This is a genomic window from Pseudomonas sp. Pseu.R1, assembly GCF_045764065.1.
Lineage (GTDB): Bacteria > Pseudomonadota > Gammaproteobacteria > Pseudomonadales > Pseudomonadaceae > Aquipseudomonas.
Genome location: NZ_JBJGEE020000001.1, coordinates 4,102,351 through 4,160,021, shown reverse-complemented (window position 1 = coordinate 4,160,021; position 57,671 = coordinate 4,102,351). Strand labels below are relative to the sequence as shown.

The 57,671-nt window shown below is 59.9% G+C and carries 43 protein-coding genes and 1 riboswitch (2 of these 44 only partly in view); of the genes, 12 read left to right on the top strand and 31 right to left on the bottom strand.

The genetic code is table 11. The features are described 5' to 3' along the window. Together asd and ACI5GA_RS19110 are read left to right on the top strand one after the other, a co-directional pair. Positions 1 to 415: the end of an archaetidylserine decarboxylase gene (asd, locus tag ACI5GA_RS19115; protein WP_404636561.1), read on the top strand. The gene continues 455 nt to the left of window position 1, outside the view; 415 of the gene's 870 nt are visible here — the last part of the coding sequence; its start codon lies beyond the left edge, outside the window; its stop codon occupies positions 413 to 415. A 283-nt stretch (positions 416 to 698) separates the two neighbouring features. Next, the gene (locus ACI5GA_RS19110; RefSeq protein WP_404636440.1) at positions 699 to 2,483 is read left to right on the top strand and encodes a molecular chaperone; all 1,785 of its coding nucleotides are present in this window, start codon (positions 699 to 701) and stop codon (positions 2,481 to 2,483) included. Positions 2,484 to 2,572: 89 nt separating this feature from the next. Here the strand turns inward: ACI5GA_RS19110 and serB are convergent, their stop codons facing one another. Then, positions 2,573 to 3,784, bottom strand: coding sequence for a phosphoserine phosphatase SerB (gene serB / locus ACI5GA_RS19105; protein WP_421423833.1), 1,212 nt, complete (start codon positions 3,782 to 3,784; stop codon positions 2,573 to 2,575). Between the two features lie 130 nt (positions 3,785 to 3,914). On the opposite strand from serB, the gene ACI5GA_RS19100 reads away from it, so the two are divergent. Beyond that, positions 3,915 to 5,441, top strand: a complete 1,527-nt coding sequence (locus ACI5GA_RS19100) for a histidine kinase (RefSeq protein ID WP_421423832.1) — start codon at positions 3,915 to 3,917, stop codon at positions 5,439 to 5,441. A gap of 256 nt (positions 5,442 to 5,697) precedes the next feature. Here ACI5GA_RS19100 and ACI5GA_RS19095 read toward each other — a convergent pair whose 3' ends face one another. The 9 genes from ACI5GA_RS19095 to ACI5GA_RS19055 all read right to left on the bottom strand — a co-directional run bounded on the left by ACI5GA_RS19095 (position 5,698) and on the right by ACI5GA_RS19055 (position 15,234). Continuing rightward, a complete protein-coding gene (locus tag ACI5GA_RS19095) occupies positions 5,698 to 6,405 on the bottom strand; it encodes a PqiC family protein (RefSeq protein WP_404636437.1) in 708 nt (235 codons plus the stop codon). Between the two features lie 181 nt (positions 6,406 to 6,586). Continuing rightward, complete coding sequence (gene parC, locus ACI5GA_RS19090; RefSeq protein WP_404636436.1) at positions 6,587 to 8,845, bottom strand: DNA topoisomerase IV subunit A; 2,259 nt, start codon at positions 8,843 to 8,845, stop codon at positions 6,587 to 6,589. Between the two features lie 10 nt (positions 8,846 to 8,855). After that, a complete protein-coding gene (locus ACI5GA_RS19085) occupies positions 8,856 to 9,338 on the bottom strand; it encodes a retropepsin-like aspartic protease family protein (protein ID WP_404636560.1) in 483 nt (160 codons plus the stop codon). A 35-nt stretch (positions 9,339 to 9,373) separates the two neighbouring features. Continuing rightward, positions 9,374 to 10,333, bottom strand: coding sequence for an esterase-like activity of phytase family protein (locus ACI5GA_RS19080; RefSeq protein ID WP_404636559.1), 960 nt, complete (start codon positions 10,331 to 10,333; stop codon positions 9,374 to 9,376). Between the two features lie 35 nt (positions 10,334 to 10,368). Further along, complete coding sequence (gene parE / locus ACI5GA_RS19075; protein ID WP_404636435.1) at positions 10,369 to 12,273, bottom strand: DNA topoisomerase IV subunit B; 1,905 nt, start codon at positions 12,271 to 12,273, stop codon at positions 10,369 to 10,371. Positions 12,274 to 12,378: 105 nt separating this feature from the next. Further along, positions 12,379 to 12,999, bottom strand: a complete 621-nt coding sequence (locus ACI5GA_RS19070) for a YqiA/YcfP family alpha/beta fold hydrolase (RefSeq protein ID WP_404636434.1) — start codon at positions 12,997 to 12,999, stop codon at positions 12,379 to 12,381. Positions 13,000 to 13,129: 130 nt separating this feature from the next. Continuing rightward, positions 13,130 to 13,939, bottom strand: a complete 810-nt coding sequence (gene cpdA, locus ACI5GA_RS19065) for a 3',5'-cyclic-AMP phosphodiesterase (RefSeq protein ID WP_421423831.1) — start codon at positions 13,937 to 13,939, stop codon at positions 13,130 to 13,132. Positions 13,940 to 14,167: 228 nt separating this feature from the next. Continuing rightward, on the bottom strand, positions 14,168 to 14,626 hold the full coding sequence (locus ACI5GA_RS19060) for a DUF1249 domain-containing protein (protein WP_404636432.1): 459 nt from the start codon (positions 14,624 to 14,626) through the stop codon (positions 14,168 to 14,170). Further along, complete coding sequence (locus tag ACI5GA_RS19055) at positions 14,617 to 15,234, bottom strand: NUDIX domain-containing protein (RefSeq protein WP_404636431.1); 618 nt, start codon at positions 15,232 to 15,234, stop codon at positions 14,617 to 14,619. The genes ACI5GA_RS19060 and ACI5GA_RS19055 overlap by 10 nt, the downstream gene beginning before the upstream one ends. Before the next feature lie 232 nt (positions 15,235 to 15,466). Here ACI5GA_RS19055 and ACI5GA_RS19050 point away from each other — a divergent pair, with 232 nt between their 5' ends. Beyond that, on the top strand, positions 15,467 to 16,213 hold the full coding sequence (locus ACI5GA_RS19050) for an RsiV family protein (RefSeq protein ID WP_421423829.1): 747 nt from the start codon (positions 15,467 to 15,469) through the stop codon (positions 16,211 to 16,213). Here the strand turns inward: ACI5GA_RS19050 and cytX are convergent. Together cytX and thiC are read right to left on the bottom strand one after the other, a co-directional pair. Continuing rightward, positions 16,182 to 17,471, bottom strand: a complete 1,290-nt coding sequence (gene cytX / locus ACI5GA_RS19045; RefSeq protein WP_404636429.1) for a putative hydroxymethylpyrimidine transporter CytX — start codon at positions 17,469 to 17,471, stop codon at positions 16,182 to 16,184. The two genes, ACI5GA_RS19050 and cytX, sit on opposite strands and share 32 nt — an antisense overlap. 82 nt (positions 17,472 to 17,553) lie before the next feature. Further along, positions 17,554 to 19,440 (bottom strand): phosphomethylpyrimidine synthase ThiC, encoded by a 1,887-nt coding sequence (gene thiC, locus ACI5GA_RS19040; RefSeq protein WP_404636428.1) that lies wholly within the window; start codon positions 19,438 to 19,440, stop codon positions 17,554 to 17,556. A gap of 172 nt (positions 19,441 to 19,612) precedes the next feature. Then, positions 19,613 to 19,717: riboswitch (TPP riboswitch) on the bottom strand. A gap of 181 nt (positions 19,718 to 19,898) precedes the next feature. Here thiC and ACI5GA_RS19035 point away from each other — a divergent pair. Further along, entirely contained in the window at positions 19,899 to 21,338 is a 1,440-nt protein-coding gene (locus ACI5GA_RS19035) for a TolC family outer membrane protein (protein WP_421423827.1), read from the top strand. Between the two features lie 217 nt (positions 21,339 to 21,555). Here ACI5GA_RS19035 and waaA read toward each other — a convergent pair whose 3' ends face one another. Then, positions 21,556 to 22,827: a lipid IV(A) 3-deoxy-D-manno-octulosonic acid transferase gene (waaA, locus tag ACI5GA_RS19030; protein WP_421423825.1), complete on the bottom strand. Its 1,272-nt coding sequence runs from the start codon at positions 22,825 to 22,827 to the stop codon at positions 21,556 to 21,558. A 14-nt stretch (positions 22,828 to 22,841) separates the two neighbouring features. Continuing rightward, the gene (locus ACI5GA_RS19025; protein ID WP_404636425.1) at positions 22,842 to 23,726 is read right to left on the bottom strand and encodes a LysR family transcriptional regulator; all 885 of its coding nucleotides are present in this window, start codon (positions 23,724 to 23,726) and stop codon (positions 22,842 to 22,844) included. 108 nt (positions 23,727 to 23,834) lie between these two features. Here ACI5GA_RS19025 and ACI5GA_RS19020 point away from each other — a divergent pair, with 108 nt between their 5' ends. From ACI5GA_RS19020 to ACI5GA_RS19005, 4 genes are all read left to right on the top strand, one after another. Beyond that, positions 23,835 to 24,167: a DMT family transporter gene (locus tag ACI5GA_RS19020; protein ID WP_404636424.1), complete on the top strand. Its 333-nt coding sequence runs from the start codon at positions 23,835 to 23,837 to the stop codon at positions 24,165 to 24,167. A 64-nt stretch (positions 24,168 to 24,231) separates the two neighbouring features. Beyond that, positions 24,232 to 25,407 carry an NAD(P)/FAD-dependent oxidoreductase gene (locus tag ACI5GA_RS19015; protein ID WP_421423823.1) on the top strand — a complete coding sequence of 392 codons (1,176 nt, stop codon included), beginning with the start codon at positions 24,232 to 24,234 and terminating at the stop codon, positions 25,405 to 25,407. Next, positions 25,404 to 26,213, top strand: a complete 810-nt coding sequence (locus ACI5GA_RS19010; RefSeq protein ID WP_421423822.1) for an aldo/keto reductase — start codon at positions 25,404 to 25,406, stop codon at positions 26,211 to 26,213. Before ACI5GA_RS19015 ends, ACI5GA_RS19010 begins: the two co-directional genes overlap by 4 nt. 37 nt (positions 26,214 to 26,250) lie before the next feature. Beyond that, positions 26,251 to 27,222 carry a metal ABC transporter ATPase gene (locus ACI5GA_RS19005; RefSeq protein ID WP_404636421.1) on the top strand — a complete coding sequence of 324 codons (972 nt, stop codon included), beginning with the start codon at positions 26,251 to 26,253 and terminating at the stop codon, positions 27,220 to 27,222. Between the two features lie 67 nt (positions 27,223 to 27,289). On the opposite strand, the gene hldE is transcribed toward ACI5GA_RS19005, so the two are convergent. Then, positions 27,290 to 28,711, bottom strand: coding sequence for a bifunctional D-glycero-beta-D-manno-heptose-7-phosphate kinase/D-glycero-beta-D-manno-heptose 1-phosphate adenylyltransferase HldE (hldE, locus tag ACI5GA_RS19000; RefSeq protein ID WP_421423820.1), 1,422 nt, complete (start codon positions 28,709 to 28,711; stop codon positions 27,290 to 27,292). Positions 28,712 to 28,962: 251 nt separating this feature from the next. Then, the gene (gene msbA / locus ACI5GA_RS18995) at positions 28,963 to 30,765 is read right to left on the bottom strand and encodes a lipid A export permease/ATP-binding protein MsbA (RefSeq protein ID WP_404636419.1); all 1,803 of its coding nucleotides are present in this window, start codon (positions 30,763 to 30,765) and stop codon (positions 28,963 to 28,965) included. 106 nt (positions 30,766 to 30,871) lie between these two features. On the opposite strand from msbA, the gene ACI5GA_RS18990 reads away from it, so the two are divergent. Next, complete coding sequence (locus ACI5GA_RS18990; protein ID WP_421423818.1) at positions 30,872 to 31,534, top strand: toluene tolerance protein; 663 nt, start codon at positions 30,872 to 30,874, stop codon at positions 31,532 to 31,534. A gap of 3 nt (positions 31,535 to 31,537) precedes the next feature. Here the strand turns inward: ACI5GA_RS18990 and ACI5GA_RS18985 are convergent, their stop codons facing one another. From ACI5GA_RS18985 to ACI5GA_RS18955, 7 genes are all read right to left on the bottom strand, one after another. Further along, entirely contained in the window at positions 31,538 to 32,752 is a 1,215-nt protein-coding gene (locus ACI5GA_RS18985) for an O-antigen ligase family protein (protein WP_421423817.1), read from the bottom strand. Further along, complete coding sequence (locus ACI5GA_RS18980) at positions 32,749 to 33,633, bottom strand: glycosyltransferase family 2 protein (RefSeq protein ID WP_421423816.1); 885 nt, start codon at positions 33,631 to 33,633, stop codon at positions 32,749 to 32,751. The genes ACI5GA_RS18985 and ACI5GA_RS18980 overlap by 4 nt, the downstream gene beginning before the upstream one ends. Positions 33,634 to 33,792: 159 nt before the next feature. Beyond that, entirely contained in the window at positions 33,793 to 34,749 is a 957-nt protein-coding gene (locus ACI5GA_RS18975) for a glycosyltransferase (protein ID WP_421423814.1), read from the bottom strand. A gap of 69 nt (positions 34,750 to 34,818) precedes the next feature. Continuing rightward, on the bottom strand, positions 34,819 to 36,222 hold the full coding sequence (locus ACI5GA_RS18970; RefSeq protein WP_404636556.1) for a PIG-L deacetylase family protein: 1,404 nt from the start codon (positions 36,220 to 36,222) through the stop codon (positions 34,819 to 34,821). Next, positions 36,219 to 37,115: an antimicrobial resistance protein Mig-14 gene (locus ACI5GA_RS18965; RefSeq protein ID WP_421423813.1), complete on the bottom strand. Its 897-nt coding sequence runs from the start codon at positions 37,113 to 37,115 to the stop codon at positions 36,219 to 36,221. Before ACI5GA_RS18965 ends, ACI5GA_RS18970 begins: the two co-directional genes overlap by 4 nt. Then, complete coding sequence (locus ACI5GA_RS18960) at positions 37,115 to 38,245, bottom strand: glycosyltransferase (protein WP_421423811.1); 1,131 nt, start codon at positions 38,243 to 38,245, stop codon at positions 37,115 to 37,117. Before ACI5GA_RS18960 ends, ACI5GA_RS18965 begins: the two co-directional genes overlap by 1 nt. Further along, positions 38,229 to 39,986: a carbamoyltransferase family protein gene (locus ACI5GA_RS18955; protein WP_404636413.1), complete on the bottom strand. Its 1,758-nt coding sequence runs from the start codon at positions 39,984 to 39,986 to the stop codon at positions 38,229 to 38,231. The genes ACI5GA_RS18960 and ACI5GA_RS18955 overlap by 17 nt, the downstream gene beginning before the upstream one ends. Positions 39,987 to 40,248: 262 nt before the next feature. Here ACI5GA_RS18955 and ACI5GA_RS18950 point away from each other — a divergent pair, with 262 nt between their 5' ends. Beyond that, positions 40,249 to 46,320 carry a dermonecrotic toxin domain-containing protein gene (locus ACI5GA_RS18950; protein ID WP_421423810.1) on the top strand — a complete coding sequence of 2,024 codons (6,072 nt, stop codon included), beginning with the start codon at positions 40,249 to 40,251 and terminating at the stop codon, positions 46,318 to 46,320. Between the two features lie 3 nt (positions 46,321 to 46,323). Here ACI5GA_RS18950 and ACI5GA_RS18945 read toward each other — a convergent pair whose 3' ends face one another. The 8 genes from ACI5GA_RS18945 to glnE all read right to left on the bottom strand — a co-directional run bounded on the left by ACI5GA_RS18945 (position 46,324) and on the right by glnE (position 56,628). Further along, complete coding sequence (locus tag ACI5GA_RS18945) at positions 46,324 to 47,763, bottom strand: lipopolysaccharide kinase InaA family protein (protein WP_421423808.1); 1,440 nt, start codon at positions 47,761 to 47,763, stop codon at positions 46,324 to 46,326. A 167-nt stretch (positions 47,764 to 47,930) separates the two neighbouring features. After that, positions 47,931 to 48,686: a lipopolysaccharide kinase InaA family protein gene (locus ACI5GA_RS18940; RefSeq protein WP_404636410.1), complete on the bottom strand. Its 756-nt coding sequence runs from the start codon at positions 48,684 to 48,686 to the stop codon at positions 47,931 to 47,933. After that, entirely contained in the window at positions 48,683 to 49,417 is a 735-nt protein-coding gene (locus ACI5GA_RS18935) for a lipopolysaccharide kinase InaA family protein (RefSeq protein ID WP_421423805.1), read from the bottom strand. Before ACI5GA_RS18935 ends, ACI5GA_RS18940 begins: the two co-directional genes overlap by 4 nt. Continuing rightward, the gene (gene rfaP / locus ACI5GA_RS18930; protein ID WP_421423803.1) at positions 49,417 to 50,223 is read right to left on the bottom strand and encodes a lipopolysaccharide core heptose(I) kinase RfaP; all 807 of its coding nucleotides are present in this window, start codon (positions 50,221 to 50,223) and stop codon (positions 49,417 to 49,419) included. Before rfaP ends, ACI5GA_RS18935 begins: the two co-directional genes overlap by 1 nt. Beyond that, on the bottom strand, positions 50,220 to 51,344 hold the full coding sequence (locus tag ACI5GA_RS18925; protein ID WP_421423801.1) for a glycosyltransferase family 4 protein: 1,125 nt from the start codon (positions 51,342 to 51,344) through the stop codon (positions 50,220 to 50,222). The genes rfaP and ACI5GA_RS18925 overlap by 4 nt, the downstream gene beginning before the upstream one ends. Further along, a complete protein-coding gene (gene waaC, locus ACI5GA_RS18920; protein ID WP_421423799.1) occupies positions 51,344 to 52,420 on the bottom strand; it encodes a lipopolysaccharide heptosyltransferase I in 1,077 nt (358 codons plus the stop codon). Before waaC ends, ACI5GA_RS18925 begins: the two co-directional genes overlap by 1 nt. 1 nt (position 52,421) lies before the next feature. Then, positions 52,422 to 53,456, bottom strand: coding sequence for a lipopolysaccharide heptosyltransferase II (gene waaF / locus ACI5GA_RS18915; protein WP_421423797.1), 1,035 nt, complete (start codon positions 53,454 to 53,456; stop codon positions 52,422 to 52,424). Between the two features lie 220 nt (positions 53,457 to 53,676). Next, positions 53,677 to 56,628 (bottom strand): bifunctional [glutamate--ammonia ligase]-adenylyl-L-tyrosine phosphorylase/[glutamate--ammonia-ligase] adenylyltransferase, encoded by a 2,952-nt coding sequence (glnE, locus tag ACI5GA_RS18910; RefSeq protein WP_421423795.1) that lies wholly within the window; start codon positions 56,626 to 56,628, stop codon positions 53,677 to 53,679. Positions 56,629 to 57,014: 386 nt separating this feature from the next. On the opposite strand from glnE, the gene aceE reads away from it, so the two are divergent. After that, positions 57,015 to 57,671: the 5' end (the start) of a pyruvate dehydrogenase (acetyl-transferring), homodimeric type gene (gene aceE, locus ACI5GA_RS18905; RefSeq protein WP_404636403.1), read on the top strand. Its footprint extends 1,992 nt past the window's final position; only the first 657 of its 2,649 coding nucleotides appear in the window; it begins with the start codon at positions 57,015 to 57,017; its stop codon lies beyond the right edge, outside the window.

Genomic DNA, 57,671 nt, shown 5'->3' with positions numbered 1-57,671 from the left:
GGCAGGCACGCTGCGTGAAATGGTTTACGTACCAGGGCGTCTGTTCTCAGTGAACCAGACCACCGCTGAAAACGTGCCGGAACTGTTCGCCCGCAACGAGCGCGTGGTCTGCCTGTTCGACACCGAGCGCGGCCCGATGGCCGTTGTGCTGGTGGGCGCGATGATCGTGGCCTCGGTCGAAACCGTCTGGGCCGGTCTGGTGACACCTCCGAAGCGCGAGCTGAAAACCTTCCGTTATGACGAAGCGGCCCGTGCGCCGATTCATCTGGAGAAAGGCGCCGAACTGGGTCGCTTCAAACTGGGCTCGACCGCCATCGTGCTGTTTGGCCCGAATCAGGTGAAATGGGTCGAGGAGCTGTCGGCCGGTTCGCCCACGCAAATGGGTCAACTGCTGGCAACGCCTGTTCAGGCGTGATTTTTGCCTCACAAACTCTGAAACGGTTTATTGGCGGGCCACTCATGTTCAATGAGACTCGCCATTCATCGTCACGAAACCGACGTATCGGCCTCAATACAATGTCACTTTGATATTAATGGCTGCGACACAACGTCGATGCTGGTACAGTCGTCCATCGGTGTTGTAGGAAACTTCGCTTTCAATTGACGTAAACTTGCTCGTTTCGCTGGGTCACCGTGCCACTGCACCGCAGTTTCATGACGCCATCCGGGCCAGTAGTTTGTTGGAGTTTGCCTGTCACATGAGTAACTTAAGCCTCCCTCTGTTGTTGCGCGCCCCTGTGCCGACGCAGTCGAGCCTGTCGTTCTGTGACGCGACGCCAAAAGACCTGAAGCGCTGGATCGCTACCCTGCCTAAAGCCAACCTCGGCGAAATGGCCCGCCAGCTCTATCAGGGCCTGGGCGAGCTGAACCAACTGCGGACGCCCAGCGAAAACCGTCTGCAACTGCTCGAATTGCTGCGCCCGGAAGTGTTTTTCGTGTGCAGGCACTTGGAGCGGCATTTCCTGAATCAATCCGTGGTGCTGGAAGAACGGCCTCGAAAGGTCGCCAACCTGTGTCAGGCGCTGCAAAACCACTTGGCAATTGGCTATAAGCAGATCATCGCCAGAGTGGCCCCCAAATTCAGCCGAGACCGTACAACGCTGCTGGCCACCGCATTGCAACGTGCGCTGCATTGCCTCAATGGTCCGCTCATCCGCGCCAATCAGTTGTACTGCCCGGTACAAGACGGGCTTTGGCTGGAGCTCCACCAGATTTACCAGATCGCGCGACAACATCAGTTGCACGGGATACCGGTGGCCGACAATCAGGCGAACCACACCCGTACCCTGACCGTCGAACAGACCTACATCGTGGCCCTGTTGATGGGGTGCTCGCGCTGCAACCAGATGCGCCAGCACAACATCGGCAAACTGGCCGATGCGCTGGATGCCTGGAGCGCGATGGTCACGCTGCAACAGCCCCTGGACGACTCAAGCCTCTACGCAGTGGCATTCGGCACCGATACGGCGCCGCGGTACACCTCGTTGTTCAATGAGGATCAACGCGCCCATCTGCTAGGTTTCAACCCTCGCCCACTGTCCGCAGCGCTCCAGCGCTACCTCGAAACACCGCCTGACCAGCGCTCGCAGTCCTACCTTCATGTGCCGCCGGGCTTGTCGATCGATGTGCTCCAACATCTGGCTGCTGCGTGGGGAGATGTATCGGAGCGCGCGTTTCAGCGCACTCAGGGCCAAGGCACGCTGACGGTCTGCGTTGGCATGAGCGCGCTGCACTACTTCGTCGGCGGGCAGCGCTGCTTCAGTGACTTGCTGCAAATGCCCGCTGCCACAGTCGGCAAGGTCACCGAATACACGCTGCAGCCGCTGGAACCCGCCAAGCTTGATCCTTGGGGGCAGGCACTGGATGTGCAACGCACTGGCACGTCGAACACGATGTTGCCGTTCGAAGAGATCGAGTACCAGGGCAGCGAAGCCGAAGCCGCCGCAGCCGCCGACGCACAGAAAGGTTTTCCGACTTACAGCTTGAACATCGTCAATCACAGCCCGGGGGGTTACTGCCTTGCGTGGCCAAAGGAAGTGCCTGATCAACTTCAGGCCGGTGAGATGATCGGCATTCAGGATCATGGTCACGGCTGGAGTATTGCGGTCGTGCGCTGGGTGCGTCAGGTGCGCAGCGGCGGTACACAGATGGGGCTGGAACTGATCGCGCCCTTCGCTCAAGCATGTGGCCTGCAATTGCTGCGCGCCGAACAGAGCAGTCAATACCTGCGCGCCCTGTTACTCCCGGAAGTACGAGCCATCGACGTACCCGCGACGGTCCTGGCCCCTCGCTTGCCTTTCGAGGACGGCTGCAAGGTGATGATCAACAACTGCGGTGACGAACGCCGAGCGACCCTCAATGGGCGTAAGGCAACGACAGGAAATTACAACCAGTTCGAATATGAAATCCTTGAAGGGCCGAAGAAAGCCACTGCGCAAGCAGGTCCGGAGCAGGAATTCGATTCGTTGTGGACGGTGTTGTAGCCATTCGGTACTTCGTCGTCTAGCAGCATGGCTTGCCGGCGGTGGCGTATTTGAAATCGCTGCCTCCGGCAAGTCGTGCGACTAAAGAGTCAGCGGCCTTCCCGGTCACGGAAGCCCAGCAGGTACAGCACACCATCGAGGCCCAGCGTCGAAATCGCCTGTTTGGCAGACTGCTTGACCAGTGGCTTGGCGCGGAACGCTACGCCCAGACCGGCAATGGCCAGCATCGGCAGATCGTTCGCGCCATCACCCACGGCGATGGTCTGCTCCAGACTCAAACCTTCCTTCGCTGCCAGCTCACGCAGCAGATCGGCCTTGCGTTGAGCATCGACGATCGGCTCTACAGCAACGCCGGTGCACTTGCCGTCGACCACTTCCAGTTCGTTGGCGAAGACATAATCGATGCCCAGTTTTGCCTGCAACTGTCGGGCGAAGTATGTAAAGCCACCGGACAGAATCGCGGTCTTGTAGCCCAGACGCTTGAGTTCGGCAAACAGAGTTTCCGCGCCTTCGGTCAAGCGCAACGCCGCACCAATCTCGTCCAGCACCTTGATGTCCAGGCCCTTGAGCAGCGCCAGGCGCTCCTTGAAGCTGGCGCGAAAATCCAGCTCGCCGCGCATTGCACGCTCGGTGATTTCCGAAACACGATCACCTACACCATGAGCCTTGGCCAGTTCGTCGATGACCTCTGCTTCAATCAGCGTCGAGTCCATGTCGAACACGGCCAGACGGCGATTGCGGCGGAACACCGAATCCTGCTGAAACGCGATGTCGACATTCAGTTCCTGAGCCACGTGCAGGAACTCGGCGCGCATCTGCTGCGCATCGGCAGGTTCGCCGCGAACGGAAAACTCGATGCAGCCCTTGGCCTTTTCAGTCGGCATGTTCAGCGGCATGCGCCCGGACAGACGATCGATGCGGTCAATGTTCAAACCGTATTTGGCCGTAATCGCACTCACGGTCTGCAACTGCTCGGCCGTGACCTTGCGGGTCAGCAGCGTCACAATGTGCCGGTCCTTGCCCTGATCGTCGACCCAATGCTGGTAATCGTCTTCGCTGACTTGGGTGAATAACACTTGCAGGCCCAGTTCGTCGGCCTTCAGTTGCACCCGATCCAGGACCGTCGAGCCGCTTTCGGTGTCCGGAATCTGCACCAGAATGCCGAATGACAGGGTGTCGTGAATCACGGCCTGACCAATATCCAGAACATCGGCGCCACCTTGAGCCAGAACACCGGTAATGGCTGCCGTCAGACCCGGGCTGTCTTCGCCGGTAATGTTAATCAGGACAATTTCGCGCAAGGCGCACCCCCGCTGTGGAAAAAAAGCGCATTCTACGCACTTTCAGTGACCGCCGGGCACAGTGAGCGCTTTGCCGCATCTGGGTCGCTCGCTATACTGCGCCCCAACTTCTCCAAGAGAGCCGTGCTCAGTGAACCGGCCCACGCCAGTAAAAACCGATAATTTCTTCTTGCTGATCTTCCGGGCATTGCGTCATCGACGCGTACCGATTGCTTTGCGCATCGCCAGCCACAACGTGATCCTCGTCGCGCTGGCGTTGGTGATCTACGCCTGCGTGATGGGTTTGCAGTTCAAGCAAGCCATGCACGAGCAGGCCGACGCGCTGGGCCAGGCCCTGACCACGCAAACCGCGACCTCCGCCACCGAACTGCTGGTGTCCAACGACATCCTCAGCCTCAACGTGCTGCTCGGCAATCTGGTGAAGAACCCGCTGGTCGCCCACGCGGCGATTTACAGCGTGGACAACCGCATTCTCGCCGAAGCGGGTCAGCGCCCGAAGAACGGCCTGCTCGGCCAGACGGAAGGCCTCTACGAAACCAAAGTCACGTTCCAGGACGTGGTCGCCGGTACGTTGCGTATCAGCCTGGACATGAGCCAGTTCCAGCAGCCACTGACCATCAGCCTGCAAAGCATGGGCATCCTGGCAGGCATTCTGCTGGCGCTCTCGCTGGCGTTGAGCCTGCGTCTGGGGCGGCATATTTCCACGCCGATGCTGCAACTGCGCATGTGGCTGCGCTACATCGACCCCTACACCCCGGCCACCGACCGCCAGGATGAAATCGGCGATCTGGCTCGCCAGCTCAAGGCGTCCTATGCGCCGCCAGAGCCGGAACCGGCACCCATTCCCGAGCCTGAGCACATCGACGACGAAGACGACATTTCGCCTGAGTTCGACGCCAGCGATCTGAACGACCCTGATTTCGACGACTCGCCGAAGCCCCGTGCCACCGCCATACCGGCGCGCCGTATCTTGGCCGAGGAAGATGAGGACGACGAAGACCCGTTCGCCGACCTCCGCGACGAAACGCCTGTTGCCCAGAAATCTGCATCGCGCCCTATTTTGCCGGTGGTGCCTTCGCAGCCCCAGTACAGCGCTGTATTGGCTGTGCAACTGGGTTCTCAGGAGCAACTGCGCCGCCTGCCCCGCGCTCGTCTGACCGAATTGCTGGAGCGCTATCGCGACTGCATCGATCAGGCGGCTTCGTTGTACGACAGCGAGCTGCACACCCTGAACGATGGCAGTTCTCTCATGGTGTTCAGCACGCAGGACAGCGGTGACGACTACCTGACCAACGCCATCTGCTGCGGCGAGTTGCTGCGCGCGCTGAGCCACGCCTTGCAGATCGAAGTGGCGGACAGCGGCATCACCCTGCAATTGCAGTTGGGCCTGACGCTGGGCGAAGGTCTGCACGGCATGAACCAGATCGATCTGCTGCTGACCGAAACCGCGCAAGACGCACTGGCCCTGTCGCAACACAGCCGCAATTTGCTGCTGGTGGAGCGCAAGATCAGCGAAGACCACACCATTCGCCAGCGCGCACGCATCCGCCCGATCGCAAGCCCAGAAGGCGCGAGCTGTGTGGAACGCCTGATGGAGCCATACCCATCGATGCTAGAACGCCAGCTCGCGCGTATGCATGAGGCGCGTAAGGTCTGAGCCCCAAGCCTGAGATCGCCCGCGACCTGCTCTTGATTCTGGCCGGAGGCCGTAGGAGCGCAGCTTGCTCGCGATCTGCCGGGCACCGGCAGTAAACGCTGTTTAAGAGGGTTGCCTGACACTACCCAGCGCCTGATTTTGCTGCCGCTTCGCGCCAGATCACGAGCAAGCTGCGCGCCTACGCCCTCCGGACAGAATCAAAAGCAACTGCCCACAAAAAGCCCGCATCGCTGCGGGCTTTTTGTTTGCGCTGAACTCAGAAGCGGAACACTTCCAGATCGGTGCGAATCGGAGAGGCCATCGGGATCTTTGGCTTGTCCTGATCGACACGGGTCTTGGCCGGCTGCGCGGCCTTTTTCGGTTCATCAGCGACCAACGGCTGACTGGCGACAGGCTTGACCGCAACGCTCAACTGCTCGGCAAGTCGCTGCAACAGCACGCCCTGAGCCTTGACCTGAGCAGCAGAAGTGCCTGCATGGGGTTCTTCAAGGTGAATCAGCTTGCTGTCGCGTACGGTGCCACGACGGTCCAGCAGGCGCCATTGTGCATCGAGCACCGCAGGCTGATTCTCACCGGAATCCAGACGGGTGATCGACAGCACCACCTGCACGTCCGGAGTGAAATTGGCCGCCGCAGGCGCCATGACCACGCGCTGGCTGTCCAGCTTCCACGCCAGTTGGCGCAGCAGCAGTTGATCGATGTCCGAAGACAGGCTGCCCGCCCAACGCCCGTCGGTCGATGCCGTCAGGCTGCCGTCGGGTTGGCGTTGCAATAATGTTTCCCGTTGCAGGTAATCAGCAACGGAAACCGGCCCCAGCAAAACCGCGACGCCAGCACTTTGTTTAGGTTGTCCTGGATCGCCACTGTCCAGTTGATAAAGCGATTGAGGCTGATGAACGCTACATCCGGCCAAACCCAGAACGCCGGTCAATAACAGAACAAAAGGAACGCGTAAAAAATTCATCATTCCGTCCAGGTGAGCGAATACGACGCGCCCACAATTCAAATAACTCGTAGAAACATGAAAGCGCTGGGCCATGCCAGCGCCAAACGACGTCATATCATCCGTGAATATGCGCTGTGACTCCAGCGATTCTGCGTCGATCTTCGTGACAAACCGAAGATCGATCACTGAAAACACCGCTTTACGTAGCGCTTTCCACTAACAGCGCATCCACGCGCTGGAAACCCCGGGGCAGCTTATTGCCACGACGCCCACGCTCACCTTTGTAGTGCTCGAGGTCGTCCGGTTTCAGAGACAGGGTACGCTTGCCCGCCTGAAGCACCAAGGTGGCGCCGTCGGGAATCACCGCCAGATCGGTCACGTATTCTTCACGGCTGGCCACACGCTCGCCCGGAATACCGATGATCTTGTTGCCCTTGCCTTTGCCCAGTTGCGGCAAGTCGCTGATTTTGAACACCAACAAGCGGCCTTCGGTGGTCACGGCGGCCAGCCAGTTTTGCTCACGATCCGGGACCGGGCGCGGCAGGATGACTTTCGCGCCCGCAGGCAGGCTCAGCAATGCCTTGCCCGCCTTGTTCTTGGCTTGCAGGTCTTCACCCTTCACCACGAAGCCATAACCGGCGTCAGAGGCGATGACGTAAAGCGCTTCATCGTCCGGCAACAGCACACATTCGAACGTCGCAGCAGGCGGTGGCGTCAGACGACCGGTCAGCGGGTCGCCCTGCCCACGAGCCGACGGAAGGCTATGTGCGGCGAGCGAATAACTGCGTCCGGTGGAGTCGATGAACACCGCAAACTGATTCGAACGCCCCGCCGCCGCCGCCTTGAAGCCGTCTCCGGCTTTATAGGAAAGACCTGTGGCGTCGATGTCATGGCCTTTGGCGCATCGTACCCAGCCCTTTTCCGACAGGACAACGGTGACTGGCTCGGTCGGCATCAGCTCGTTTTCAGACAGAGCCTTGGCTTCGGCGCGCTCGACAATTGGCGAACGACGCTCGTCGCCGTAGGTTTCGGCATCCTTGATCAGCTCGCTGCGCACCAGTTTGCGCAGTTTTGCGTCGCTGCCCAGCAGGGCCAGCAGTTTGGCTTGCTCTTTCAGCAGTTCGTCCTGCTCGCCGCGCAGCTTCATCTCTTCCAGACGCGCCAATTGACGCAGACGGGTGTCGAGGATGTAGTCCGCCTGGATTTCCGACAGCTCGAAACGGGCGATCAGGTCGGCCTTCGGGTGATCCGAGGTCCGGATGATGTGAATCACTTCGTCCAGGTTGAGGTAAGCGGTGAGCAAACCTTCCAACAGGTGCAGGCGCTTCTCGACCTTGTCCAGACGGAATTGCAAGCGGCGGCGCACGGTGGTGATCCGGAACTGCAACCATTCGGCCAGCAACGCTTTTAGGTTCTTGAGCTGCGGCTTGCCGTCCAGACCGATGATGTTGATGTTCACCCGATAGCTGGATTCCAGCTCGGTGGTGGCGAACAGATGCTGCATCAGCTCATCAGCGTCCACGCGGTTGGAGCGCGGAATGATCACGATGCGGCAGGGGTTTTCATGGTCCGACTCGTCGCGCAGGTCGGCGACCATCGGCAATTTCTTGGCCTGCATTTGTGCGGCGATCTGCTCCAGCACCTTGGCACCGGAGACCTGATGAGGCAGCGCAGTGACCACGACGTCGCCATCTTCCACGCGATAGACCGCGCGCATGCGTACCGAACCACGACCGCTTTCGTAGATTTTCAGCAGGTCGGCGCGTGGGGTGATGATCTCGGCTTCGGTCGGGTAATCCGGGCCTTGCACGAATTTACACAGGTCTTCAGTCGTAGCCTTGGGGTCGTCGAGTAAGTGCACACAGGCATTGGCGACTTCCCGCAGATTATGTGGCGGCACATCGGTGGCCATGCCTACGGCAATACCGGTGGTGCCGTTGAGCAGGATGTTCGGCAGGCGCGCAGGCAGTACGGCGGGCTCATCCAGCGTACCGTCGAAGTTCGGCACCCAGTCCGCCGTGCCCTGGCCCAGCTCGCTAAGCAGCACTTCGGAATAACGCGACAGGCGCGCTTCGGTGTAACGCATGGCGGCGAACGACTTGGGATCGTCCGGCGCACCCCAGTTACCCTGGCCGTCCACCAGCGTGTAGCGATAGCTGAAGGGCTGCGCCATCAGCACCATCGCTTCATAGCAGGCCGAGTCGCCGTGGGGGTGGAACTTACCGAGCACGTCACCGACGGTACGCGCCGATTTTTTGTGCTTGGCGTCTGCATCCAGGCCCAACTCGCTCATCGCGTAGACGATGCGGCGTTGTACAGGCTTCAGACCGTCGCCAATGTGCGGCAAGGCCCGGTCCATGATCACGTACATGGAGTAGTTGAGATAGGCCTGTTCGGTGAAGTCAGCCAGTGAGCGGCGTTCTACGCCATCTAGGCTGAGGTCAAGGGAGTCGCTCATGCGGGCCTCATCATTTTGTCGTCTGGCGCAGCAGCAAGGTGCCGCCGCGCTGGGTGAATTCGAGTTGTTTGACGGCGCTCATGCCCAGCAGCACCTGATCACCGTCCAGACCGGGCACCACCAGGGCGCGCACATTGTCCAGAACGATGTCGCCGATCTGTAGCCGTTTCAGCGTCGTGCGGAAGGCTTCGGTCCGGCCATTGGCCGTACTGACGTCCACGCGAGCGCCGCGCTCAAGTCGCAGTGTCTGTGCGACGCTTTCGGGAATCGCAACGTTGGTCGCGCCCGTATCGAGCATGAATTCGACGGGACGTGCATTGATCTGCCCCGTCATGACGAAGTGCCCCTGGCGATTGCTCACCAGTTGCACCTCGACATAGCCATCACCGTGTTGCGAAGTGACAGCGGTATTCGGATTTTCCTGACGCTGCTCCCATTCGCCGAAAAAACGCGTCGCCAAAAACAGCGCCGCAGCCCAGACGATGATCAACATCAGACGCCCGGCGCGCTTGCCGGGAGGTGCCTGCGTCAAGGCTTGCCACTCCAGCCACCTTCGGGCGCGGCAAAGCGCCAGACGATGGGCCGTTTTTCGCCATCGGCGCGAGCGCCGAAGTTGTTGTCGGTGCCCACCCACGCGCCGGTGTCATCGACGATCAGCGCTTCGGTCAGACCGTATTTCTGGTCATACAGCCGATTGGGCTGTAAGGCCTCTTTGGCAAACGACCAGCAGGTCTCCAGTTTCCCGGTTTCCAGCGTACGACGGCAGATGCGGTAAGCCGCACGCTCAAGGCTGTAGAGTTTGCCCTTGTACAGCGAGATGTCGGAAAAATCCTTGGCAACGGATCTGCCCCCCAGTTGCGGCGGCAATACGTCGTTACCGGACTCGACCCGCAATATGCAGCTCGCACCACAGGCCCAGCCGTCCTTGCCCAGCGTCGCGGTCAGCAACCCACGCTTCTCGCGCTCGGCCGCCAGCCAGATCTGGTCACCCGCCGGGCTGATGGCGATGCCTTCGAAAATGGCATTGAAATGCTGCAACATCCCCGCCGCCTGGGCTTCCTGCACCAGCTTTTTCGGCAGTTCGAGCCAAGTGGGTTTACCGTTCACCGGAACTTTCAGCACCGTGGCATAGCCTTCGCTGACCAGATAGCGATTGCCTGCCGCGTCACAGCTCACACCCTCGTAATCCAGATCGCCGCCACGAATCAAAGCCGCTGCCTTGGCCATGCCACGCAGCGTCGAGGACAGCCCGCTGTCCGGAATCGGCGGAATCTCCAACACCTGCGCCCGCGCTTTCCAGACTGTGGATGACGTGTCGAGGCTGTACAGCAACGTATCGTCGCGGTCGGAGATCGTCCACAGCGTGCCGTTGCAGGACGCCAGACCCGAGAGGTTACCGCCGACCATGTCGTCGACGGGATGCTCGGACAGCAGCTTCAACTCCGGCAGCGGCTTCTGCTCAACCGGCTGCGCGGCAAGGACGGGCATGGCGGCCAGCAACAGGGCCGCCAGCCACCCTCGCGTCAAACCAGCACCTCGGCCAGGTTGCCTTTGGATTCCAGCCAGTTCTTGCGGTCGCTTGCGCGTTTTTTCGCCAACAGCATGTCCATGATCTCCGAGGTCTCTTCGAAGTTGTCCAGCGTCAGTTGCACCAGACGGCGAGTGTTCGGGTCCATGGTGGTTTCACGAAGCTGCGGCGGATTCATCTCGCCCAAGCCTTTGAATCGCGTCACTTGCGGTTTGCCGCGTTTCTTCTCGGCGACCAGACGGTCGAGAATCCCGTCGCGCTCGGCTTCATCGAGGGCGTAATAAATGTCCTTGCCCAAGTCGATGCGGTACAGCGGCGGCATCGCCACGTAGACGTGACCGGCATCGACCAGCGGGCGGAAGTGCTGAACGAACAGCGCGCACAGTAGCGTGGCGATGTGCAGGCCGTCAGAGTCGGCATCGGCGAGGATGCAAATCTTGCCGTAGCGCAATTGGCTCATGTCCGCCGCGCCCGGATCGACGCCGATGGCGACGGCGATGTTGTGCACTTCCTGGCTGGCAAGCACTTCGCCGCCGTCCACTTCCCACGTGTTCAGGATCTTGCCGCGCAACGGCAGGATGGCCTGAAATTCCTTGTCTCGTGCTTGCTTGGCCGAACCGCCCGCAGAATCACCCTCGACCAGAAACAGCTCGGCGCGCATCGGGTCCTGGCCCGCACAATCGGCCAGTTTGCCCGGCAATGCCGGACCTTGAGTGATGCGCTTGCGCTCGACCTTCTTGCTCGCTTTCAGACGACGGCCTGCGTTGCTGATGGCCAGTTCAGCCAGTTGCATGCCCACTTCGGGGTGCGCGTTGAGCCACAGGCTGAACGCATCCTTGACCACGCCAGACACGAATGCCGCTGCTTCGCGGGACGACAGCCGCTCCTTGGTCTGGCCGGAGAATTGCGGCTCCTGCATCTTCATCGACAGCACGAACGCGATGCGCTCCCAGACGTCTTCCGGGGCCAGTTTCACACCGCGTGGCAGCAAGTTGCGGAACTCGCAGAACTCGCGCATGGCATCGAGCAAGCCCTGGCGCAGACCGTTGACGTGGGTGCCGCCCTGCGCAGTCGGGATCAAGTTGACGTAGCTTTCCTGAACACTGTCGCCGCCTTCCGGCAACCACAAAAGCGCCCAGTCCACAGCTTCCTTGTTACCGGCGAAGGCGCCGCAGAACGGCTCTTCCGGCAGGCGCAGGAAATCGCTGACAGAATCCTGCAAATACGAACGCAGGCCATCTTCGTAATGCCACTCGACCTTCTCGCCCGTGCTCTTGTCTTCAAAACTGACGGTCAGGCCCGGGCAGAGAACGGCCTTGGCCTTGAGTACATGTTTGAGGCGGCTGACAGAGAATTTGGGGCTGTCGAAATACTTCGGATCCGGCGCGAAGAACACGCTGGTGCCGGTGTTGCGCTTGCCCACGGTGCCGATGACCGACAGTTCGCTGGCCTTGAAGCCGTCAGCGAAGGTCATTTCGTATTCGTTGCCATCACGCTTGACCCGCACCCGCACTTGGGTGGAGAGCGCGTTGACCACGGAAATCCCCACGCCGTGCAGGCCGCCGGAGAACTGGTAGTTCTTGTTGGAGAATTTGCCGCCCGCGTGGAGCTTGGTCAGGATCAGCTCAACGCCCGACACGCCCTCTTCAGGGTGGATGTCAACCGGCATGCCGCGACCGTCGTCGGCGACCTCCAGCGAGTTGTCAGCGTGTAGGATGACCTGCACCGACTTGGCGTGACCGGCAAGGGCCTCGTCGACGCTGTTGTCGATGACTTCCTGCGCCAAGTGGTTCGGCCGAGTGGTGTCGGTGTACATGCCCGGCCGTTTGCGGACAGGGTCGAGGCCCGAGAGGACTTCGATGGCGTCTGCGTTATAAGAGCTAGCGCTGGGATTGGCCATGGGGTCTCGTCATCAAGTCGTTCATGAAATGTCGGAGTGCTGCTTATCTTTTCAAGCGTGGTCTACAAATATGTTTCAACTGGCGCCTCTGTCCGCACGCTTGGCTTACAGCGCTGCCAGATCGATGGCCTGCAACAATTCCGGGGCAAAGCCTGCAATGCTCAACAGGGCCGGCATTTTCTGCGCGAAGCCCTGGAAGCTGTGATCGCCGCCCGCTTCGATGCGCAAGGCGCAAGCCCGGTAAAAACCCTGAGCGCGTCGATAATCCAGCGTCTCGTCACCGGTTTGCAACCACACCTGAATGCGCTGCGGGTCCTGCGGTGCAGGCACTTCCAGCTCAGCCAGCGCGTCCACGTGGTCGTGGGTCAGTTCCCACGTCTCGCCGGTGTAGAGGTTGGTCTGGGTGCCGAGAAAGCCGTCGAACAACTGATGCGGGTTCACCGCCGGGTTGATCAGCACGGCCTTGAGGCCATGGCGTTCAGCCAAGTGAGTCGCATAGTAGCCGCCGAGCGAGCTGCCGACCAGTAATGGCCGCCCGCCCAGTTCTTCGATTGCCGCTTCCAGTTGCGCAATGGCCTGACGCGGGTGGTGATGCAACTCTGGAACCCGCAGTCGCTCGCCGAGACCCAACTTTTTCATTAACGCAGTCAGTTGAGTGGCCTTTTTCGACATCGCCGAGCTGTTCAGGCCATGGATATAAAGAAGCGTCGAATGGTCTTGGTTCATGCGTTTGCCTCAAAAAACCGCCAGTCGCTATGCCTCTCAGGGCAGCGAGATTCAAAACCACGCAGTTTACAGAGACAACGGCGTGAAGACTCACGTGATGAGCATTTGCGACGAACTCAGGACATTCCTTTCAGTATCCGGCGCCACTCAGATCGACTTCGAACAAATCCGGTGCGATGCGAGATACCCCGGTTTCGATCTGGCCATCGTCATGCAGGCGCAACCAGCGATAGCCCGGCGCCAGAGAGTCGAGGCCGAAATCCACGCTGTTGGGCGCGAACTGAATGCAGGTGGAGGGCGAGGCCATCAAGCGCACACCATGGCGTGGCTGATCGAACTCCTGATGCACGTGCCCCCAGAGCAACGCACGGGTCTGCGGGAAACGTTCAAGCACCGAAAACAGCGCCTCTGGATTGCGCAGCCCAATCGGCTCCATCCACGCTGCCCCAATCGGTACGGGGTGGTGATGGAGGCACACCAGGTGATGGCGATCCGGCGCCTCGCTCAGCGCCTGCGCGAGCACTTGCAGTTGTTTGTCTTCCAGATAGCCGGGGACCGAGCCTGACACTGATGAATCCAGCATGGTGATTCGCCAATTGCCGACGTCGGTGACAGGGTCAAGCAGATCGCTTTGCTGAGCTGCAATCGCCATCTCCCGCGTCTCGTCGTGGTTGCCCGGCAGCCAGCGTTTCGGCGCCTTGAGCCGGTCACTCGACTCGCGAAAGGCCTGATAAGACTCAACGGTGCCGTCCTGCGAAAGGTCCCCGGTCGCCAGCACCAGGTCAATGTCCGGTTGCTCAGCCAGCACCAGATCGACCACGGCGTTGAGGCTGTCGCGGGTAGTCATGCCCAGCAGCGAGCCGTCCGCCTCGGCGAACAGATGACTGTCGGACAGTTGCACGACCAACACAGAGGACGGATGTGAGGATGCGCTCGGCAAGGGCCATCTCCTTGAGCAGATATGGCCGGATTATGGTGTCTGATTGTGACGACGGCAAACCCGCAGACGCGTGGCAGTTCTCATTTGCACAATAGAACCATCGAAGAAGACCAATCCCTGTAGGAGTGAGCTTGCTCGCGATAGCTGTCCACCTGTCGCAATGAGAGTGACTGATAGCCCGCTATCGCGAGCAAGCTCACTCCTACAGGGGATCAGGACGGTTTGAAATCAACGAACCGCTTCGAACTCATGCCCGCATGCCAGGCAATGGCTCAGCCACTCGCCAAGGAACAGGTTCAACTGCGCCTTTTCATCCGGCTGGTGCATGGCTTCGTTGGGATACGGGTAGATGCCACGGAAACGTCGCGCATGTTCGGCGCCGATGACTTCGGCCATGCGGGCGTCGTGGTAGACCTGCACTTCCAGCACCGGCACCGGCAGCCAAGGCAGGCTGTGTTCCTGACGCACTTGCAGCGTGGTGGTGTACGGGCAGTCGAGCAGCACTTCGACGGCCAGCACGCCGAGCATTTGATCGCCTTGGGTGACAGCCACTCGGCGAGAACGTTGCCCACTGCCCTGACGCATGTCCGGCAGCAGACGCATCAAGCGCGCGTAGTTCGCCTCACAGGCTGCTTGCAGCCCGGCGAGGTCGACACGGTAGCGCTCGCGCAGAAGATTCACGACCAAAGCCCCCTGATTTCGGCACGGTTCAGTGCCAGCCATTGTATTGCGATGATAGTTGCCGCGTTGACGATGCGTCCGTCTTTCACTGCCTGAAAGGCCTCGTCGAACGACCAGACCGACACACGGATATCTTCGGCCTCCTCTTCCAGCCCGTGCAGCCCACCCGCCCCCTCGCTTTCGCATTTGCCCAGGTACAAGTGCACGAACTCGTTACTGCCACCGGGCGACGGAAAGTATTTGGTGATGGGCCAGAGCGATTCGAAGACAAGCCCAGCTTCCTCTTCTCCTTCGCGGTGAGCAACCTCTTCCGGCTGTTCTTTTTTATCGATGAGCCCTGCGACCATCTCGATCAGCCACGGGTTGGGATGCTTGCCGACCACACCAACGCGAAACTGCTCGATCAGCACCACTTCATCGCGCTTGGCGTCATAGGGCAGTACACACACGGCATCGTGACGCACGAACAGTTCGCGCTTGATTTCCGGCCCCATCCCGCCATCGAACAGTTCATGCCGCAGGTGCAGGCGATCCAGTTGGTAGAAACCCTTGAAGCAGGTTTCACGGTGGGTGATCTCATGCTTCGTGGGTGTCGATTTAGCGCTGTCGGTCATGGGTTTTCTCACTGCTAAGCACGGAAGACTTCGCGCCATCCTAACGTGGAGTTGCACGGGATGCAGCCCTCATCGTTGGCAAATTCGGCACTGAGGGTAGACGACCGGACGGGAAAGGCCCTCTAATCCGCCCAGTGGCGAACTGATTGCGCCCCATGCAGTCAAAGCCCGTTGCCGTTCCCCCTCCGGGGTGGCCTTTTATGGCCCTAATCTGCCAACGCCAAGGATCACCATGTCGTTTCTGAAGATCTCTTCAATTGCCTGTCTGGCCCTGATTCTGGGTGCCTGTCAGAGTTTTTTCGAACCCAACATGCGCAAGCCGCTGACCGTTCAGCGCGACGCTTCCGAATTGGTCAAACCTGGCTGCACGGCCACCGATTGCCCGTTGGTGAACATCGACACCGTGCATTTCCCAGACGAGCCAAAACTCGATGAAATCGTTCAGCGCACATTGCTGGGCCTGACCCGCAGCGATTCCGATGGCCCAGTGCCGCCGTCGATCAAAGCCTATCAGGAGCGGTTCCTTGCCAATGCCCCTGCGCGCAATGCCAGCTATTTGCAGGCCAAGGTACGGGAGCAGCATGACGGCATCGTGGTGGTCGAGCTGTCGAGCTATCTGGACACCGGTGGCGCCCATGGCAATCCAGGCCGTGCGTTCATCAATTATTCCCGTCAGCAACAGCGCGTCCTGACCCTCAACGACATGCTGGTGCCGGGCCAGGAAGCGGCGTTCTGGGCGAAAGCAGAACTGGCACATCAGGCGTGGCAAGTCAGCACCAAGCTGGACAAGGACGCCGAGTTCCAGAAGATGTGGCCATTCAAACGCACTTCCAACGTCGCCCTGACGTACGGTGCCGTGATCCTGAAGTACCCGGTCACCACCATCGCCCCGTACGCTATGGGCCACATCGAGCTGAAGATTCCTTACCCTCAGCTCAACGGCATCATCAAGCCGGAACTGTTCCCCGGCCGGAGCTGATCGCCTTACTCAAGATCAGTTGCAGCACGCCAGCCACGATCAGGGCTGGCAGTGTTGCACCCACATCCGGGTACAGATTGGCCAGCGTGTGGTAAGTCGCGATGCCGCCCGCCCACGCCAGCAGCGTCATCCAGCGCAAGCCCACCGTCGCGGCGACATGACTGCGACGACGCAGGATGAAGTGATCCACCAGCACCACGCCGAACAGCGGCGCGAACACCGAGCCGATCAGCAACAGGAAATTCTGGTATTGCGCCAAGGGTGCAAAGCAGGCAATCAGCGTGCAGATGACGCCGATGGCCAGCGCCAGATGCTCGACCTTGACCTTCAACAGAATCCCGCTTGAGACCGCGGCCGAATGAATGTCGGCGAAGGCGTTTTCGGACTCGTCGAGCAAGATCAGCAGCAGTGGAATGCCCATCCCCGCCCCGGCCAGCGCCAACAACAGCGCATTGGCTTCACCGCTCGGCGCAAACGCCAGTGTGTAGGCAACGCCCAAGGTCATCAGCCAGAAGTTACCGATGAAGAAGCCCAGCACCGTGCCACCGAACACACCGGTTGCGCGTTTGCCGAAGCGCGAGTAGTCGGCAATCAGTGGCAGCCACGACAGCGGCATGGCAATCGCGATGTCAAAACCCACCGCGAACGGCATCGAGCCATCTCCGGCGCGAGCCCAGAGTGCCGCCAGATCAGCCTTGGCGAACAGGTTCCAGGTCAGCCAGGCGCACGCCGCCAACAGCAACCAGATGCCCCATTTGCGCAGGATCTGCCGAACGAAGGTCAGGGGGCCGCTGACGGCCAGGAGGGTTGCCAGACCACCGAACAACAGCGTCCACAGCAAGGGACTTGTCCACAGGCTGTTTTCGGAGAATGCACCGGCCGCGAGCAGGCTGGCTGCATCACGCATGACGATGATTTCAAACGAGCCCCAGCCCACCAGTTGCAACAGGTTGAGAACCGCCGGAACTGCCGCACCCTGGGCGCCGAGGCTGAGCTTGAGTGCAGCCATGGACGACAGGCCGGTGTCGCTGCCGATCACACCGACGGCAGCGAGCAGAAGAACGCCAACCAAGGTGCCAAGGAAGATCGCCAGCATCGACCCTGACAAGCCCAGCCCCGGCGCCAGCAAGGCCCCGGTTTGCAGGACCATCAGGCCGATGCCAAGAGAAAACCACAGGGAAAACAGATCGCGCCCGCCGAAGACCCGCTTGGAAGCGGGGACGGGGATGCCGGGGGAATAGGTGCCGGGTGTGTTCACAGTGTGTGATCTCAGAGGAGCATTGTTATTGGGTTTGGTGATCGTTCCCACGCTCCGCGTGGGAACGATCAATCAAGATCGGTCAGACCTTTTTGTAGAGCTGGCTGCCTTCCTGCTTGAACCGCTCAGCCTGCTCGCGCATGCCTTCAGCGACCGAAATATCCACCGCGTCGATCTTCTGGTTGGCCGCGTATTCACGGACTTCCTGGGTGATCTTCATCGAGCAGAATTTCGGGCCGCACATGGAGCAGAAGTGCGCGACCTTGGCCGAGTCCTTCGGCAGGGTTTCGTCGTGGAACGAGCGCGCGGTGTCCGGGTCCAGACCGAGGTTGAACTGGTCTTCCCAGCGGAATTCGAAACGCGCCTTGCTCAAGGCGTTGTCGCGGATCTGCGCACCCGGATGGCCTTTGGCGAGGTCGGCGGCGTGGGCAGCGATCTTGTAAGTAATGATCCCGGTCTTCACGTCGTCTTTGTTGGGCAGGCCCAAGTGCTCTTTCGGCGTGACGTAGCAGAGCATCGCGCAACCGAACCAGCCAATCATCGCAGCGCCGATGCCCGAGGTGATGTGGTCGTAACCTGGCGCGATGTCAGTGGTCAGCGGGCCGAGAGTATAGAACGGCGCCTCGTCGCAGCATTCAAGCTGCTTGTCCATGTTCTCTTTGATCAACTGCATCGGCACGTGGCCGGGCCCTTCGATCATGCACTGCACGTCGTGCTTCCAGGCGATCTTGGTCAACTCGCCCAGAGTTTCCAGCTCACCGAATTGCGCTTCGTCGTTGGCGTCGGCAATCGAGCCCGGACGCAGGCCGTCGCCCAGCGAGAAACTGACGTCGTAGGCCTTCATGATTTCGCAGATTTCGTCGAAGTGGGTGTAGAGGAAGTTTTCCTTGTGGTGCGCCAGACACCACTTGGCCATGATCGAACCGCCACGGGAAACGATTCCGGTCACACGTTTGGCCGTCAGCGGCACGTAACGCAGCAACACGCCCGCGTGGATGGTGAAGTAGTCGACGCCCTGCTCGGCCTGTTCGATCAGCGTGTCGCGGAACAGCTCCCAGGTCAGGTCTTCGGCGACGCCGTTCACTTTTTCCAGCGCCTGATAGATCGGCACGGTGCCAATCGGAACCGGCGAGTTGCGGATGATCCACTCGCGGGTTTCGTGAATGTGCTTGCCGGTGGACAGGTCCATCACGGTGTCCGAACCCCAGCGAATGCCCCACGTCAGTTTCGCCACTTCTTCTTCGATGGACGAACCCAACGCGCTGTTACCGATGTTGCCGTTGATCTTCACCAGGAAGTTACGGCCAATGATCATCGGTTCCAGTTCGACGTGGTTGATGTTGGCCGGAATGATCGCGCGGCCACGGGCGATTTCTTCGCGCACGAACTCGGGGGTGATTTCTTTCGGAATGCTCGCGCCGAAGCTGTGACCGTCGTGTTGCTGCTTCAACAGGCCAGCGGCGCGGGCCTCTTGCAGCTTCATGTTTTCGCGGATGGCGACATATTCCATCTCGGCAGTGATGATGCCTTTGCGCGCGTAGTGCATCTGGCTGACGTTGGCCCCGGCCTTGGCGCGACGTGGGTTGCGCACGTGGGCAAAGCGCAGTTTGGTCAGCTCGGCATCGGCCAGGCGCTGTTGGCCGAAGTCCGAACTCAAGCCATCGAGACGCTCGGTGTCGCCACGGTCATCGATCCACGCCGAGCGCACATCGCCCAGGCCTTTGCGCACATCGATAATGACGTTGGGGTCGGTGTAGGGACCGGACGTGTCGTAGACACAGACCGGCGCATTGATTTCGCCTCCGAAGTCAGTCGGCGTGACATCCAGGCTGATTTCACGCATGGGCACGCGGATGTCCGGGCGCGAGCCCTGAACGTAGATTTTCTGCGAGCGGGTGAACGGTTGAACCGACCCCGAATCGACCTGGGCGGACTCACTCAGATTGGTGCTTTTTAGTGTTGTACTCATCACGGGCTCTCCAGACATCATCCTGCAACGGATTGAATTGTCGGAGCTTGAGCCTGATTCGAACGGACGGAGGCACCCTGAGAAATCAAACGGATGCTGAGAATCGAAAAACGAGGACTGTTCACAAAATGAACAAACACGCCCCCGGACGACACTCAAGAGGACTCGCCGGGAGACGAGAAATCTTGTTCCCTACGCAGGCGCTAACCTGATCAGGTTCAACGGGATCCGGATTATCCGATCTCAGCCTCACAGCAAGGCACCCCGACAAGAACGGCATCAGTCTAGACGCGACCACCTGCTAACGCCAAGCGCGGATTTCAAACGCTCGTTAAATGGCAGGTATGCCCGATTGTTGTCGACAACGTGCGGAACTACACTCGCTACGCGGCGCCAAATGCCGTCTGCTGTCGTTTTGACGGCATCGCGTTAACGAAAACAACTACCAGGGACTGTTTATGCTGCGCAAACTTTCATTGGCGATTGCCGTGTCATGTGCCTCGAACGCAATGGCTGGCGCAGCGGACTTGCCTCTGCCGACCAAGACCGGACTGGTCAGCGTCTATCAGGAAGCCGTCAACAACAACGCCGACCTCGCTGCGGCCCGCGCCAATTACGACGCGCAAAAGGAAGTCGTGCCCCAGGCCCGCGCAGGCCTTCTGCCCAACCTTTCTGGTGGCGCAGACATCAACAACACCCGGACCAAGATCGATGAGCCGTCCGCGGTGATCAATCGCAGCGGCACGGTTTATCGCGCCACGCTAAGCCAGCCGATCTTCCGCGCCGACCGCTGGTTCCAGCTCAAAGCCGCAAAAGACGTCAACGAGCAGGCCTTGCTGCAACTGTCGGCCACGGAACAGAACCTGATCCTGCAAAGCGCCGAAGACTATTTCTCGGTGCTGCGTGCACAGGATAATCTGGCCTCGACCAAGGCCGAAGAAGCGGCCTTCAAACGCCAACTGGATCAGGCCAACGAGCGTTTCGACGTGGGCCTTTCCGACAAGACCGACGTGCTGCAAGCCCAAGCCAGTTACGACACTGCCCGTGCTGCGCGCATTGTGGCCAAGCGTCAGGTAGACGATGCGTTCCAGGCGCTGGTGACCCTGACCAACCGCGAGTACAACTCCATCGAAGGCATCGTCCACACCCTGCCCGTGCTGGCGCCCTCGCCTAACGATGCGAAATCGTGGGTGGACACGGCCTCGCAACAGAACCTCAATCTGCTGGCCAGCAACTACGCCGTCAGCGCTGCCGAAGAAACCCTGCGCCAGCGCAAGGCCGGTCATGCACCGACCGTGGACGCCGTTGCGCAGTACGAGAAAGGCGACAACGATTCGCTGGGCTTCACTAACCCTAACTACACTGGGCAGAACTTTCATGGCAGCGTCGAGCAACGCACCATCGGTCTGCAAGTGAACATCCCGATCTACAGCGGCGGCCTCACCAGCTCGCAAGTGCGCGAAGCCTATGCCCGCCTCGGGCAGACTGAACAACAACGCGAGGGCCTGCGTCGTCAGGTGGTGGAAAACACCCGCAACCTGCACCGCGCAGTGAACACCGATGTTGAACAGGTTCAGGCACGCAAGCAGTCGATCATCTCCAACCAGAGCGCGCTGGAAGCCACGGAAATCGGCTATCAGGTCGGTACACGCAACATCGTCGACGTGCTGGATGCGCAGCGCCAGCTGTATGCGTCGGTACGCGATTACAACAACACCCGCTACGACTACATCCTCGACAACCTGCGTTTGAAGCAGGCGGCGGGAACGTTGAGCCCGGGGGATCTGCAGGATTTGTCGCGGTATCTGAAGTCCGACTACAACCCGGACAAGGACTTCCTGCCACCGGATCTGGCGAAAGAGGCGGCGAAGAATTTCGAGAGGCCGTCGGAGCGGTAGCGCTTATTGGAACTGTGGGAGATTCTATGTTGCCTGGTCTAGCGCTTTCGCCACCAAGGCGGCTCCCACAGAGTCGGCGTCGATCAAAGATCCATGGTTGGACAAGCATCATTGTGGGAGCCGGCTTGCTGGCGAAAGCGCAGGATCAGACACATCAATCGTGAATGACACGCCGCATTCGCCAGCAAGCCGGCTCCCACAGGTTCGGCGACAGCCGTTAGACCAAACGCCCAATCCCATCCAGCAGCTTCTGCAAAGCCCCCTGATTGGCCTTCATCACCGCCAACCCTGCATCGGCCATCGCTTTGGCCTGCTCAGGCTGCTCGATCAATCGCTGCACCACCACTGCCAACCCCGCCGCATCACTCACCTCCTCCAACGCCCCAGCACTGCGCAACAACGCAGCAATTTCGAGGAAGTTGAACAGGTGCGGGCCGCTCAACACAGGCTTATCCAGCGCAGCAGGTTCGAGCAAATTGTGGCCACCATTGGGCACCAGACTTCCGCCAACGAAGGCGATGTCCGCCAAAGCGTAGAGAAACAGCAGCTCGCCCATGGTGTCGCCAACCAGGACCGACGTCGCGCTCGTCACCGGCTCTGCGCTTGAGCGGCGCACACTGGCAAAGCCCTGCTGCTGGCTGAGTTCAAACACGCTGTTGAAGCGCTCAGGATGGCGTGGCACCAAAATGAGCAGCGCATCAGGATGTTGTTTCAGCAACTCGCGATGGGCTGACAAGACCACCTCGTCTTCACCCGCATGGGTGCTGGCGGCGATCCATACGGGGCGCTCGCTGGTCTGCCAGTCCGCGCGTTGCTGTGCGGCGCGGGTAAGCAGTTGTGCGTCGATGGTCAGGTCGAACTTGATCGAACCGGTGACCGTCACGCATTCAGGACGAGCGCCCAAGTCCAGAAAACGTTGGGCCTCAGCCTCGGTCTGCACTGCAATCAGGCTCATCTCGGCCAGCATCGGCCGGGTGAGTTTGGCGAACTTGCCGTAGCCCCGCGCCGAACGCTCTGACAGTCGTGCGTTAGCCAAGACTGTGGGAATGCCGCGTTTCGCACACTGGTGAATGTGATTGGGCCACAGCTCGGTCTCCATGATCACACCGATTTTCGGCTGAATGTGATCGAGAAAACGCCCCGCCGCCCACGGGAAATCGTACGGCAGGTAGCAATGCTGAACCCGAGGCTCGTGAGCGAACATCGATTGAATGCGCTCGGAACCGGTGGGCGTCATGCAGGTGATGGTGATCGGCAGTTCCGGGTAACGCGCCAACAACGACCGAACCATCGGCGCCGCTGCGATGCTCTCGCCAACAGACACCGCGTGCACCCAAATGCCGCCCTTATGCATGGGCGGCAACTCGCGGGCAAAGCGCTCGCTGATACGTTTGGCGTAGGCCGGGGCCTTGCGGGCACGGAGCCAGAGGCGCAGCGCAATCAGGGGCAAACCGAGGTGAAACAGGAAGGTGTAGAGGGTTCTATTCATGGGCGCGGAGTCTATCAGCCAATGGCCTTCAGGTGATGGGTGAAACATTCGGCCAGCCAACGGGCCGCTGGCCCCAGTGGCTCATCGCGACGCCAGACCATTTCCACCACCAGCGCAGGTGGCGTCCACTCGCTGCTCAGTTCGATCATCTGATTTTGATAGGCCGGGTACTGCACCACATGGCGCGGCAGCCAGGCCCAGCCCAGCCCGCGCATCAGCAACTCGGCCATGACGTAGAAGCTGTCCGCGCGCCAGACCTGCGGGCTTAACTGCTCGCCGCCCGGGTAGTCGCTTTGTTGCGGCGCGATCAGTAATTGGCGATGCCGGGCCAGTTGTTGCCGAGTGACCACCGGCTCGCTCGCCAGCGGATGATTGACGGCGCACACGGTGACCATCTCCACGCTGCCCAGCACCCGCCGCTCCAGCGCTTCGGGCATTTGTTCGTGGTGAAACAACAGGCCGAGGTCAGCGCGGCGCTCCACCAGCTTGCGGGCCACGTCGCCTTGCGCGCCGCTGGCCAGTTGCACCTCGACGCTGGGAAAGCGCTGATCCAGCTTGTCCAGGCTGTCGAGCACCGGTTGATACGGCATCGCTTCATCATGGGCCAGTCGCAAGCGGGCTTCCTGACCGCGCATCAACGCCAGCGCACGGCCATCGAGCCGCTCGCATTGGCGCAACAACTCTCGCGCCTCTTCCAACAACGCAGCGCCCGCTTCGGTCAAACGGGGCTGCCGCCCGCTGCTGCGATCGAACAGGCTCACACCCAGATCGGTTTCCAGCATCGCAATCGCACTACTGACCGCCGATTGCGCGCGCTTCGACGCCCGCGCCACCGCAGAAAACGAGCGTTGTTCAGCGACGCTGACGAACAGCCGGATCTGTTCAAGGCTCCATTCCATGATCGTGCAACCTATCAGCCCGTGAGATAGGTAATGACTTTACCCCATCTGCATAGGCTCTAAAATCCACCGCCAATGAAGCGTGAATTTGCAAAGAGGGTTTCCATCATGTCCGCCTACTACCTGCTCGCCATCGCCATCTGCGCGGAAGTCATCGGCACCGTTTCCATGAAAGCCGTCAAAGGCCTGAGCACGCCTCTGCCCCTGCTGCTGGTGATCGTCGGTTACGCCACGGCGTTCTGGATGCTGACGCTGGTGGTGCGCACGATCCCTGTCGGGGTGGCGTATGCCGTCTGGGCGGGAATGGGCATCGTGATGGTCAGCGTTGCCGCGCTGATCATTTACGGCCAGAAGCTTGATCTGCCTGCCATCGGCGGCATGGCGATGATTGTCGCGGGGGTCGTGGTGATCCAGTTGTTCTCGAAAACAGCCGGCCATTAAAGGAGGTCATTGAAAAGCGGCTTCCCTTATAATGCCGCGATTCGTTTTGCCATCCGAGGTTCGCATGTCATCTGCCATATCCACTGACGTCCTGATTGTCGGCGGGGGTGTTGCCGGTCTTTGGCTCAACGCCCGCCTGCGTCGGCAGGGCTTTTCGACTGTCGTGGTGGAGAATGCCAGCCTCGGTGGCGGGCAGACCGTCAAGTCTCAGGGGATCATTCATGGCGGCGCCAAGTACGCGCTGCACGGCGCGCTGTCCGGCGCTTCGGAAGCCATCGCTGACATGCCCCGTCGCTGGCGTGAGGCGCTGTCGGGCAAGGGTGAGTTGAACCTGTCGGGCGTGCGTCTGCTGTCCGAAGCGCACTACTTGTGGTCGCCGGGCACGATTGCGGGCAACCTCACCAGCTTCTTCGCCAGCAAGGCGGTGCGCGGACGTGTCGATCAGGTCAAAGGCACTGACCTGCCCCCCGCCCTGCAAGACCCGCGCTTCAAGGGCAAGGTCTATCGCCTGGCTGAGTTGGTGATCGACGTTCCAAGCCTGATCGAGAAACTAGCCGAGCTGGCCGGTGACAGCCTGTTGGCCGGCGAGAAGATCGAGCCGCTGCTGCACGAAGATGAACTGGTCGGTCTGCGAGTCGACGGTCGCGACATTCACGCCCAGCGCGTGGTGTTGAGCGCAGGTGGTGGCACCGCCGAATTGCTTAAAACACTGAACGTCAGCCACCCGGCGATGCAGCGTCGTCCGCTGCACATGGTCATGGTCAAAGGCCCGACACTCAAACCACTCTACGCTCACTGCCTGGGCGGCGGGCCGAAGCCGCGTATCACGGTCACCACTCATCCGGCTGCCGACGGCCAGTGGGTCTGGTACTTGGGCGGTGACATTTCCGAAGCCGAAGGCGTTGCCCGCGAGCCGGCCGAGCAAATCGCGGCGGCGAAAAAGGAACTGACTCAGTTGCTGCCGTGGGTTGATCTCAGCCATGCACAATTCGCCACAATGCGTGTGGACCGCGCCGAACCTCAACAAACCGGCCTCGTGCGCCCGGACAACGCCTTTCTCGATGTGCAGGGCCGCCTGATGGTGGGCTGGCCGACCAAACTCGCGCTGGCCCCGGATTTTGCTGATCGCGTGTTGGCGTCGCTGTCCCGCGATGCCATCCACCCGATTCCGCAGCCAACGTACCCCGACCTGCCCAAGCCGCCGCTGGCCAAACCAGTATGGGACGTACTGCTGCCATGAAGACGCTTCACGATCTGCATCGCCCGCTGGGCAATCTCGGCATTGATGTGTCGCCGATTGGTCTGGGCACCGTCAAGCTGGGCCGGGACCAGGGTGTGAAATACCCCAACGGCTTTACCATTCCCGGCGATGACGAAACGCGCATGTTGCTCAAGCTGGCCCGCGATCTGGGCATCAACCTGATCGACACCGCGCCAGCCTATGGTCGCAGCGAAGAGCGCCTCGGGCCGCTGCTGCGGGGCCAGCGTCATGAGTGGGTCATCGTCAGTAAGGTCGGTGAAGAGTTCGAATCCGGTCAGTCGAGCCATGATTTCAGTGCAGCACACACGCGGATGTCGGTGGAGCGCAGCCTGAAACGTCTGGAAACGGATTTCATCGATCTGGTGCTGGTGCATTCTGACGGCAACGACCTGCACGTTCTTAACGACTGTGAGGTCTATCAGACCCTCGCCGACCTCAAACGCGAAGGCAAGATTCGCGGCATCGGTTTCTCGGGCAAAACCGTTGAAGGCGGTCTGTTGGCGCTGCAAAACGGCGACTGCGCGATGGTCACCTACAACCTCAACGAACAGGCTGAAAAACCGGTGCTCGACTACGCGGCGATGCACAACAAAGGCATCTTGATCAAGAAGGCCCTGGCCAGCGGCCACGTTTGCCTGAGCCCCGGCGTAGACCCCGTGCAGGCCAGTTTCGAGTTACTGTTCGAGCATCCTGGCGTTACCGGTGCTATCGTCGGAACGATCAATCCGTTGCACCTGTCCCACAACGTGGCCACTGCCGCTGCCGTGCTCAACCGCCAGCGCTGATTACGGGCGGCCGACCCCAACGCAAGAAGGAGCCGATATGCCGCGAACCCTGATCCGGAAAAATCCCAGCAACTTCAAAACCCTGCCGCTGTTCGTCGAAGCCACTCCCGAAGGCCTGAGTTATCAGAGCGTCGGGATGCCGCTCAATTTTTCCCAGACCCTGCAACGTCGTCGCAAGATCGAAGTGGAGAACAGCGAACGTTTTTCCACGGAGCTGGCGAACCTGGGGGTCTCGGTTCGCCTGACCCTGACCTGGCAGAACCGGGATTACTGGGTACTGGTGCGACAGCGTCGGCAGGACCGTGGCGATGTGGTGCTGAAACTGATTTCCGGCTACGTCCCGGCCCATGAACTGAATCTGCCGCTGCTGACCGCGATTCAGGAAGTGGCTGAAGAATGCCTGATCGAAACCCCTCAAGGCTGGCTCATTGGCCGCTTCAACGACACCTGGCTGCCAGCGCCTTACGCGGCGGCGTTGCACTATCGCGAGGCGATGCCCTTTCGCCTCAGTCCGCTTTCAGGGGCCGCACGGCCCGTACGCTGCGGCAGCTTGAACCTGCTCGAACGCCCCCGCGCCTATGTCCATCTGCCGACGGCTTCGTTGCAGTTGATCTATGACATGCGTCTGGAAGTGCCAAAAGAGGCGCGCCCGCTGAGCCTGTTTCATGTCGACGAAGCGCTGGAAAATGATGAGTTGGTCGCAAGACTCAATCGCAGCAAACCTGACCTGTATTTGATGCCGCTGGAAAACGGCAAGCCGCTGCCCGAGCTTTACACCCTGAAGAACGACAAGCTATCCCCAGCGGGAACACGCGGGCTGTACCTGGCCGAGAGTTTTGCGGCGCAGGAGGGATGGGTGGTACGAGACGAGCGAATTCGCTGGAAGGACTGGCTGGTGCAGCAGGGGCTGGTGCCGCCAAAAGCGAAGAAGACTGGAATCAAGCGCCGGTTGAAGGTGGGCGCCAAGCAACTGCTGCGCATGGCGCGGCAGAAGTTGCATAAGACATAGCCAGCCCAAACGACGCATACCCCTGTGGGAGCCGGCTTGCTGGCTCCCACAAAGATTCAGCGGCGACTCACTGCCCGCGGATTTTCTCGACGATGGCCGTGGTCGAGCTGTTTTCCACCAGCCCCAGCACCCGCACTTCCCCGCCATACGCCTGAACGATCGGCGCACCGACGACTTGATCAACGGTGTAATCCCCACCTTTGACCAGCACATCCGGCTTGACGTGACTCAGCAGGTTTTCCGGCGTGCCCTCCGGGAAACTGATGACCCAGTCCACGGCACCCAAGCCCGCCAGTACGGCCATGCGGCGGTCGACGCTGTTGATCGGACGGCCCGGTCCTTTGAGGCGGCTGACTGAGGCATCGTCGTTGACGGCGACGATCAAACGATCACCCTGCGCGCTCGCCTGCTCCAGATAGGTCACATGGCCCGCGTGCAGGATGTCGAAACAACCGTTGGTGAACACGATTTTCTCGCCGTGTGCGCGAGCGTCTTCGATGGCCAGCAGCAGTTGGTCCAGGCCCAGCACCCCACGCTCGGATCCTTCGGCGCGCTGGATGGCACGACGCAGTTCCGGAGCACTGATGGCAGCCGTCCCCAGTTTGCCGACGACGATACCCGCCGCGAGGTTGGCCAGTGCTACAGCATGAGGCAATTCCTCGCCCGCAGCGATGGCGGCTGCCAGCGTGGAAATCACGGTGTCACCCGCACCAGTCACATCGAACACTTCACGAGCGCGGGCAGGCAGGTGCAAGGCTTGTTGGTCAGGGCGCAAGAGGGTCATGCCGTGCTCGCCACGGGTGACCAGCAATGCACCGAGTTCCAGTTCGGCCATGAGCTTGGCGCCCTTGGCGACCAACTCCGCCTCGTCAACGCAATGGCCGACAATGGCTTCGAATTCACTGAGGTTCGGGGTGATGATGCTGGCGCCGCGGTAGATCGCGAAGTCCTTGCCCTTCGGGTCGGCGAGTACCGGAATGCCACGATCACGCGCGGCCTTGATCAACACCTGATGGTTCTTAAGCGCGCCTTTGCCGTAGTCGGACAGCACCAGCACCTTGACGCCGTCAAGCAAGGCGTCAACCTCATTGCTCAGCGCAACGGCGTCGGTGGCGAAGGGTTCTTCGAAATCGATGCGCAGCAATTGCTGGTGGCGGCTCATGACCCGCAGTTTGACGATGGTCGGTTGATGCGCGATGCGCTGGAAGCGTGCGGTCACACCGGCGGCCTTGAGACTGTTGCCCAGGCTTTCGGCCGCTTCGTCCTCACCGGTCACGCCAACCAGCGACGCCCTCGCACCCAGCGCGGCGATGTTGAGCGCAACGTTGGCGGCACCGCCCGGACGGTCTTCGATCTGGTCGACCTTGACCACCGGCACCGGGGCTTCAGGGGAAATACGCGAGGTCCCGCCATGCCAATAGCGGTCGAGCATGACGTCGCCCACCACGAGAACTGGTGCCTGATCGAAACGTGGCATGGACAACTTCATCGAACAACCCGCAACTAAGAATGAACAGGGGCCGAATCTTAGCACAGGGTTTGCGAAGGCTTGAAAGCAGAAGGAAAACTCGGTGTAACGGCTTGTGATGAATGACTTGTGGGGAATCCAGATCTTGATATCGACGCTAAAACTGTAGGAGCCGGCTTGCTGGCGAAGGCAGCGCGTCAGTCAAGATAACGTTGACTGATGCACCGCTTTGGCCAGCAAGCCGGCTCCCACAATTATTGACTAACCGAGTGTTAAATCGCCCCGACCGGCGCGGGCTCATCCAGCCCCATGGCGTGCAAGCGGGCGTAGTAGCCATTTTGCGCCAGCAGCTCGGAATGGGTGCCACGCTCGACGATCCGTCCCTGATCCATTACCAGAATCAGGTCGGCGCGCTCGATGGTGGACAGGCGGTGAGCGATCACCAGTGTCGTGCGGCCTTTCATCACGTGATCCAGCGCGGCCTGGATATGGCGCTCGGATTCGGTGTCCAGCGCTGACGTCGCCTCATCGAGGATCAGCAGCGGCGCGTTTTTCAGCAGAGCTCGGGCAATCGCCAACCGCTGGCGCTGACCGCCGGAAAGCAACACACCATTCTCGCCGACCTGCGTGTCGAAACCTTCCGGCAACTGGTCAATGAACTCTTTGGCATAGGCATCGGCAGCGGCGGCTTCGATGTCAGCGCGCGGCGCGCCGGCCAGATCACCGTAGGCGATGTTGTTGGCCACAGAGTCGTTGAATAGCGTCACGTTCTGATTCACCTGAGCGACGTGCTTGCGCAGGTTACGCAGGCGATAGTTCTCGATCTCGACGCCATCGAGCAGAATCTGACCCGATGAATGGTGATAAAAGCGAGGAATCAGGTTGGCCAGTGTCGACTTGCCGCTGCCCGAACGCCCGACCAGCGCGATCATCTGCCCCGGTGCCGCAGTGAAGCTGATGTCCGTCAGCACCTTGCGTTCGGTATCCGGGTACGTGAAGTTCAGATTACGCACTTCCAGATGACCCTTGACCCGCTCCAGCTCAACAGTGCCGGTGTCGACTTCCGGCTCGACATCGAGCTGTTCGAAGATGCTTTCAGCTCCCGCAACGCCCTTCTGGATCGTCGAGCTGACTTCCGAAAGCTGGCGAATCGGCTTGGGCAGAAGACCCGCCGCAGTGATGTAAGCCACCAGATCGCCCGCCGTCGCATCACCGCGCAACCACAACACCAGGAACATCAGCACCGCCATGGCGGTGTAGATCACCAGTTGCAGCATTGGCGTATAGATCGAACCGGTCTTGGTCATGCGCAGCTGTTTATCGGTGTTGCTGGTGCTGGCTTTTTTGAAGCGCTCTTCTTCGTACTTCTCACCGCCAAAGCTGCGAACCACGCGGTAACCCTGAATGGTTTCCGATGCGACATGAGTCACGTCGCCCATCGCCACCTGGATTTTCTTGCTCTGCTTGCGGAATTTCTTGCTCGAGCTGCCCACCATTAACGCGATCAGCGGCAGAATCGCCAGCATCACGATGGTCAGTTTCCAGTTCATCCACACCAGGTAGAAGAACAGAAAGACCACCGTCAGCCCTTCACGAATGACCACTTTGATGGCGTCCGTCGCAGCCCCGGTAACCATGGTGACGTTAAAGGTGATGCGCGAAATCAGATGCCCGGAGTTATGGGTGTCGAAGTAGCGGTTGGGCAGGACCAGCAGTTTGTTGAACAACTCGACGCGCAGGTCGTGAACCAGTCCCAGTGAGACCTTGGCCAGAAAATAGTTGCCCAGATAAGAGCCCAACCCCTGCCAGGCAGCGATCAGCACGATCAGCAACGGCACCGCCTGCAACAGTTGCAGGTCCTTGAGGTACGGGGTGTTGGGAAACAGTGCCGCTTCCGGGTTGGTCAGGCCATCGACGAAATACTTGAGAATCCCCGCCAGCATCGGCTGGGTGGAGGCGAAGATAACGAAGCCGAGGATGCTGAGCAAAAAGATGCCCACGTAAGGCTTCACGTAAGTCAGCAGTCGGAAATAGATTTTCAGGCTGGAGGATTCGCGTTTCTCTGGCGTGCTCATGGTCATCGATACGATAAAAAGAGCCGGAATACTATCACACGGGTTGGGAGTTGGGCCTCAGCCGACCGGCTGAGGTATTATGGCCGCCACTTTCGAAGGAGCCCGCATGCGCGCACTCGCTTACTCTGACTACCAAGCCTTACGCCAAGATGCCGAAGTCATTGAAGCTGACGTCTTCGGAGACAAGGTCCTACGCCTGACCGACGGCAATTTCATGAAGCTTTTCAGGCGCAAGCGACTGATCTCGTCGGCCGCGCTCTTTCCTTATGCGAAGCGCTTTGCCAATAACGCACTGACGTTGCGCAAGCGCGGCATTCCATGCCCGCATGTCCTGGAAACCTACAGAGTCGGCGAAATTGCCCGCGACGTCGTTCACTATCAACCGCTGCCAGGTCTTACCCTGCGCCAACTGATCGCGAAACCGGAGCACTTCAACGACGCAGCACTGCTGCGCAAGTTTGGGCGCTTCGTCGCCGAACTGCACAATCAGGGTATTTATTTCCGGTCGTTGCATCTGGGCAATGTCGTGATGACACCAGAGAACGAATTTGGCCTCATCGACATCGCGGACATGAAGACGCTTCGTCGCCCGCTGCGCAAAAGCCTGTGCCTGCGCAACTTTCAACACATGCGTCGCTACAAGAACGACCATGCATGGCTGCTACGGGAAAAAGGCGACCTCTTCTTCGAGGCCTATATCGAGCACAGTGCCCATCAATGGAAACGCCAAATACTCACAGAGCATCTGGCGTTGGCCGACCAGGTGTAACGCTTAGACGTGCGCCTGCTTCTGTTCTGATTTACCGAGGCACAGCGAAAGCACGAACGGCATCCAGACCACCATCCACATCGCCCGCGCACGCCCAAAAACGGTGAACACGTCGAACTGAACCGCCACTGACGCGAACACCCAGATCATCAGGATTGCCATGCCAAGGCTTTCATGGCGATGGCGCCAGGCGCGATAACCCAGCCACAACCATAGCCAGATCCAGAGCAACGTAAACGGAATACCGTACTGCACAACGGTGTCGAGGATCATGTTGTGGCAGTGGCCGAAAACGGTGCCCCCTACCTCAATCGCGTAGTCGCCACTCAAACCGATACCCAGCCACGGACGTTGCGCGATGAGATTCAGCGCCCCATGGATCAGATCCATACGCTGTGAGTCGCCGCGTTGCAGCAGCGATGGCTCCAGAATGACCAGCAGCACTGCCCCGGCCAATGCGCCAATCGCCAGCAGGCGATAGAGACGATTGCCCCCCAGCACCAGCGCCACGAATGCGACGGCCATCAGAGAAAGCAATGAACCCCTGCTCCCCGTCATGATGACGAAAGCCACCGAACAAGCTTGGAGCAACGCCCACAAGACGCGACCGTTCAAACTTCTTGGCCACCAGGTGCAACTCAACACCAACAGTGCGGCAATGGTGTAACCCGCCGGGTTGGGGTTATCCAGAAAACCACCAAAGCCGTACATGCGATCAATGCCGCGCATCGGGTAGCTGATCAGGCAAGCCAATGAATAGAGGCCACCCAGTGCGCCCCACATGATCATCATGCTCTGCAACGGACGATTGAACGTACGCCCCCAGACAATCCATCCCAGAATCAAGAGCAGGAAAAACAACTCGCGCTTGATGATGGTCAAGTATCGTTCCGCGTCAGTACTCCAACTCAGAGAAATCAACGACCACGTGAACAGCGCCAGAAACAGCCAAAGCTCTCGGCGGTTGAGGACGGTATGGCGAAACTCATGGAAATACCTGACCACCAGATAGAGGCAAGGCACGTATACAAAGGCAGTCATCAGCCAGGAATAGAACTTCATCGTTGGCGTCAGTACGACCCCTGCGACGCTCCAGAACAGACCAAAGGCCAGCAGCATACCGCCAATGCCCAAATGATCCAGAATCGAGCGGACTTGACTGCCACCGCTGGAAACTACGTGTGTTAAGGCCTGCTGACCATGCGACGAACGACTCAACGCGCACCCTTAGGTTTGTTGTGTTTAAAAACGAAGTGCCTGAAGCGCTTCCAGGTCACGCGGTTCCAGCGAAAAACGGGGACACTTGCGAACAGGTCACGGGCAAATTTCTTGTCCACGACGACCGACTCTTTTAGCGCCTTGTTGATGATCGCCAAACGCCCTGACTCATACGCGGGACTTTCCTTGTAAGCGTCAATGACCTTCAAGTCGTAGACCAGTTGGCTCTTGTAGGCGGTCTTGGAAATATTGGTCTCGTGACGACGATAAAGCGTTACACGATCAGGAAGGATGTCGACCTTATAACCCGCCCTCGCGATTTTCAGCGTCATCTGAAAATCCTGGACCTTGATCGTCGGGTCATAACCGCCCACTTTGTCGATCGCGTCACGCCGATACACTGCCACTGGCGCACCGACGGCGTACGCATCCGCGAGAAGCTCTTCGAAGCTCCATCGTTTGATCTGTTTGCTATCGGAGACCTTGTGCTTGATCGGCTTGCCGTTGGAGTCGATATAAATGACCTTGGCGCCGAGCAAACCCACGTCTGCGTGTTCGACCATGTAGGAGATCTGGCGACGCAGACGACCTGCCAGCATCACATCATCCGAGTCATGAGTGATGATGAACTCACCACGAGCGTGACTCAGCGCATGATTGAGCGCGGCACTCACACCCTGGTTGTGCTGCTGATAGAACTGAAAACCATGAACCTTCTGCAACGCTTCGATTTTTTCCGCGCTGCTGTCCGTCGAGCCGTCGTTGACGACGATCAACTCAAAGTTTTCGTAGTCCTGCTGAAGAATGCTCAACAGACACTCTTCGATATAGCGCTCGTGGTTGAAGCAAGGAACCAGAATCGAGACTAAAGGCCATTTCATGTGTGTACTCGGTTCCTGGCTTCTCCGGGTGAGGCGCAGCCGCTCATTATGCGGTTGTCGTCACCGAGACTGCGATCGCCAAACGAAAAAAATGCAAGCAGGAAGGGGGGCACGCATGTCAATTTAATATCATTATTGTTACAAAATAAGCCTTCCATATCAAACCCCTAGCGCCGCCCGCACCTTCTCAATCCAGCTCAATGGCGCCTGTCGGCGCAAAGCAGGTTCAAGTTCCCGAACGATTCGCGCACCGATAGCCGCGAAACTGAACTGCGACACTGCCAGATCACGCCCATTGGCCGCAATACGCGCCGCCAGCGACGGGTCGTCGCGCAACACAGCGAGCTTTTCCCTCAATTGAGGGATATCGCTATAGAACACGACGTTGTGCATGTCTTTCAGGCCCAATGCCCGATTTTCCGCATCACCTTGATCATAGGCAAACAGCACGCATCCGCACGCCATCGCCTCGAAATTCTTGATCATGTATTCGCCCATCCCGACATCGGCACTGACGAAGAAACGGATGCGGTTCAACGTATCGCAATATTCCTCACCCGACTTGGTACGGGTGACGACCAGCTTCTCGACCTGCCCCAATTCGTCGAGCAATGCCTTGCGCCCGCTGTAAGCAACGCTGTTGGTGCTGCCGACGAAAGCCAGTTCGATATCACGCTCGCGCCCTTGCTCGCTCAGCAATGTCTGGTCGTAGCCTTTTGGTACAAAAACGGCGTCGAACCCTTCACCGCGCAGGCGCTCACTGACCACGTAACCGGAGCTGAGGACACGCACCCAAGGCAGCTTGCGGTAGTGCGCACTGAACTTGCCGGTGTACTTGCAGGGAATGTAGTTCTGGTAGGCATCGTGTTCGAGGATCACCAGATTTGGCACCGTACGAATGAAACTTGCCTGCCGAATCTCTTGCTTGAAGCGCAGGAAGAACACAATGCGATCGTACTTCGTGACGTCCACGTGCTGGCGAAAATAGCGGCGCAGGTTACGTTGCTCGTCGGAGCTCAGCCAGCGCAGATCGCATTCGCAGTTGGAGGCAACGCCATCATACAAACGATCCAGAATGGCGCGTTGCTCTTTCTGGACCAGAAATAAAACCTTCATGGGCTTCCCTACTAAACCGATCATTGTCAGCCCGGCCACATCAAGTCCCTGAGCGGGACTCAAGGGCGGTCAGAGCTCTCTGCGCCAGAACAGCTCGTGGCGACGCACAGCCTTTCTGAAAAACTCATTTTCACCCTCGGCGGGCCACTGCCGCGCGGCGAGGATCCTCTGCAACCATCGCCGCACGCGACGTTTGAGCGGGGGGGGCGGCTGCAGGTCGTGCATCATACCCAAGGCCATGGCCTTGTCTCGTTGTTGCTCGGTATTGAGCTCGATACTGTACGGCACCAACGGCTGCGATGGATCAAATACCGGCGGCAAGGCCACACCGCTATACGCATTGCCCATTGGCCAGCGGTCGTTGTCGTGAAGGTGATTGGCATAGCCGAGTATCACGCTCGGCTGCCAGTCCAACCCCTTCAAGGCCTCCAGCACAGCAGCTTGCGAGCAGATGTGATCGGGGTGTGGGTCGATGGTCGCGTGCGGCATGACCAGCACTTGCGGCCTGGCGTGAAGCAGCAGCGCACGCAGGTCGGCGATCAGGTTGTTCCAGGTTGGCGCGCCGTCGACATCGCCGGGCAACGGCAATGTGTTGAACTGACGAAACAGCCGCGTATCGCTCAAATCAGCTTCGCGCGAGGCAATCGGCTGATCGGGCGCGGCCTGCATCGCCGGGAGCTGAAGGCAGAAGTAGCCCAGTTGGATACAGCGGGATTCCGGCACACCAGCCCAACGCGGCACGGTGATGCTGTCCCAGGCGCGCAGTCGACCTTTCGTACGTGCCGCGTCAGCAGGGCTCATGCCCATTTGCTGGTAGTGCTCGGCCTCGATCTCACCAGCAGTCAGAGTGACAATCCAGCTTTCATCGGCCTGGCTGTACAGTCCGAACGCGGCCAGCTCAGCGTCATCGGCATGAGGGGCGATGACCATGACGCGCTGGCGGCGGGCGTCTTCATGCCGGAATGACCACAGCCGCGGCTGGCTCTGAATGCTGCAACGGCGCCCGCGAATACGCAGCGCACCCAACGATGAGGCGAATCCCGTCAGGTTGAGATAACGCAAGCCATCGACACCTCGCTCGAATGCCTGGCTGTCGCGAAGCGCTCCCCCGCTCAACTCGACAGCGGGATCGAGAAAACGCCCCAGCCACGAGCTTTTGATCGACAACGCCAGCACCAATGTTTCATCGCCGTTCAATGCCAGCGGCGAGTCGAACGTCAACGCGTCACCCCGCAGCGCCACACCCGTCACTTCGTGGCTCGTCGGCAATTGATACTGATAGTCATCGCCCGGCGAGTAAAACAGGTGATCGGAAAACCAAGCTTCGTGGGCAACCCAACCCAGCACCGCCAGCAGCAGCGGCAGCCACCAGGCGACCAGCACGCCGACCAGCACCAGCAGCACCAACGCGACCAGCAACGCCATCCGCTTGTTGCGGCGGTGGCGCTTGAGCAATTCCTGTTTACGGCTCAACGCTGAAATACCGGTACGGGGTTGCACCAACGATCCTTGTATTCACGATCGGCGCGACCAAAGGAGAAACGCAGCGCCTTGTTCCGCGCCCGAGCATCTTCCCAGGCGCTTTGTGTGTTGAGGAAGCTCAACACACTGCCGGGGCTGAAGTCGCGGGTTTCGGGGTCAACGCCACCGTTGATGTATTCGACGCTGATCCATTCAGGGGCTTCGACACGGTAGATCAGTTGAATGGCAATCGGCGCATCCTTCAGGAAAATCACCGAGCCGATCAGCAGCTCGCGCAGCAGCTCGATGACGTCTGCCATGCGCTCGGCCCCCGTGGCCGCAAAGCCCCAACGGCGCTGAAACAGGTCGCAGTACATGCGCGCGATGTCGGCGCTGCTGAAGTCAGTGATCGGACGAACGACACCGCCCGCCTCTTCAAGCAGGCGCAATTCGCGACGTTGGTTGTAACGAAATTTCTTGGACAGGTCTTCCGGCGCGCGGGCCATCGCCAGAGATTCGGTCTGCGGCTTGAGCGTGGCGATGCGCCCCTGGCTCAGCTCCGACAGGTAACGCCCGCGATGGCGCAACGGGGCTTGGGCGTCGACAGCAGCAGGCAGAATCAACTCGGCATTGCCCAGATCGAATAGCCCTTTCTTGCCATGGCTTTTCAGCACGTCCTTGGACAGTGCCAGCGAGCGACCCCAGGTCGGGATCGCGGCTTTCAGCTCACCGCCCTGCTGCCAGCCCAGATAACGGACAGGAATTTCGGCCAATGACGCCAGGCGCTCGACCACTTGGGGATGGGTCGCGACACTGCCGCCGAAACGTTGCCAGGCTTGCGTATAGGCAGGCGCGTCAATAGCCGTCCAGCCACGTTCGCGCCAGGCTTGAAAACGATTGAGCATCAGTACTCCGCCGTCAGGTCGTTGACTTGTGGCAAACGCCAAAAGACGTTGCGCACGGCCTCATCGGAGAAGCGCTCATGCAAACGAACCCGCATCATGTCCGCACAGGACTGGCGCTGTTCGGCGTCGAGTCGCGACAGATGAACCAGACCTTGGGCGAGGTGCTCGGCATCACCCAGCGGGAAGAGAATCCCCACGCCTTCGACGACTTCCTTCGCCCCGCCTGCGGCCGTGGCAATCAGCGGCACTCCTGCGACCATGGCCTCCAGCAACACCATGCCGAAGGGTTCGTGATCGGAACTCAGGGCAAACGCGTCGAATGCCTTGTAGTAACGACTGGCCTGCGGCACCTGGCCCATCAGCAGGACGTGCCGACCGATGCCCAGCTCCATCGCCAGCTCTTTGAGGTCCTGCTCCAGACGCCCCTTGCCCAGAATGACCAACTCGCTGTCGGCAGGCAGATTAGGCAACGCCTGCGCGAAACCACGCAGCAAGGTGGCCTGATCCTTGTCCGGGTGCAGGCGGCCGACGTTACCGACGATCCACGCATTCTGGGGCAAACCCAAGGCTTCTCGGGCCTGCTCTCGCGGCAACTGCGTGTCGGCAAGCGCCTGGACGTCGATGCGGTTGTAGAGCGTCTGGATTCGGCCAGTCGGCCATTTCGGCAGGCATTGGCGCATGTCGTCACGCACGGCATCTGATACCCCAAGCAGGCTCAGGCGCATGCGGAAAAGGTGCGCGAACAGCTTGCGGCTGCGGCGCTGATAATCACCAAACGCGTGATGCACGCCGATCACTGGCAAACGGGTGCCCAGCAAAGCGATGTAGATCGGTTTGAAACGATGAGCAATACAGAACGCAAAATTCCGGGATGCGGCGATTTTGCGCAGGTCGCGGATGGCACCCAGCTTAAGGCCACGAATGGCCTTGGAGCTGTATTCCATGAACAGCACTTCATCCGACGCACAGCCTTTGGCGACGTCGGAATCGGCAGCACCGGTCAGAAATACCGTGGTAACCCGGTATCCCTTGCCCGCGAACAGGCTGGCGTATTGACGAGCGCAGTCGAGAAACGGCCCGTCATAGCCGTGACAGAACTGCAACACATGGCGCTCAGCCGAGCGTGTCATAAGCGTCCGCGCCGTCTTTGACCACCAGAATGTCTTCCATGATCAGGTATTGCAGGTCCGAGCCGAAGAACATGTTCAGGGCATCGGTCGGCGAGCAGATCATCGGTTCGCCACGACGGTTCAGCGAGGTGTTCAGCGACACGCCGTTGCCGGTCAGGTTTTCCAGCGCTTTCATCATGTCGTAGTAGCGCGGGTTGTACTCGCGCTTGAGCACTTGGGCACGGGAGGTGCCATCTTCGTGGACGACTTCCGGAACGCGGGTTTTCCACTCTTCTGCCACTTCGAAGGTGAAGGTCATGAACGGCGCAGGGTGATCGATCTTGATCATCTGTGGCGCAACGGTGTCGAGCATCGACGGGCAGAAAGGCCTCCAGCGCTCGCGGAACTTGATCTGGTGGTTGATGCGGTCAGCCACACCTTCCACGCTCGGGCAACCGATAATCGAACGACCGCCCAACGCGCGCGGACCGAACTCCATGCGACCCTGGAACCAGGCCACCGGGTTGCCATCGACCATGATCTTGGCGATCTGCTCCGGCATGTTTTCCAGCTTGCGCCACTTCGGCTGGCTCGGGTGACGGGCGCAGGCCGCGATCACGTCTTCGTTGCTGTACGAAGGGCCGAGGTAGACGTGTTCCATCTTCTCGACCGGCACGCCGCGCTGGTGCGAAACGTAAGCGGCCGCACCTACCGCCGTACCGGCGTCGCCGGACGCCGGTTGTACGAACAGCTCTTTGACTTCAGGACGGGCGATGATTTTCTGGTTCAGTTTGACGTTCAGTGCGCAGCCGCCCGCGAAGGCGATCTTGCCGGTTTCCTTGAGGATGTCACCCAGATAGTGATCCATCATCTGCAGCGCCAGCTTCTCGAACAGCGCCTGCATGCTCGCCGCGTAATGGATGTAAGGCTCGTCGGCGATGTCGCCTTCGCGCTTCGGCCCCAGCCACTCGATCAGCTTCGGCGAAAAGTAGAAGCCTTTGCCCTTCTCTTTATAGCGGCGCAAGCCAATAACGTTGGCGTATTCGGTGTTGATCACCAGCTCGCCGTTTTCAAAGCTGGCCAGACGCGAGAAGTCGTACTTGCTGGCGTCGCCATACGGCGCCATGCCCATGACTTTGAATTCGCCGTCGAGCATTTCGAAACCGAGGAATTCGGTAATCGCGCCGTACAGGCCGCCCAAAGAATCCGGGTCGTAGAATTCTTTGATCTTGTGGATCTTGCCGTTTTCGCCGTAGCCGAAGAATGTGGTGGCGTACTCACCCTTGCCATCGATGCCCAGAATCGCGGTTTTCTCTTTGAAACCCGAGCAGTGGTAGGCACTGGAGGCGTGAGCCAAGTGGTGCTCGACCGGCTCGATCTTGATCTTCTTCGGATCGAAGCCCAGTTGCTCAAGGCACCAGACGATCTTGTTGCGATAGCGCTTGTAGCGACGGTTGCCCATCAGGATCGCGTCAAGGGCGCGGTCCGGGGCATACCAGTAACGTTTGGCGTAGTGCCAGCGAGCTTCACCGAACAGGCTGATCGGGGCGAATGGAATGGCCACGACGTCGACATCGGAGGGCTTGATGCCTGCTTGTTCGAGGCAGAACTTCGCAGACTCATACGGCATGCGGTTCTTTGCGTGCTTGTCGCGCACGAAGCGTTCTTCTTCGGCCGCCGCGATCAACTTGCCGTCGATGTACAGGGCTGCGGAAGGATCATGGCTAAGGGCGCCGGACAGGCCAAGGATCGTCAATGCCACTGGGGGTTAGCCTCTCAAGTCTGCAACAGGCGTCGTGCGCCTGATCAATAAGGTGTGCCCGGCGCATGGGCGGCGGGCAGCTAAAGGGCGGGATTATAGCGTAATGAAACGGGATATGGCGCTGAGCAAATAATCGGCACCATGCAATACATATCTACCCCCTGGCCCCTGATCAGTCGTGATTGATTGAACCCATGAAACACGCGGACTTCTCCGCGCCATGGCGCCCTTGCCCAAAGGGTCACTCAGGAATCAGGACTTTATGCAGACCTATACCCCCGTTCGAACATCGTCTACCGCGCAATACATCGAAGCGTCCGACGCGCTCACACAACTGGATCAGACCGCCACCCTTCTGTTCAAAGAGCTGAAGCATTTACCGACGCCAGGGCAGGCCATGCTCGACGCGTTGCAAGCCAAAGACCACGCACAGGTCACCTTGCTTCTGGTCGATCTGATCAAAGCGCTTGATCACTACTGGCAAGCCCCCAGTGCACTGGAGCAAAGCCGAACAACCTTGTTCGCCGCTCGCCTGAAGCGCGCGCTGCGTGATGAAGCCACGCTCAAGGAATATGAGGGGGAATTGCAACCTGAGGCGAAGCAATGCCTGGCAGACGCCGAGTCGCCAACGGCACCTGACTCAGTGATCAGCCACGCCCTGTCAGTCCAGCTTAATGAGCAGTCGCTTGCAGAAATCAAAGGTGCACTGGTCATGAGCACGGCTTCAGGCCGTACATTGCTGGCTCTGCCGGGCAGCGGGCTGACGGAACACACCTCCCACGCAACCATGCGCAAGACCCTGGCGAACTGGCTCAACGACGAAACGCAGCGCTGGACCGTGCTTGCCAACACAGACCTGCGCCACCAGGCCGCAATCCGTGCCGTGACAAGCGATTCGGATCTGTCGCTGGACGCATTCAATGAAGCGCACATACAGCTCCAGCTCATCAACACAGCCCCCTATCGGCACGCGGTCGAGCGTCAGATCGACAAGCAGCGCGAAGATGTGCGCTACGTTTCCAACGAGGGGCTTGACTCAGATCCACAGCGCCATGCGCTACAGTTCGCAAGCGCTATCCGACTCGGGGGGTTGATCGGCCCGGCTGCAATACTGGACCGCCGCGAGCATGTGCTCATCAGACGTACAACACGCTCCACGCTGCCGGACTGGATCAAATCGGCCAGTGACGCGCAGATCACAGCCTACAGCGCATGCCTGAACCGCTACGATCACGCCCGCGACGTACTGTCCGGCATGCTCAACGGCGCACAATCGGCAGAGCATTACGCCCGAACCACTCTGCAAAACAGCCTCGCCAACGACCTCGGCATTGACCTGTCGCCCGATACGATCGTGCTCACCACGCAGCGTTCACTGCCTGACAATCTCGGTCACTACACCCTGACACGCACACTGACAGCGCTGGCACTTCATGGCCTGCACCCCAGGGACGAACGGAGCGATTCCGAGTTCGCAACTGGCACCACCATCACGGTTGACGGCCAGCCTGCCAGCACTGCGCACACCTCATTGACACCCGAGTATCTGGCAAGGCTGATCAACCGCTTGAGCCTGCGTAACGGGTATGGCGAGTATCGAGAAAGGCTCCACGCGCGGCCGGCCAATCAGCGACAGATGTGCGAAGTGCTCAAGCTGCAAATCGCCGAAGCGATCTACGCCGCACGAATGCAAGGGCATATCGATGCCAGCGACCTCACGCTGATAGAGCGCATCACCTGCGCGACAGCCAGCCTGCCACCGGGGCACAGTGTTCAACAGATCTCGCTCAACCGCCTCCAGGCTTTGGGGCACACGCTGGTATTCAGGAAGGAGAGCCCCTCCGGTGTGCTTGAGCGACTGGTCCTGTTCACCTCGCATGCGCCACGCTCGCAGAAGCTTCAAGGGTTTGATGATGAGACCCGCCTGCTTCATGAACTGGTGAGCTGGACGGCGGACACGCAGATGACCGACTACCTGCTCAATCAGGTACCCGGCCCTGAACGCGAACAACTCGCCGCCACCCTGGCCGGTTTGAGCCTGAAGCCTTTTCCTGAAGCGGACTTCATGCAACTGACCTCGCTGGATAGCTACGAGCGCGCATTGCAGGCCCTGCTCGATCAGCAATTGAACGTCGCCCGCGCCGAGCTCGACGCCCATACACCGGCCTGGTACCGGAATGCCAGCCTGTCACAGCGCCAACAATTAACCGCGCTGGAAGACACGCTTCAAGGTGCGCTGGATCACTACCAGAACCAACCCCATACCGCCGTCGAGGCGTTCGAAAAGTACGTGCACCGCCGCGCCAGCGAAAAAATAAATCAGTTGCTGAACACCCCTGAGGGCACCGTCGATCCGGATCAAGTGCTCATCATCACACCTAGGGAAACACTGACTTACACGCAAATGTTGCGCAACGGTTATGACGACAGCATCAGCCTGCTCACTCCGACTGCCGACACCACGGCCAGCTTCAAAGGACCGGAAGGTGTCGACCTGAGCCACCTCACACCCGCCCTGGTGGCGGGATCGGTACGGGGCAAATGGCTCGCCGACCAGTACGCGCTCCTGATCAGTACCACGCTGCTCGCCCCGACCTCGACTGGCTACGAATACCGACGCAAGGCAAGCGCTGTGATCACACAATTGCAGATGCAGTCGGCTGCGTTGCGCAGTCTCTTGAAGGGGCACATCGATGAATCGCGTTATCAATGGCTCACGCCAATCATTGACGCCTTGCGCCATGACGATGTCGAGTCACGAGGCCGTTACCCGGTGTATCCGCTACAAATCCACGTGGACAAACCTTTCATTGCATCCCGATTGAAGCTGATCGACCAACTGGTCATCGCCGACACGAACGTCACGCATCTGGAAACCGTGCAAGGGTGCTTCGCCCTTATCTCGAACGAGTCCCGGCTTTCCGCGTTGCTGTACACCCCCGGTGCACCAGACGGCATCGAGTTCCGCCTGTTCAGCACGTTCGTTGAATCACTTAACTCGTCGGGGATGATCGATTACTACAAGGACCGCTGCCGGCTGAAGGCCCGACGGCTGCTGTCCTTTTTCCTCAACGACATGAAAAACGGGAACGCCCACAAAGCCCCGTTCCTGCCGAAAGCCTCGATTCAGGACTTTGCGCACATCTGCTTCAACCGCCCCCTGGAGCGCAAATTGCGCGACGTGGAAGAAACGACAACCGGTCGTCATGACATGCTGAGTCGCTTGATCTGGAACAGCATTGATGTGATCGCCACCCTCGTTACGCTGCCCTTTCCCCCTGCCAGCTTTACAGTTGGCGTCGCCTTGTCGTTACGCGACAACCTGAAAGCCCTGCAAACACTGACAGGTGAAACACCGGATGAGGCAGGCGCATTCATTCTGGCGTCCGTTCTGAACATCGCAGGTGCGGCGGGCGATTTCACGGTTGGCCTGAAGGGTTTTGGCGGTGTTGCGCGTCAATTGGCACGGGACGCCAAGTCGCGATCATTGCTGACTGGCGCTGAACGCACAAAGGGGCGACCCGTTCGGCAAACGTTGCATCCCGTCGAGATTCAGGACGAGCCGTATCTGGTGGCCCGCCCGGATGCGCAGGGGCGCGCACAGGTTTACGTCAATGCGGGATTTGAAGCCGATGATGCCTTCGCCACAGGGCAATACGCCGTCAGAAACGCCGCCGGGCAATGGCAGCCGCTGGAACCCGCGATCACCTCCACCGCCACAGCACCAACCCCGGTCTACGCCAATCGAGCTGTTGATCTGCCGCTTTCATCGCTTCACCCCGTCACCGAAGGCCACGCTGCGGGCATATATGTCGGCAACGGCAAGTGCTTCATCACCATGAACGACCTTGTCTATCAGGTGCAGTACGACCCTCGCGCCCGTGTCTGGGCCATCGTAGATCCGGCCAATCCGTTCGCGTTCTTTGGCCGACAACCCGTCCGGCTGAACGACAAGGGGCAATGGCAACTGATCGCACGACCAGCCCTGCGTGGAGGGGCGGACGATGTGCCAGGCAACTACAGGCCACTGCCCGAAGAGGCAGCGGGGAGCCAGACGGCGGGCAGCAGCCTGCACGATTACGAGGTACCGAAAAAGCTGCAACACCATCTGGATGTCATTCTGGGCACCGATGAGCTCGACTCGCTCGGCCCCGGATTCGATGAGTTTTTCGAGGCCTATTACCTTCAGATGCGCAACATCTATACCACGCTGAGGGCCAATCTCTATCGTGACGCTGACGCCTTCTTTTCTGCCTCTATACCGCTACCGGCCCGGCCGACACTGCCTGAAATCCATGACTCAACGACGGTAGGCAGCTTCCTGGAAAACGCGTTTACCCACAGCAACGGGCTGGTCTTCAGCGAGGCGCCCAAATCCATCACCAGCAAACGCCTGCTAATGCGGCACATGCCCAAACTCGCGGAGCAGGGCGTGGAGGTGCTGTACATTCAGCACCTGCTGACCGACAAACACCTGCGCAAACTGGCGAAATACCGCGCCAAAGGGGCGAAGGTGCGCACGGGTTCGCACGAGATAAAACACTATCTCGAAACCGTCAACGGTGGCGCACTGGACAATCTGAGCAACGAGTACGACTACTACCACCTGATCAAGGAAGCCCATCGCCACAACATCGACGTGCGCCCGTTCAGCGCGTCCACCAGCTATCCGCTGGATGCGCACCCGGTTGCGGCGGCTACCGAAGACGCAACGGCCGCTCAAAAAATGAGCAATTACTTCGGCCATAAGGTCATCAGCTCCGATGTGGAAGCGAACGCGAACACGCGCTGGGTCGCGCTGTTGGAGCACAGGCTTGCGACCACCCATGACCAGATCCCAGGCATCGCAGAACTGGAAGGCGCAATCAGCATCCACGTCGATGACCAGGTGGCTGGGCCGATGATGCGGGTCACCCGGAACAACGACCTCACCGATCACAGCGATTTCAAAATCAAGTTTCTCAGCGAGCCGCCCACTCGGCAGCCTGCCATGCCGGATCTGCGACTTGACCTGGATACCGTTGCGACAACCCGAAATGCAGACCTCCAGAACACCGAAAGCGGCTTTCAGTGGAATGACGTATCAGGCTGGCAGCGCATCAACCCGGAACACTGGACAGCCAACACGCCACCGACAGCGCTTCAGCAGTCACTGGCCGACGCCGCCTACGAAATTCCGCTGGAGACCCGAGATACGCTCTACGAAATGATCTACCTGCAACGCAGAGGGATGGATACACACTACTTCTTCACCGACGAGCGTCTGATGTCACTGCAGGCCAACTTCTCCGAGCTTCGTTCAACGTTGCAAACAGATGCCCGCCGCGTGATCACCGTAACGCTTGCGAAGCGACCGGCGATGCCCTCGGTGATCCCGCAGCCAGACAATGCCACCTTCATCCGTCGCCTGTATCAGGAAACCGATGGCATGGTGGTCGGTGAGTTTCACTCGTCCATCGGCAGCAAGAAATTCATCATTGAGCATATGGATCTGCTCGTTGAGGAGAATGTGAAGACGTTGTACATGGAGCACCTGCTGACCGACCTTCATCAGGCCGATCTCGACCGTTTCTTCGAGACGGGCCAGATGAGCAAACGCCTGTTGCACGCCCTGAAAGTGCTCGACAACGGCCACCTGACCGATCCCGCCAAGGTCTACACCTTCGAAAAGCTTGTCCTGAGAGCTCGTCAGCACGGCATTGAAATCCGTGCGATCGACTGTGCCGCCAGCTACCACCTCAAAGGCCTCGCTCAGACGGTATCCACCACGCGTCAACAGATGATGAATTACTTCGCCTCCCGGACGATTCGTCGTCATCAGGCCGTCATGGGCAAACACAAGTGGGTTGCGCTGGTAGGCAATAGCCACGCCAACACTTTCGTTGAAAGCGTGCCCGGCATTGCCGAGCTTGAAGGCGCCATCGGCGTTCACGTTTTCGATGTACCCTCAGGCTCGGCAGCCGGTGCCAGCGTGGATACGGGCGAAAACGTGCGCTTGCCATTGAGCAATCGAGAAGTGTTTCTGAAGGGGGATTTCCGACTGGATATGGAAATCCCGAAAAACCCCATCGTGATCAGACCGCCACAACCACTGCCGCTGGAACAACGTCTTTCAAGGCCTGGCATGTTCGTGACGGAGCAGCGGGGCAATGTGCACACCATCATCCATCGCTCGCGTGATCAAGCCCTTCATCACACGCCCGTGCAAATCAATTCCGCAGGCAAAGTCTACGTGGATCGCCCGACCTGGTCGGCTGTGCACTTACAATCCTACGACGACATCGACGCGCTGCTACAGGCCCTGGAGGACATCAACCTGACCCGCGTCGCCTGACGATCAAGGCGCTTTCGGCAGGCGCTGCTCCAGCAGCTGGTGCAGCGCACTGTCGGCAGGCCAGTTGCGCATGAAACGGGCGCGGTCCTTGGCAAAGGCCGCTGCGAAGGTGCTTTGCGAATTGTGCTGACACATAGCATCGAGGTCGATCAGTGCCCAGCGGTCCTGATGCCAGAACACGTTATGGCCCTTCAGATCGCCATGACTGATGCGTTCGCGCAGCAACTGGGCGAACAGCGTATCCAGCGCCTGCAACTCGCTTTCCGGCGCATCGCCCGAGGCGACGTAAGGCGCGAAGCGCTCGATGATGTCAGGCCCTGGCAGATATTCGGTGACCAAATAGGCTTTGCGGCGTAACCAGAAAAAACGCTGCTCCAGCAACGCCAGAGGTTTGGGCGTGACGATACCAAGAAACATTAGGCGATTGCCTTCGCGCCATGAAAGCCACGCGCGACTTGGGCGCCAGAAGCGCTTGAGCCAGTGGGCGAAGTTCTTGATGTTGTAGCGTTTGATCACCAGCTCACGGCCATTGACCTCAACCTTGGCGACACTCGCTGCTCCGCCGGTCTTGTACAGGTGACCGCTGTCGATCAGCGCATCGGCCCTGTCGAGCACCGGCAGCATCGCAGCCTCTTCTTCACGACGAATCGCGCGCAGCTTGAACGGGCCATCGAAGACGCTGAACAGGCTGCACTCGCGCCCGACTTTGATCAGGTAATCCTTGAGACGCCAGGCGCTGACCTTGTCGATCTGCTTTTGCAAGGCCTCCACCGGCAGCGCATGCTCGCCGTTGCTCAGCAGGTAGTAGACCAACAGTTCTTCGGTGAACGGCGCCAGCGCCTTGGGCAACTGGGCGAAGAACACACCGAGGTTTTCCAGCACTTTCTGACGAGACAGCGGCTTGCCCGCTTCTTCAGCGCGAATGCCAGCGCCGTCGATCAGGTACAGATTGCCGTTCTGGCGCAGTAAGTTGTCCAGATGCAGGTCTTCTTGCCACAAGCCTTTGGCGTGCATCTGCCCGACTGCCGCGAGGGCTTCGCTCAGCACGGCGATTTGCTCATCGGCGAGTGGGGGCAGATGCTCGACGGATTTCCAAGCCTCGCCCAGCGATTCGGCCTGATCGAGAAACTCGAACAACAGCCAGCCACCCTCGCCTTCCTGAAGCCCCTCGGCCAGCAGCAACGGCGTGGTCAAGCCCTGCTCTGCGAGCAATTGCACTCCGGCACGCTCGCGCTGAAAGTGCCGGGGCGCCTTTTGGCCAACCAGCAATTTGGCCAACACAGGGCGCCCGCGCCAGATCCCGGCCCCCACATAGCGTTGGCCCGGCAGCACACGCAGCAGGCTGAGCAACTGCAACTCGGCAGGCCCGGCGGCATCTGCCAAGGCGATGCTCATGGGCAGTGCCGGAGTGCGACCGGCGTTTTTCAGTTCAGACAAACGCATCGGCGTCCTCTTCGGTCAATCTTCAAATCAAATGCAGACCGCTTCTGCCCGAAGGGCGTGGGAGCCGGCTTGCTGGCGAAAGCGGCGTATCAGCCACCCATGATGCCGTTGATCCGACGCATTCGCCAGCAAACCGGCTCCCACAAAAGATCGACGCCCCCCTGAGATCAGCGGCCGCTGCGTTTATGGCTGCCGCGTTTGGCCAGCCGCTGCCACCAGGCCTCCACCAGCCCGCTGTCGCTCGGCGCTTGCAGGTAAGTAGCAAGCAGCTCGCGGATTTCGGCCTCGGTCCACATCGGCGCGCGACGCAACAGCGGCTCGATGTCCTTGACCCGGTCACGCTGGCCGAAAATCGACTTGCGCGTTTTCTCAAGGTCAATCAACTGCGCCTGATACCCGCCGCCCCTGGCCTTGAGAAAAATATGCTTGGGATAGAAACAGCCGTGCACTTGCCCGGCCTTGTGCAGCGTACGCGCCAGTTGTCCACAGGCTTGCAGAATGGCCAGACGCTGCGTAGCAGCCGCCTCATCCCACTGCGTCAGCAACGTATCGAGATCGGTCCAGCCGTCCAGCGCGCGGGTCATCAAGATCGCTCGACGCTCGCCATCGACTTTCTTCTCGCCGTAGAACACCGCATGCAGCGCGGGAATGCCGAGCTTCTGGTACAGGCTGATGTTGCGAAACTCGCGAGAAAAGGACGGCTCGCCAAACGGGTGATGCAGGGTGTAGGTCAGGTAATTGCTTTGGCGCTTGAGGTAATACCCCGCCCCTTCAAGCTCCAGACGGAACACACTGCTCCAGCCACCCCGCCCAGTGTTGGGTTCGTCCACGGCATCGAGCTGTACGTCCCACAGCGAATCGAAATCCGCCAGGCCATGGCGCTCCAACAGTGCGCGATCAGCATCGGCTATGAAAACACTCATTCGCGCCCCTCGAAAAAGCTGACGATGTGGCGAATGCGCTTTTTATCTGAATCGTTCAGGCGCTCACGCCCCCGGTATTGCAGATAAAAGCGCAGGCGCTGGGTGGCCGACAGGTGATATTTGGCCACCTTGTCCAGACAGGCCAAGTCTTTGGTGATGCGATAACGCAGCATGAAGCTGACCCAGAACGCGCCGTTGGGGCAGTCGATCAGGAACACCGTTGACTGATCGTCCACCAGCAGGTTGCGCCACTTCAGGTCGTTATGGGTGAAATGGTTGTCATGCATCGTGCGGGTGTAACGCGCCACTTGCTGACTGATCCGATCGACCCAGGATCGATCGTTCAAACGATGGTCATGATGCCGCGCCAGTTCAGACAAGTCTTCGGTACGCGGCAGCTCGCGGGTGATCAACGCACCGCGATCATAGGCCGCGCCTTTGCGCTCAAGGCCCCAGGCCACCACTTCAGCGGTCGGAATGCCCCACTTGGCGAAGCGCTTGAGGTTCTGCCACTCGGACTTGACCCGAGGACGCCCCAGATAGCGACGCAGGCCTTTGCCCGCAGCCGTGTAACGCTTGACGTAATAGTTGATGCCGCCGCGCTCGACGCGAATCACTTCGGACAGCGGGTCGCGGGTCAGGCGCTCGCCCCGCAAGGCAAACACTGCGTCCAACGAACCAAAATCCCCGGCCAGCGCAGCATACTCAGGTTCCAGATTCCAACCCGCCATCAGAGCGCATCCCCATACCGCAGTTTGCGCTGATACAGCTTCTCGGCCTTGGCCTCCAACCAGACCAGCAGCGCCGACTCCTCAACCAGAATCTTGCGCAGCGGTTGCTGAAAGTAGCCCTTGAGGAAACGCAGTTTGTCACGACGAGTCAGGCCGATGTCCAGCGCCGAGAAATACAGCGCGGCCAGGTCCTTGTTGCGCCAGCGCTGGGTAATCTGCGGACGGGTCTGGGCGCGGTGCAGGTCGATCACCGACAATTTGAAGCTTTCCGGGGTGACCGGCGTGTCAGTGTGCAGCAGGAAGTGGCACAGATAGCAGTCACGATGGTTGACCCCGGCGCGATGCATCATCCCGACCAGGCGCGCGACTTCAGCGATGTAGGCCCGCTTCATACGTGGCTCAGGCGGCTGCTTCGCCCAATGCAGGCTGACGTCTTCCATACTTTCAGTCGGCGCCAGTTCTTCGGTGACGATGAAGGAATGCTGCGCCGCTGGATTGTTGCCGCGTTCACCATAGGCCACAGATGTCATGGTCGGCACGCCGACTTCTTTCAGGCGGTTGATCGCCTCGAATTCCTTACCGGCGCCGAGCACCGGCAACTTGGCGGTCAGCAGGTTCTTCGCCACTTCGCCCCAGCCGATGCCGCGATGGATCTTGACGAAATACCCCTTGCCATCGACTTCAGTGCGCAATGTGCGACGGTTTTCCAGCTCGCGATACACCTGGCCTTGCAGTTCCTCGACGGCTTCGAACGCATCGCGCCCGGCCCAGAGGCTCTTGAAGGGTTCCTCAAGGATCAGTTTCATCCGCGGTGCTCCGCCAGAATCACATCCGCCGCATGCTGCGGCATGCTGTAAAGGTCAGCCGTATCGGCGAACGCCAACCCGTTCTTGCCCCAGGTGGCACGCTGGGCGTCATCCTTGAGCATGCGTTCCAAGTACTGGTTGAGCTGGTTTTGCTCGAACGGCTCATCCAGCACCAGACCGCTGTCGGCCTCGGCGATGTAGTGGGCGTAACCGCACACCGCGCTGACCAACACAGGCAATCCGGCAACCAACGCTTCCAGCAACACCGTGCCGGTGTTCTCGTTGTAGGCCGGGTGAATCAACAGATCGGCACCCAACAGGAAGCGCGGAATGTCGCTGCGGCCCTTCATGAAGGTCACGTTGTCGGTCAGGCCCAGTGCCGTGCTTTGCATCTGGAACAGTTTCGGATCGTCCTGGCCGATGACGAACAAGCGGGTGCGCTTGCGCAGCTCGGACGGCAGTGCGGCCAGAGCCTTGAGGCTGCGGTCCACGCCCTTGGTCTTGAAGCCCGAGCCAATCTGCACCAGCAGCAAGTCGTCCTCACCGAGCTTGAACTCGCGACGGAAGTCAGCGCGGATTTCGGCTGCATTGGCAGGCGCGCGACGGTCCTGAGAAATCCCCGGCGGCAGCAGGTGGAACCGCTTGAGCGGCGTGTCGTAATGCTTGATGAACAGCGGCTGCTGCACTTCGGAAATCATCAGCACTTCGGTTCTCGCATCTTTGGCGAACACCGCGCGCTCATAGTCAGCGAAGTGGCGATAGCGGCCCCAGTATTTGTACAGGCCGTGGCGCAGATTTTGCGCCTTGTCTTCGTAGCAGCCGTCGGCGGCGTAATACACGTCCAGACCGGGCATCTTGTTGAAGCCGATCAAACGATCCACCGGGCGTTTGGCCAGATCGGCGTTCATCCAGTCGGTGAGCTTTTCGTTGCGCCGATGGTTGAAGATCGCCTTGACCGGCGCCACCAGCACTTCGAAACCGGGCGGCACGTCGCCTTCCCAGATCAGGGTGTAGACGCGGATCGAATGCCCGCGCTGCTGACACTCCAGCGCAATGCGCATGAAATCACGCTGCAGGCCACCGAAGGGAAAGTATTTATAAAGCACGAATGCCAGTTGCATCACGGGTGTTCCTTTGCCAGCAACAGCGAACCCAGTTGGCTCGCTACTCGCTCGGGATTCAGGCGAGTGAAGCACATCGGCCACTCGCGTTCGGTATCGACCTGACGCTGATCTTCAGCGGTCGGGCGATAGGTGCATTTCTTTTGCAGACACGGCGCGCAAGCGGGGTAATCGCCCGCCAAGTGAACCTGCGACTTGCCGTAGGCGCCACTCAACCCGGGATTGGTCGGGCCATAGAGCGACAAGGTCGGCACGTCGAGCGCTGCCGCAAGATGCCCAAGACCGGTGTCCACGGCGACGCAGCCCTGAGCGCCTGCCAGTTCCCGCGCGATGCCAGCCAGATTCAGTTTGGGGAGCACGATGGCTTTATCAAGGCCCTCGGCAATTCGCTCGGCGCGAGCCTTTTCGGCCGGATTACCCCAAGGCAGGCGAACTTCAAGGCCTTGAGCGACCATGCGCTCGGCCAACTGGCGCCAGTACAGCTCCGGCCAGTGCTTGGTGTCCCATGTGGTGCCATGTAAAAAAACCACGAAAGGCGCCGCGTCTTCGGCGCCACGCTCAACACCCTGCAAGCGGCTGCGATCGAGGCTGTAATCACCCACCCCTTCCGGCAGCGGATAGCCCAATGTCTGAGCAAACAACTGACGTGTACGCTCAACCGCATGCTGGCCACGGGCGACGGGATAGGTTCGATCGTAAAAACGAGCGGCCAGCGGTTCGCGGACCGAGTCTTTATCCAGACCGGCGATCGGCGCCTTGACGTAACGAGTCAACCACGCGCTTTTCAGCAGGCCCTGGGCGTCAATCACCAGGTCGTAACGGGTGTCGCGCAGGCGCTGTTTGAACTGGCGCCATTGGCCGCTCTTGAACGTTTGCCAGAGATTTTTTCGCCAGCGCCGAATCGCCACCGGAATCACCCCAGCCACCGCCGGGTGCCAGGTCGGGATTTCGGCGAAGCCTTCTTCCACCACCCAGTCGAACTGGATGCCGGGAATCGCCCGTGTGGCGTCGGTCAGCGCGGGCAGGGTATGAATGACGTCACCCAGCGACGAAGTCTTGATCAGCAGTACCCGCAAGTCAGGCAACCTCGACCGGCGTGCCGCCCAACTGGCCCAACGCGCGGATAACCGAATCCGGTTCCAGCAGACGCAGGCAGTTGTAGTGACCAAAACGGCAGGTGCGCTCAAAGCACGGACTGCATTCGATGCCCAGTTGCACGATCTCGACGTAATCGGCCAGCGGCGGGGTAAAGCCTGGCGAGGTCGAACCGTAGACAGCGACCAGCGGACGGTTCAGCGCAGCAGCCACGTGCATCAGCCCGGAATCGTTGGAGACCACGGCGTCTGCGCAGGACAGCAAATCAATCGCCTCAGCCAGCGAGGTCGCGCCGCTCAGGTTGCTCGACTCTTCTCGCAGGCCCGGAATCAGCCGCTCGCGAATGCTTTCGCCCACCGCGTGGTCGTTCTTGGAGCCGAACAGCCAGACTTGCCAGCCTTCACGAATCTTCGCTTCAGCGACCTTGGCGTAGTGCTCGGACGGCCAGCGCTTGGATTCACCGAACTCGGCACCAGGGCACAGGGCCAGGACCGGGCGGTCGAGGGTCAGGCCGAACTTGGCCAATGCGGCTTCGCGGCTAGCGGTTTCAATCTGCAAGCTTGGTTTTGGATACGGACGCGGTATCTCGGCGTCTTTGTCATACGCCAGCGCCATGAAACGCTCGATCATCAGCGGGTACTTCTGCTTGTCCAGAATCCGCACGTCGTTGAGCAGGCCGTAGCGGAATTCGCCACGCCAGCCAGTGCGTTTCGCAATACCGGCAAAGAACGGCACCAGCGCTGACTTCAGCGAGTTAGGCAGCAGAATCGCCTGATCGTACTGGTCTTTCAGGGATTTTCCGATGCGTCGGCGAGTCGCCAATTCCAGCGCGCCGTGGCCGAGCGGAAAGCTCAAGGCCTTGCGCACTTCTGGCATGCGCTCAAGGATCGGCCGACTCCACTCAGGGGCCAGCACATCGATTTCGCATTGCGGGTGTCGCTGTTTCAGGCACTGGAACAGCGTTTGCGCCATCACCATGTCACCGACCCAGCTTGGCCCTACGATCAGAATTCTCATGCTCAATCCAAAAACGACCAGAAACGAGCAGGGAGGCCCATCAGACTGCGTGACGCTTCCACACAGCCTGACGCCTCCCTGTCATAGCTTTATATAAGTCCAACTGCAGCGCTCGTTCTGACGCCATCGCGGGCAAGCGCGCTCCTACAGGAGATCGCGCTCAACTGTAGGAGCGCGCTTGCCCGCGATGAGGTCAGTGGCATCAACAAAACCCGATGCGTTAACTCAACCCCAACTGCCCCCAGATCCGCATCACTTCACGCCGTTCACTGGCGAACTGATCGCCACTGACCACGCCCGCATCCTTTTGCAGGGCTTGCCGGTGGGCGGCGGAGCGGTAGGCTTTATACACCTCGCGCAACAGGCTCGCATCGGCGGAAGGTATCAGTCCTGCCTCTTCCAGCCCTTCGAGAATGCGGATGTTGTCGGTGTATCGAAGCAGCGCGGGATGCTCTCTGGACCACGCCAAGGCCGCGTATTGCACCATAAATTCGATATCGACGATACCACCGGCGTCCTGCTTGAGGTCGAACGACGACGTGGCTTCGAAGGCGTTTTCTCCCTTTCCGGCCATCGTCCCCCTGGTTCCGAGGTTGTCGCGCATCTTGACCCGCATGTCGCTGACTTCCTGGCGCAAGGTGTCCAGATTGCGCTCGCGCCCCAGCACTGAAGCACGCACCGCCTCGAACCCGGCGCCCACATCCGCGCTGCCCACCAACACCCGCGCGCGTACCAGCGCCTGATGCTCCCAGGTCCAGGCTTCGTTCTCCTGATAACGGGAAAACGCCCCTAACGAGCTGACCAGCAAACCCGCCGCACCCGATGGCCGTAGACGCATGTCCACTTCATAGAGCTGACCGGAGTTGGTCTGCGTGGTGATCAGGTGAATGATCCGCTGCCCCAGCCGGGTGAAGAACTGCGCGCCGTCGATCGGCTTGGCACCGTCGGTTTCGGCCTGAGGATCACCATCGTGGATGAACACCAGATCCAGGTCCGAACCATGCCCCAGTTCGATGCCGCCGACTTTCCCGTAACCGACAATCACAAAGCCGGGATCGCACAAGGTGCCATCCGGTCGGCGCGGCGCACCATGGCGCGCGACGGTGTGCCGCCACGCCAGCGCCAACACTTGCTCCAGGATGGCTTCGGCCAGCCAGGTCAGGTAATCGCTGACTTTCATCAAAGGCAGGCTGCCAGTGATTTCCGACGCCGCCACCCGCAGCCGGTGCGCCAGTTTGAAGTGACGCAACGCTTCCATCTGCTGCTCAAGATCGTCCTCGGGAATCCGCGTCAGCCGCTCGCGCAGCTCGGCGGCCAGCTCAAGGGCTTGCGGCGGGCTGAACAGACGCCCTTCGTTGAGCAGTTCGTCGAGCAGCAACGGAAAGCGGGCGATTTGTTCGGCGATCCAGGGGCTGGCCGCACACAAGGTCAGCAAACGCCGCAACGCACCGGGATTTTCGGTGAGCAACACCAGGTACGCCGAACGGCGGGCCACGGCCTCGACCAATGGCAGCACCCGTTCCAATACCAGATCGGGATTCTCATGTTCGACGGCCTGAGCCAGCAGGCGCGGAATGAACGCGTCGAGGCGTTCACGGCCCAGACGCTGCATCGAGCGCAGTTGCGAACTGTTGCGCAGGTTGCTCAGATGTTTCAGCGCCTTTTGCGCATCGGCGAATCCGCCTTCCTGCAATTGGCGACAGGCGGCGTCTTCGTCCTGTGATTCTTCCCACAGCGGCAGCCACTCGCCACCGACGATCTCTTCACCACCGTCCTGCTCGCCCTCTTCCTCGTCCGGGTCGGCGATAACCTGGCGAAAATGCCAGTCCACCCGACCGCGCCAATACATCAGCTTCTCGTGGAAGGCGTTCCAGTCCGCGAATCCCATGATGAAAGCGATGCGCGCCTGATCACGAGGGTCGTCTGGCAGCATTTGCGTCTGGCGATCGGCAATGGCCTGAATGGCGTGTTCGGTGTAGCGCAGGAACTCGTAGCCTTCGCGCAATTCAGTGATGACAGCCTGAGGCAGATAGCCCTGGCCTTCCAGCGTGCGCAGCACTTTGAGCAGAGGTCGTTGTTGCAGGCTCAGGTCGCGGCCGCCGTGGATCAACTGGAAAGCCTGGGCGATAAATTCCACTTCACGAATACCGCCCGCCCCCAATTTGATGTTGGCGGCCATGCCCTTGCGGCGGACTTCCTGCTGAATCAACTGCTTCATGGTGCGCAGTGCTTCGATGGCCGAGAAGTCCAGATAGCGGCGGTAAACGAAGGGGCGCAGCATTTCCAGCAGTTCGCCGCCCTTGGCCTGATCGCCGCCGACCACGCGGGCCTTGATCATGGCGTAGCGCTCCCAGTCACGGCCCTGATCCTGATAATACTGTTCAAGCGCGTTGAAGCTGAGCACCAGCGCCCCGGCTGAACCGTAAGGCCGCAAGCGCATGTCGACGCGAAACACGAAGCCGTCGACCGTCACCGGGTCCAGCGCCTTGATCAAGCGCTGCCCGAGGCGAATGAAAAACTCCTGATTATCCAGCGGGCGTTTCACGCCTTGCGTCTCGCCGCCTTCGGGGTAGGCGAAAATCAGGTCGATATCAGAGGACAGGTTGAGTTCCACGGCACCGAGCTTGCCCATGCCCAGAATGACCATTTGTTGGGGTTCACCACTTCTATGGCCCGTCGGCACCCCGAATTGCTGGCAATGTTTGTCATATAACCACCGATAGGCGAGGTCGATACTGCCATCGGCCATGTCGGACAGGTCACGGCAGGTTTCCACCAGATCAGCCTGACGGGTGATATCGCGCCAGATAATTCGCACTTGCTGCCGTGTCCGTTGACGACGTAGATTACGCCCCAACTCATCGTCGGTGGTCGCTTCGGCAACCGCGTTGGCGATGTGTTCTCGCAGCTCGCTGGCCGCAAAACTGCGCTCCAGCTCGCCGGATTCGGCGAGGTCGAGCAGCATCTGCGGATCGCGTCCGACGTGTTCGGCGACAAAGTCGCTGGCCGCACAGACGCGGTCGAAGGCAGCCAGACGTTCGGCAGGCCAGGTCTCGAAAGCGGCCAGACCCGTGTCGTTCAGAGCAGTGAGTGCCGTGCGAAAGGACTGTTGTGCACGGGTAGCCAGCGGAAGCAGTACGGCTGGCAGATCGGCCAGCAAAGGAAGGCTCATGGTCTATCCTTGATCGGCGTTCGAAACACTACCTGCGGCGAGGGTTGTACACACGTTGCGAGGCAGAATGTCGAACAAAGGTTAAAAATTGCGGGTATTTACCTCTTTTTGATCGCAAGGGCCATTCGCCCGCCGATCTTTTTATGGTTTCTACCAACATTTTTCATTTGATTCATCGCAACACATCAGCGAAAACATCGCAGAACTGTAGTTTTACTACTGTATATACAAGTCAAAAAGCTGAAACGGCCAAAGATTTGTAGTAAAACTACACGGACCCGGTAACTCTCCGGTTATCCAAGAATTTTTACGTCGTCTGCCCACAAGGCCAGTCGCAACAAACTCAGGCAACCGATTCTGGAAGCCTTTCCGCCCTGGAGCAAGCCATGCAAGACCTCGATCCCGTCGAAACCCAGGAATGGCTGGACGCCCTGGAATCGGTTCTCGACAAAGAAGGCGAAGACCGTGCTCACTACCTGATGACCCGTATGGGTGAACTCGCTACCCGCAGCGGTTCGCAACTGCCGTACGCCATCACCACGCCCTACCGCAACACCATCCCCGTTACCCGCGAAGCACGCATGCCCGGCGACCTGTTCATGGAACGCCGCATCCGTTCGATCGTTCGCTGGAACGCCCTGGCGATGGTCATGCGCGCGAACATGCAAGACCCTGATCTGGGTGGTCACATCTCCACCTTCGCCTCCAGCGCGACGCTCTACGACATCGGTTTCAACTATTTCTTCCAGGCCCCGAACGAAGAACACGGCGGCGACCTGATCTATTACCAAGGCCACGCCTCGCCTGGTATCTATGCTCGCGCCTTCCTGGAAGGTCGCTTGAGCGAAGAGCAAATGCTCAAGTTCCGTCAGGAAGTGGACGGTGGCGGCCTGTCCTCGTACCCGCACCCGCACCTGATGCCTGACTTCTGGCAGTTCCCGACCGTTTCCATGGGTCTGGGTCCAATCACCGCGATCTACCAGGCACGCTTCATGAAGTACCTGGAAAACCGTGGTTTCATCCCGGCTGGCAAGCAGAAAGTC

Excerpts from the sequence above, each read along its gene's own strand:
- ACI5GA_RS19085 (WP_404636560.1), bottom strand. The coding sequence starts at position 9,338 with ATGTTGATCATCGTCTGGGCTGCGGCGCTGTTTTTGGCGACGCGTTTT.
- ACI5GA_RS18960 (WP_421423811.1), bottom strand. The coding sequence starts at position 38,245 with ATGACACGCTCGGCTGAGCGCCATGTGTTGCAGTTCTGTCACGGCTAT.
- ACI5GA_RS19035 (WP_421423827.1), top strand. The coding sequence starts at position 19,899 with ATGCTGCGCAAACTTTCATTGGCGATTGCCGTGTCATGTGCCTCGAAC.
- ACI5GA_RS18925 (WP_421423801.1), bottom strand. The coding sequence starts at position 51,344 with ATGCAACTGGCATTCGTGCTTTATAAATACTTTCCCTTCGGTGGCCTG.
- ACI5GA_RS18935 (WP_421423805.1), bottom strand. The coding sequence starts at position 49,417 with ATGGCGGGTTGGAATCTGGAACCTGAGTATGCTGCGCTGGCCGGGGAT.
- glnE (WP_421423795.1), bottom strand. The coding sequence starts at position 56,628 with ATGAGCCTTCCTTTGCTGGCCGATCTGCCAGCCGTACTGCTTCCGCTG.
- msbA (WP_404636419.1), bottom strand. The coding sequence starts at position 30,765 with ATGAGCACGCCAGAGAAACGCGAATCCTCCAGCCTGAAAATCTATTTC.
- rfaP (WP_421423803.1), bottom strand. The coding sequence starts at position 50,223 with ATGAAACTGATCCTTGAGGAACCCTTCAAGAGCCTCTGGGCCGGGCGC.
- ACI5GA_RS19070 (WP_404636434.1), bottom strand. The coding sequence starts at position 12,999 with ATGAACCAAGACCATTCGACGCTTCTTTATATCCATGGCCTGAACAGC.
- ACI5GA_RS19025 (WP_404636425.1), bottom strand. The coding sequence starts at position 23,726 with ATGGAATGGAGCCTTGAACAGATCCGGCTGTTCGTCAGCGTCGCTGAA.
- waaA (WP_421423825.1), bottom strand. The coding sequence starts at position 22,827 with ATGAATAGAACCCTCTACACCTTCCTGTTTCACCTCGGTTTGCCCCTG.
- waaF (WP_421423797.1), bottom strand. The coding sequence starts at position 53,456 with ATGAGAATTCTGATCGTAGGGCCAAGCTGGGTCGGTGACATGGTGATG.
- ACI5GA_RS19050 (WP_421423829.1), top strand. The coding sequence starts at position 15,467 with ATGTCGTTTCTGAAGATCTCTTCAATTGCCTGTCTGGCCCTGATTCTG.
- ACI5GA_RS19080 (WP_404636559.1), bottom strand. The coding sequence starts at position 10,333 with ATGCCCGTCCTTGCCGCGCAGCCGGTTGAGCAGAAGCCGCTGCCGGAG.
- ACI5GA_RS18990 (WP_421423818.1), top strand. The coding sequence starts at position 30,872 with ATGCGCGCACTCGCTTACTCTGACTACCAAGCCTTACGCCAAGATGCC.
- ACI5GA_RS19015 (WP_421423823.1), top strand. The coding sequence starts at position 24,232 with ATGTCATCTGCCATATCCACTGACGTCCTGATTGTCGGCGGGGGTGTT.
- ACI5GA_RS18975 (WP_421423814.1), bottom strand. The coding sequence starts at position 34,749 with ATGAAGGTTTTATTTCTGGTCCAGAAAGAGCAACGCGCCATTCTGGAT.
- ACI5GA_RS18940 (WP_404636410.1), bottom strand. The coding sequence starts at position 48,686 with ATGAGTGTTTTCATAGCCGATGCTGATCGCGCACTGTTGGAGCGCCAT.
- ACI5GA_RS19020 (WP_404636424.1), top strand. The coding sequence starts at position 23,835 with ATGTCCGCCTACTACCTGCTCGCCATCGCCATCTGCGCGGAAGTCATC.
- ACI5GA_RS18980 (WP_421423816.1), bottom strand. The coding sequence starts at position 33,633 with ATGAAATGGCCTTTAGTCTCGATTCTGGTTCCTTGCTTCAACCACGAG.
- ACI5GA_RS18965 (WP_421423813.1), bottom strand. The coding sequence starts at position 37,115 with ATGCTCAATCGTTTTCAAGCCTGGCGCGAACGTGGCTGGACGGCTATT.
- ACI5GA_RS19005 (WP_404636421.1), top strand. The coding sequence starts at position 26,251 with ATGCCGCGAACCCTGATCCGGAAAAATCCCAGCAACTTCAAAACCCTG.
- ACI5GA_RS18950 (WP_421423810.1), top strand. The coding sequence starts at position 40,249 with ATGCAGACCTATACCCCCGTTCGAACATCGTCTACCGCGCAATACATC.
- ACI5GA_RS19110 (WP_404636440.1), top strand. The coding sequence starts at position 699 with ATGAGTAACTTAAGCCTCCCTCTGTTGTTGCGCGCCCCTGTGCCGACG.
- hldE (WP_421423820.1), bottom strand. The coding sequence starts at position 28,711 with ATGAAGTTGTCCATGCCACGTTTCGATCAGGCACCAGTTCTCGTGGTG.
- ACI5GA_RS19010 (WP_421423822.1), top strand. The coding sequence starts at position 25,404 with ATGAAGACGCTTCACGATCTGCATCGCCCGCTGGGCAATCTCGGCATT.
- ACI5GA_RS18945 (WP_421423808.1), bottom strand. The coding sequence starts at position 47,763 with ATGCGTTTGTCTGAACTGAAAAACGCCGGTCGCACTCCGGCACTGCCC.
- parC (WP_404636436.1), bottom strand. The coding sequence starts at position 8,845 with ATGAGCGACTCCCTTGACCTCAGCCTAGATGGCGTAGAACGCCGCTCA.
- thiC (WP_404636428.1), bottom strand. The coding sequence starts at position 19,440 with ATGAGTACAACACTAAAAAGCACCAATCTGAGTGAGTCCGCCCAGGTC.
- parE (WP_404636435.1), bottom strand. The coding sequence starts at position 12,273 with ATGGCCAATCCCAGCGCTAGCTCTTATAACGCAGACGCCATCGAAGTC.
- ACI5GA_RS19095 (WP_404636437.1), bottom strand. The coding sequence starts at position 6,405 with ATGAATTTTTTACGCGTTCCTTTTGTTCTGTTATTGACCGGCGTTCTG.
- ACI5GA_RS19055 (WP_404636431.1), bottom strand. The coding sequence starts at position 15,234 with ATGACCGACAGCGCTAAATCGACACCCACGAAGCATGAGATCACCCAC.